56 protein-coding genes and 2 riboswitches (2 of these 58 cut by a window edge) are annotated in these 57,671 nt (G+C 45.7%); of the genes, 42 read left to right on the top strand and 14 right to left on the bottom strand.

The genetic code is table 11. The features are described 5' to 3' along the window. The 7 genes in view from ACN6NF_RS23820 to ACN6NF_RS23790 are tightly spaced (at most 41 nt apart) and all read left to right on the top strand, a layout consistent with a single transcriptional unit that may run on beyond the window. Positions 1-1,357, top strand: partial view of a phage baseplate assembly protein V gene (locus tag ACN6NF_RS23820; RefSeq protein ID WP_474319949.1) — the end only. 1,490 nt of this gene lie to the left of the window's left edge; only the last 1,357 of its 2,847 coding nucleotides appear in the window; the start codon falls outside the window, past its left edge; the stop codon is at positions 1,355-1,357. After that, complete coding sequence (locus ACN6NF_RS23815; protein WP_474319947.1) at positions 1,354-2,802, top strand: NADase-type glycan-binding domain-containing protein; 1,449 nt, start codon at positions 1,354-1,356, stop codon at positions 2,800-2,802. Before ACN6NF_RS23820 ends, ACN6NF_RS23815 begins: the two co-directional genes overlap by 4 nt. A 25-nt stretch (positions 2,803-2,827) precedes the next feature. Continuing rightward, entirely contained in the window at positions 2,828-4,201 is a 1,374-nt protein-coding gene (locus ACN6NF_RS23810; RefSeq protein ID WP_474319945.1) for an N-acetylglucosaminidase, read from the top strand. A gap of 41 nt (positions 4,202-4,242) precedes the next feature. Further along, the gene (locus tag ACN6NF_RS23805) at positions 4,243-5,310 is read left to right on the top strand and encodes a hypothetical protein (RefSeq protein WP_474319943.1); all 1,068 of its coding nucleotides are present in this window, start codon (positions 4,243-4,245) and stop codon (positions 5,308-5,310) included. A gap of 17 nt (positions 5,311-5,327) precedes the next feature. Continuing rightward, positions 5,328-7,355 carry a polysaccharide deacetylase family protein gene (locus ACN6NF_RS23800; RefSeq protein ID WP_474319941.1) on the top strand — a complete coding sequence of 676 codons (2,028 nt, stop codon included), beginning with the start codon at positions 5,328-5,330 and terminating at the stop codon, positions 7,353-7,355. Positions 7,356-7,376: 21 nt separating this feature from the next. Next, positions 7,377-8,771, top strand: coding sequence for a hypothetical protein (locus tag ACN6NF_RS23795; protein ID WP_474319939.1), 1,395 nt, complete (start codon positions 7,377-7,379; stop codon positions 8,769-8,771). A gap of 28 nt (positions 8,772-8,799) precedes the next feature. Next, complete coding sequence (locus tag ACN6NF_RS23790) at positions 8,800-8,946, top strand: hypothetical protein (protein WP_474319938.1); 147 nt, start codon at positions 8,800-8,802, stop codon at positions 8,944-8,946. Between the two features lie 251 nt (positions 8,947-9,197). Here ACN6NF_RS23790 and ACN6NF_RS23785 read toward each other — a convergent pair whose 3' ends face one another. After that, complete coding sequence (locus ACN6NF_RS23785) at positions 9,198-9,545, bottom strand: hypothetical protein (protein ID WP_474319936.1); 348 nt, start codon at positions 9,543-9,545, stop codon at positions 9,198-9,200. A 78-nt stretch (positions 9,546-9,623) separates the two neighbouring features. On the opposite strand from ACN6NF_RS23785, the gene ACN6NF_RS23780 reads away from it, so the two are divergent. The 11 genes from ACN6NF_RS23780 (at position 9,624) to ACN6NF_RS23730 (ending at position 20,999) form a co-directional block, all read left to right on the top strand. Next, positions 9,624-11,084, top strand: a complete 1,461-nt coding sequence (locus ACN6NF_RS23780) for a lipase family protein (RefSeq protein ID WP_474319935.1) — start codon at positions 9,624-9,626, stop codon at positions 11,082-11,084. Positions 11,085-11,123: 39 nt separating this feature from the next. Continuing rightward, positions 11,124-11,420 (top strand): hypothetical protein, encoded by a 297-nt coding sequence (locus ACN6NF_RS23775; RefSeq protein WP_474319934.1) that lies wholly within the window; start codon positions 11,124-11,126, stop codon positions 11,418-11,420. 424 nt (positions 11,421-11,844) lie between these two features. Then, positions 11,845-12,183: a DUF2294 domain-containing protein gene (locus ACN6NF_RS23770; RefSeq protein WP_474319932.1), complete on the top strand. Its 339-nt coding sequence runs from the start codon at positions 11,845-11,847 to the stop codon at positions 12,181-12,183. A 181-nt stretch (positions 12,184-12,364) separates the two neighbouring features. Continuing rightward, positions 12,365-13,438 carry an ABC transporter substrate-binding protein gene (locus ACN6NF_RS23765; RefSeq protein WP_474319930.1) on the top strand — a complete coding sequence of 358 codons (1,074 nt, stop codon included), beginning with the start codon at positions 12,365-12,367 and terminating at the stop codon, positions 13,436-13,438. Beyond that, complete coding sequence (locus ACN6NF_RS23760) at positions 13,438-14,367, top strand: nucleoside hydrolase (RefSeq protein WP_474319928.1); 930 nt, start codon at positions 13,438-13,440, stop codon at positions 14,365-14,367. The genes ACN6NF_RS23765 and ACN6NF_RS23760 overlap by 1 nt, the downstream gene beginning before the upstream one ends. 27 nt (positions 14,368-14,394) lie before the next feature. Further along, the gene (locus ACN6NF_RS23755; RefSeq protein ID WP_474319927.1) at positions 14,395-15,216 is read left to right on the top strand and encodes an ABC transporter permease; all 822 of its coding nucleotides are present in this window, start codon (positions 14,395-14,397) and stop codon (positions 15,214-15,216) included. Between the two features lie 6 nt (positions 15,217-15,222). Then, complete coding sequence (locus ACN6NF_RS23750; RefSeq protein ID WP_013312456.1) at positions 15,223-16,011, top strand: ABC transporter permease; 789 nt, start codon at positions 15,223-15,225, stop codon at positions 16,009-16,011. A 16-nt stretch (positions 16,012-16,027) separates the two neighbouring features. After that, a complete protein-coding gene (locus ACN6NF_RS23745; RefSeq protein ID WP_017428616.1) occupies positions 16,028-17,086 on the top strand; it encodes an ABC transporter ATP-binding protein in 1,059 nt (352 codons plus the stop codon). Between the two features lie 28 nt (positions 17,087-17,114). Next, positions 17,115-18,842, top strand: a complete 1,728-nt coding sequence (locus ACN6NF_RS23740) for an adenine deaminase C-terminal domain-containing protein (RefSeq protein ID WP_474319924.1) — start codon at positions 17,115-17,117, stop codon at positions 18,840-18,842. A gap of 366 nt (positions 18,843-19,208) precedes the next feature. After that, complete coding sequence (locus ACN6NF_RS23735; RefSeq protein WP_016822762.1) at positions 19,209-19,685, top strand: Dps family protein; 477 nt, start codon at positions 19,209-19,211, stop codon at positions 19,683-19,685. A gap of 150 nt (positions 19,686-19,835) precedes the next feature. After that, positions 19,836-20,999, top strand: coding sequence for a nitric oxide synthase oxygenase (locus tag ACN6NF_RS23730; RefSeq protein ID WP_474319923.1), 1,164 nt, complete (start codon positions 19,836-19,838; stop codon positions 20,997-20,999). 24 nt (positions 21,000-21,023) lie between these two features. Here the strand turns inward: ACN6NF_RS23730 and ACN6NF_RS23725 are convergent, their stop codons facing one another. Beyond that, positions 21,024-21,185 carry a hypothetical protein gene (locus ACN6NF_RS23725; RefSeq protein ID WP_474319922.1) on the bottom strand — a complete coding sequence of 54 codons (162 nt, stop codon included), beginning with the start codon at positions 21,183-21,185 and terminating at the stop codon, positions 21,024-21,026. Positions 21,186-21,306: 121 nt separating this feature from the next. Here ACN6NF_RS23725 and ACN6NF_RS23720 point away from each other — a divergent pair, with 121 nt between their 5' ends. Next, positions 21,307-21,765: a hypothetical protein gene (locus ACN6NF_RS23720; protein WP_474319920.1), complete on the top strand. Its 459-nt coding sequence runs from the start codon at positions 21,307-21,309 to the stop codon at positions 21,763-21,765. A 68-nt stretch (positions 21,766-21,833) separates the two neighbouring features. On the opposite strand, the gene ACN6NF_RS23715 is transcribed toward ACN6NF_RS23720, so the two are convergent. The 5 genes from ACN6NF_RS23715 to ACN6NF_RS23695 all read right to left on the bottom strand — a co-directional run bounded on the left by ACN6NF_RS23715 (position 21,834) and on the right by ACN6NF_RS23695 (position 25,019). After that, positions 21,834-22,271, bottom strand: coding sequence for an AbrB/MazE/SpoVT family DNA-binding domain-containing protein (locus ACN6NF_RS23715; protein ID WP_447249483.1), 438 nt, complete (start codon positions 22,269-22,271; stop codon positions 21,834-21,836). A 181-nt stretch (positions 22,272-22,452) separates the two neighbouring features. Next, positions 22,453-23,172, bottom strand: a complete 720-nt coding sequence (locus tag ACN6NF_RS23710) for a 3-ketoacyl-ACP reductase (RefSeq protein WP_016822765.1) — start codon at positions 23,170-23,172, stop codon at positions 22,453-22,455. A gap of 117 nt (positions 23,173-23,289) precedes the next feature. After that, positions 23,290-24,141 carry a DUF4097 family beta strand repeat-containing protein gene (locus ACN6NF_RS23705; RefSeq protein ID WP_474319918.1) on the bottom strand — a complete coding sequence of 284 codons (852 nt, stop codon included), beginning with the start codon at positions 24,139-24,141 and terminating at the stop codon, positions 23,290-23,292. Between the two features lie 4 nt (positions 24,142-24,145). After that, complete coding sequence (locus tag ACN6NF_RS23700) at positions 24,146-24,697, bottom strand: DUF1700 domain-containing protein (RefSeq protein ID WP_474319916.1); 552 nt, start codon at positions 24,695-24,697, stop codon at positions 24,146-24,148. Then, a complete protein-coding gene (locus ACN6NF_RS23695; protein WP_016822768.1) occupies positions 24,690-25,019 on the bottom strand; it encodes a PadR family transcriptional regulator in 330 nt (109 codons plus the stop codon). Before ACN6NF_RS23695 ends, ACN6NF_RS23700 begins: the two co-directional genes overlap by 8 nt. A 380-nt stretch (positions 25,020-25,399) precedes the next feature. On the opposite strand from ACN6NF_RS23695, the gene ACN6NF_RS23690 reads away from it, so the two are divergent. Then, entirely contained in the window at positions 25,400-25,933 is a 534-nt protein-coding gene (locus ACN6NF_RS23690; protein ID WP_474319913.1) for a DUF6985 domain-containing protein, read from the top strand. A gap of 83 nt (positions 25,934-26,016) precedes the next feature. On the opposite strand, the gene metE is transcribed toward ACN6NF_RS23690, so the two are convergent. The 4 genes from metE to ACN6NF_RS23670 form a co-directional block, all read right to left on the bottom strand. Then, on the bottom strand, positions 26,017-28,335 hold the full coding sequence (gene metE / locus ACN6NF_RS23685; RefSeq protein WP_474319912.1) for a 5-methyltetrahydropteroyltriglutamate--homocysteine S-methyltransferase: 2,319 nt from the start codon (positions 28,333-28,335) through the stop codon (positions 26,017-26,019). Between the two features lie 158 nt (positions 28,336-28,493). Next, a riboswitch (cobalamin riboswitch) is annotated at positions 28,494-28,688 on the bottom strand. Positions 28,689-28,878: 190 nt separating this feature from the next. Further along, positions 28,879-29,376 carry an anaerobic ribonucleoside-triphosphate reductase activating protein gene (nrdG, locus tag ACN6NF_RS23680; RefSeq protein WP_016822771.1) on the bottom strand — a complete coding sequence of 166 codons (498 nt, stop codon included), beginning with the start codon at positions 29,374-29,376 and terminating at the stop codon, positions 28,879-28,881. Then, a complete protein-coding gene (locus ACN6NF_RS23675; protein ID WP_474319910.1) occupies positions 29,373-31,322 on the bottom strand; it encodes an anaerobic ribonucleoside triphosphate reductase in 1,950 nt (649 codons plus the stop codon). Before ACN6NF_RS23675 ends, nrdG begins: the two co-directional genes overlap by 4 nt. A 292-nt stretch (positions 31,323-31,614) precedes the next feature. Continuing rightward, entirely contained in the window at positions 31,615-32,085 is a 471-nt protein-coding gene (locus ACN6NF_RS23670; RefSeq protein ID WP_017428580.1) for an AbrB/MazE/SpoVT family DNA-binding domain-containing protein, read from the bottom strand. A 234-nt stretch (positions 32,086-32,319) separates the two neighbouring features. Here ACN6NF_RS23670 and ACN6NF_RS23665 point away from each other — a divergent pair, with 234 nt between their 5' ends. Both ACN6NF_RS23665 and ACN6NF_RS23660 read left to right on the top strand, forming a co-directional pair. Further along, a complete protein-coding gene (locus ACN6NF_RS23665; RefSeq protein ID WP_474319908.1) occupies positions 32,320-35,241 on the top strand; it encodes a glycoside hydrolase family 3 C-terminal domain-containing protein in 2,922 nt (973 codons plus the stop codon). 66 nt (positions 35,242-35,307) lie between these two features. Then, positions 35,308-35,805, top strand: a complete 498-nt coding sequence (locus tag ACN6NF_RS23660) for an Rrf2 family transcriptional regulator (RefSeq protein WP_474319906.1) — start codon at positions 35,308-35,310, stop codon at positions 35,803-35,805. An 87-nt stretch (positions 35,806-35,892) separates the two neighbouring features. Here the strand turns inward: ACN6NF_RS23660 and ACN6NF_RS23655 are convergent, their stop codons facing one another. After that, entirely contained in the window at positions 35,893-36,984 is a 1,092-nt protein-coding gene (locus ACN6NF_RS23655; RefSeq protein ID WP_474319905.1) for a diguanylate cyclase, read from the bottom strand. Between the two features lie 224 nt (positions 36,985-37,208). Between ACN6NF_RS23655 and ACN6NF_RS23650 the strand changes: the two genes are divergently transcribed. The 4 genes from ACN6NF_RS23650 to ACN6NF_RS23635 are packed head-to-tail and all read left to right on the top strand — an operon-like array spanning position 37,209 to position 41,506. Beyond that, positions 37,209-38,843: a spore germination protein gene (locus tag ACN6NF_RS23650; protein WP_474319904.1), complete on the top strand. Its 1,635-nt coding sequence runs from the start codon at positions 37,209-37,211 to the stop codon at positions 38,841-38,843. A gap of 43 nt (positions 38,844-38,886) precedes the next feature. Beyond that, positions 38,887-40,062, top strand: a complete 1,176-nt coding sequence (locus ACN6NF_RS23645) for a Ger(x)C family spore germination protein (protein WP_474319903.1) — start codon at positions 38,887-38,889, stop codon at positions 40,060-40,062. A gap of 27 nt (positions 40,063-40,089) precedes the next feature. Continuing rightward, the gene (locus tag ACN6NF_RS23640) at positions 40,090-41,202 is read left to right on the top strand and encodes a GerAB/ArcD/ProY family transporter (protein WP_474319901.1); all 1,113 of its coding nucleotides are present in this window, start codon (positions 40,090-40,092) and stop codon (positions 41,200-41,202) included. Then, positions 41,192-41,506 carry a hypothetical protein gene (locus tag ACN6NF_RS23635; RefSeq protein ID WP_474320317.1) on the top strand — a complete coding sequence of 105 codons (315 nt, stop codon included), beginning with the start codon at positions 41,192-41,194 and terminating at the stop codon, positions 41,504-41,506. Before ACN6NF_RS23640 ends, ACN6NF_RS23635 begins: the two co-directional genes overlap by 11 nt. Here the strand turns inward: ACN6NF_RS23635 and ACN6NF_RS23630 are convergent. Beyond that, positions 41,417-41,734 (bottom strand): YczF family membrane protein, encoded by a 318-nt coding sequence (locus ACN6NF_RS23630; RefSeq protein WP_474320292.1) that lies wholly within the window; start codon positions 41,732-41,734, stop codon positions 41,417-41,419. The genes ACN6NF_RS23635 and ACN6NF_RS23630 overlap by 90 nt on opposite strands. A gap of 188 nt (positions 41,735-41,922) precedes the next feature. On the opposite strand from ACN6NF_RS23630, the gene ACN6NF_RS23625 reads away from it, so the two are divergent. The 6 genes from ACN6NF_RS23625 (at position 41,923) to ACN6NF_RS23600 (ending at position 47,227) form a co-directional block, all read left to right on the top strand. After that, complete coding sequence (locus tag ACN6NF_RS23625; protein ID WP_013373543.1) at positions 41,923-42,318, top strand: Fur family transcriptional regulator; 396 nt, start codon at positions 41,923-41,925, stop codon at positions 42,316-42,318. Next, positions 42,294-43,133, top strand: a complete 840-nt coding sequence (locus tag ACN6NF_RS23620) for a winged helix-turn-helix domain-containing protein (protein ID WP_474319899.1) — start codon at positions 42,294-42,296, stop codon at positions 43,131-43,133. The genes ACN6NF_RS23625 and ACN6NF_RS23620 overlap by 25 nt, the downstream gene beginning before the upstream one ends. A 142-nt stretch (positions 43,134-43,275) precedes the next feature. Further along, positions 43,276-43,689, top strand: a complete 414-nt coding sequence (locus ACN6NF_RS23615; protein ID WP_016324858.1) for a BlaI/MecI/CopY family transcriptional regulator — start codon at positions 43,276-43,278, stop codon at positions 43,687-43,689. 3 nt (positions 43,690-43,692) lie between these two features. Continuing rightward, the gene (locus ACN6NF_RS23610) at positions 43,693-44,553 is read left to right on the top strand and encodes a M56 family metallopeptidase (protein WP_474319897.1); all 861 of its coding nucleotides are present in this window, start codon (positions 43,693-43,695) and stop codon (positions 44,551-44,553) included. Positions 44,554-44,672: 119 nt separating this feature from the next. After that, complete coding sequence (locus ACN6NF_RS23605; RefSeq protein WP_474319895.1) at positions 44,673-45,080, top strand: DoxX family protein; 408 nt, start codon at positions 44,673-44,675, stop codon at positions 45,078-45,080. 158 nt (positions 45,081-45,238) lie between these two features. Further along, on the top strand, positions 45,239-47,227 hold the full coding sequence (locus ACN6NF_RS23600) for a methyl-accepting chemotaxis protein (protein WP_474319893.1): 1,989 nt from the start codon (positions 45,239-45,241) through the stop codon (positions 47,225-47,227). A gap of 96 nt (positions 47,228-47,323) precedes the next feature. Here ACN6NF_RS23600 and ACN6NF_RS23595 read toward each other — a convergent pair whose 3' ends face one another. Next, positions 47,324-48,310: a DMT family transporter gene (locus tag ACN6NF_RS23595; RefSeq protein ID WP_474319892.1), complete on the bottom strand. Its 987-nt coding sequence runs from the start codon at positions 48,308-48,310 to the stop codon at positions 47,324-47,326. A gap of 180 nt (positions 48,311-48,490) precedes the next feature. Here ACN6NF_RS23595 and ACN6NF_RS23590 point away from each other — a divergent pair, with 180 nt between their 5' ends. From ACN6NF_RS23590 to cobJ, 10 genes are all read left to right on the top strand, one after another. Then, a complete protein-coding gene (locus ACN6NF_RS23590) occupies positions 48,491-49,348 on the top strand; it encodes a LysR family transcriptional regulator (RefSeq protein WP_474319891.1) in 858 nt (285 codons plus the stop codon). A gap of 69 nt (positions 49,349-49,417) precedes the next feature. Continuing rightward, complete coding sequence (locus tag ACN6NF_RS23585; RefSeq protein WP_474319890.1) at positions 49,418-50,131, top strand: pirin family protein; 714 nt, start codon at positions 49,418-49,420, stop codon at positions 50,129-50,131. Between the two features lie 15 nt (positions 50,132-50,146). Then, positions 50,147-50,485 (top strand): hypothetical protein, encoded by a 339-nt coding sequence (locus ACN6NF_RS23580; protein ID WP_474319889.1) that lies wholly within the window; start codon positions 50,147-50,149, stop codon positions 50,483-50,485. 176 nt (positions 50,486-50,661) lie between these two features. After that, on the top strand, positions 50,662-52,287 hold the full coding sequence (locus tag ACN6NF_RS23575; protein ID WP_474319888.1) for a spore germination protein: 1,626 nt from the start codon (positions 50,662-50,664) through the stop codon (positions 52,285-52,287). Beyond that, complete coding sequence (locus tag ACN6NF_RS23570) at positions 52,287-53,504, top strand: Ger(x)C family spore germination protein (protein WP_474319886.1); 1,218 nt, start codon at positions 52,287-52,289, stop codon at positions 53,502-53,504. Before ACN6NF_RS23575 ends, ACN6NF_RS23570 begins: the two co-directional genes overlap by 1 nt. After that, positions 53,497-53,721 (top strand): hypothetical protein, encoded by a 225-nt coding sequence (locus ACN6NF_RS23565; RefSeq protein ID WP_474319885.1) that lies wholly within the window; start codon positions 53,497-53,499, stop codon positions 53,719-53,721. The genes ACN6NF_RS23570 and ACN6NF_RS23565 overlap by 8 nt, the downstream gene beginning before the upstream one ends. Before the next feature lie 43 nt (positions 53,722-53,764). Beyond that, positions 53,765-54,922 carry a GerAB/ArcD/ProY family transporter gene (locus tag ACN6NF_RS23560; protein ID WP_474319883.1) on the top strand — a complete coding sequence of 386 codons (1,158 nt, stop codon included), beginning with the start codon at positions 53,765-53,767 and terminating at the stop codon, positions 54,920-54,922. Between the two features lie 101 nt (positions 54,923-55,023). After that, on the top strand, positions 55,024-55,881 hold the full coding sequence (locus tag ACN6NF_RS23555; protein ID WP_474319881.1) for a uroporphyrinogen-III synthase: 858 nt from the start codon (positions 55,024-55,026) through the stop codon (positions 55,879-55,881). Positions 55,882-56,080: 199 nt separating this feature from the next. After that, positions 56,081-56,635, top strand: coding sequence for an LOG family protein (locus ACN6NF_RS23550; RefSeq protein WP_474319879.1), 555 nt, complete (start codon positions 56,081-56,083; stop codon positions 56,633-56,635). A gap of 57 nt (positions 56,636-56,692) precedes the next feature. After that, positions 56,693-56,878: riboswitch (cobalamin riboswitch) on the top strand. 308 nt (positions 56,879-57,186) lie between these two features. After that, on the top strand, positions 57,187-57,671 hold the beginning of the coding sequence (gene cobJ / locus ACN6NF_RS23545) for a precorrin-3B C(17)-methyltransferase (protein WP_474319877.1). 1,324 nt of this gene lie beyond the right edge of the window; 485 of the gene's 1,809 nt are visible here — the first part of the coding sequence; its start codon is at positions 57,187-57,189; the stop codon falls past the right edge of the window.

Below are 57,671 nucleotides of genomic sequence, written 5' to 3'. Positions count from 1 at the left end.
CTACTACAAGGCCGTGGCAGCAGGGGACAAAAAGGGGGCCAAGGAAGCAGCGGCCAAGGCCAAGCAATTGCGTCAGCAGGTGGCAGAAATAGATCGTATGCCTGCCTGGGCCAGAGCGCAAATGCATGAATACACGTCCCAATGGTGGGAAGCGCATGGCGCAAACGACAAGGCCAAGCAAAAGCAGATGCATCTTCTCGCCAACCAACTGCGTGACAACGTGCTAATCAACGAGCTGATTCGTGGTCATTCAGCCAAATCCTATCTGGATGCGAATCGGCTGGAGGAGCTGTCCGGACAATACGCAGATGCGGCCCATAAGCTGACCGTTGCCGATCAAAAGGCTATTGCTAAGGAAGCGGCTGCCCTACGTAGTAAGTATGGTGTGAACAGCCTGCTTGCCAGAGAGAATTTGAACAAGCTTGCCAAAAAGTATCCAGACAGCTTCTCGTACAAGCTACCAACTACAGGCGATTGGGATAAAGAGCTTAGCGCCGCACTGCATGATTTTGCGAAAAAATACGGCCTGGAGAATAAGGGCTATGGTCGGGATGTACTGGCCGTATACCTGCATCAAGTAGCCAATGGTATTCTTCCATGGCCTAAGGTTAATAAGGCTGCAACGCCAGCAGCTCCAACAACGAAAACGGAACCGGGCAAGAAGACGCCGACTACTCCTGATAAACCGTCGAAAGAGGAAACGAAGCCATTAGATCCTAAGGATTATAAAGATGGATTGGTAGCGGTGAAAAAGATTGAAAGCTATATAAGTAGTAAAGGCATAAAAGGTAATCAAGCCCGGGCTCTGTACAGAGTAAACGATTATACCAATAACAGTATCATTCAAAAGAAGCTGTCCTCGAATCGTAAAGCACCGCTTGTGTTTTTCTTTGAAGGGGATGGTTCTTATAGTTATAAACAAGAAGACCACCCGGAAGGTCGATATGGAGCAATGGCAATTGTGGTGATAGACGGCGAGATTAAGTATACAAGCAAAAATGCCAGCACACTTCCTGATTATGAGAGCAAGTATAAAACGGTTAAAGATGGAGTTTATGAGTTTGTAGGCGGGTTGCATTTGAGTACTTATCCTGCTTTGCGTATTCGGAATGGTGCACCAGTTCCAGCAACCAAAGGAAGTCAAAAAAAAGAGTGCACAGCAGACGGTGTAAATATACACCAGGGCTATAGTGCTGATAAAAAGCCTAAACCTACTTCGACAGCTTGTATAACGATTCATAAAGACGAGTATGTCAGATTTCTGAGTTCAGTAGGCGTGGTGAAGAACTCATTAAATGAAGACGCTAAACCTGTACAAGGGCTAGCTATTCTTGATCGGAAGGATAGAACAAAGTGAAGATAATCAGAAACATATTAGTCATTCTTTTTTTAATTATGTTGTCAGCATGTAATGCTTCTCCAAAAGACCCCACCTCCTTTTCTTCGAAAACGGAAGGTGTAGTTTCAGAAAGGGTGGCATCATCTAATAAAAGTGATAAAGCGGAACTTGCTAAAGAGAATGACAAGAAAGAGTGGGCTTTAACGGTAGAAGAAGGCAAAGAAGATCCTGTAACATATTTAGTTCAGTTGGAAGGGGCAAAAGTCGAACGGTTCTTAAGTGCCGAGAAACTGATTAGTCTTCTACAGTCGAAGGAGGATAAAGACAAATATCGAGATTCCTATGTGGATGTAGGGAGAATCCAAGAAGATGGGAGTCAAGTCGCATTCGTATTGGATTTATTTAATGAAGCGAAATTAATAGTACAGATTTATGATTTGGATTCAGGTAACAAAGTCAATGAATTTAAGCTGCCTTATAACCGTCCGGTAATTTCTCCTGATTTAACCAATTATTTATATGAGGACAAAGATAAAACGTATATATATGATACTGTAACGAAACAATCAAGAGCTATTCAATCAAATGGAAGTTCTATAGATATAGATGACATTCATCAAGGACAATTTTCACCAGATAGTACCCAGTTTTGTTTTACCGACAGCCAGCAGAATATTGTCATATTTGATATATCAAATTATAGAATCCTTAAGAAAATTCATATAGATTCTGGTATGGCGATAGTCAACCAATGGGCTCAGAAGAATCAATTAATCTACTCTATTGACTCCATGTCTGTGAATAAAACGTATTTGTTAAATTTAAATAGTGGAGAGAAGCGCCTTTTAGGCAAAGGGATGGATCAGCCCTTAATGTCTCGAGATGGTTCGGAGGTATGGTTCGAAAAGTTAGATTCGCCATCCAACTATAAACTGAATATAAATACAGGTTTAGAAAGTAAAGTCGCATCTATCACTATAATTAATGAAAATATGGCGACACCTGTGCAGTGGTTTTACACCGCTAATGACTTTTCTAAGTATGAAAGTGAGATAAAAGTGCATCAAATTAAAGCTTCATCGACTCTGCCAAGTAAAGGCATGCAAACTTATGATGCCAAAAATTTGGTAGATAGAGATTCATCTACTGCATGGTGTGAAGGCGTGAACGGCAACGGGGAAGGAGAAACAATAGTATTAGACCTGGGCTCTTTACAAAAGGTAAATGGCATCCAAATTATTAATGGATATGCTAAGTCTGGAAAAAGTTATCGGGAGAATAATAGAGTTCAACAACTAAAACTGGAATTCTCGGATGGTTCCTCTTTAGAAATGAATGATTTTAACACACGTAAAAAATTTAAGGAGCCTATTCATACCTCATTTATCAAACTTACGATTTTATCAGTTGAACGTGGAACAAAATATCAGGATACATGCATTTCTGATATACGGCTTTTCTAGCATTCTTACAAAAGGGAGATAGCCTATGAAATGGAAAGAGCCAACGTTTGGTGCAACCCCTATGTTGAAAGCTTTAACAACCGCTAATGCACACAGAAAAGCACAGGCTTTTGATCTGGTGGCAGAACAGAAGAAACAGAAACTGAATTACCCCGAATGGGCCCAGTCCTGGATGCGTAAATACAAAGAAGATTGGTATATCGCTCAGGCCAATGGTGACGAAGTCGGCATGCGTAAAGCGCAAAAGCTGGCAGAAGGCCTTCGAAGCAAGCTCCGTGAAATGGCCACATTCCCCAAGTGGGCTCAAGAGGAAATGAAAAAAGAAACAATCCGCTGGATGACTGCAGAGGCAAGCGGGAATATCAGGGAAAAGTTAGCTGCTGAGAAGGCGGGACGAGCCATTCGAGAGAAGTTGGGGCTGATCGATACTAGTATTAAAGAACCACCAAAAGAACCAGTTACCAATAAATCAAAGGATGGTTCTAAAACTGAACAAGCACCTCCTGATAAATCAGGAAATGATAGCTTTGAAGCTGAGCTTGCTAAATTTCCGGAATCATACAGGCCAGCTCTATTAAAATTACACAAGCAGCATCCTTCTTGGCGCTTTATAGCAGAAGAAACGAATGTAGATTTTAATAGTTTTCTCAAGGCAGAAATGAAAAATGGACTGGTGTGTACGGAAGTAGACAAATATGGATATTCACCATCTTGGAGAGACCCTAAGTTCAAATATGATAGAGGATATAACGCTGCTTCTCCTAAGGCAGTTTCATATTTTTTAGACCCGCGTAATTTTTTGACTGAGTCTCGTGTATTTCAATTTTTGTCGGGAAAGTATGATAAGAACACCCAAAATAAAGAAGCTGTTAATAAAGTGCTAAGCAAGAGCTTGGCTAATAAAGGGGATGTATTCCTAAAGGCAGGTGGCAATGAAGCGAGTGCAGTATTTTTAGCAGCAAAAGCCATGGTTGAATCAGGAGGTGGAACTTCAACTTTAGGTAAGGGACAGGTTCCGGGATATATCGGATGGTACAATATGTATGGCATTGGCGCAAACGATGGGAGTGCACTCAAAAATGGTGCAAAAAAAGCTAAGTCAGAAAACTGGAACTCCGTCGATAGTGCAATAATCGGCGGAGGTAAATGGATTTATAGAAAGTATATTCAAACAGGGCAAGATACGCTTTATAGCTTAAAGTGGAATGTAAATTCCTTTAGGAATAACGGAACTGTTAGTAAGCAGTATGCCACGAATATTATGGATGCTTATGTAAAATCAGATCGTTTTTCCAAGGGTCTTAAAACCGTAGATGCACCTCTTACTTTTAGAATACCCGTATATAAGAATATGCCTGCAACGGCTTGTCCTGAACCTACACAGGCTTCATCAAGGTAATCAAGTTATTATAAAATAGGGAATTTGAAAGAAGGGAAAGTGTGAGTAATAAGAAGTTGTTTGTGCTTGTTTTAATTATTTTAATTCTTAGTGGTTGTGATGTGAATAAAGAGGCCGAGGTAAAAAGTATCGCTCCTAAACCATCTACATCGACTGTTGTTAGTCCTGAGATAACGGAAGGTAATAGTAAAGTTACTGTGGAGGATACTGGGAAAACTAATGTGCAAGATTCTAACACCTTAGATCAGTTTATAAAAAAAATTCAACCCCCAAATGAGCAGCTTCAAAAAGTATTAAAAGAAGATTTGGACCGTGATGGAAAGGCGGAATACGTGCTTGCTTTTGGATTAGAAAAAGGGGGGATTGACAATGTATTTGTAGTCCGGGAGGATGCTGGCTATCACATCATTGGTAAATTAGAGGACCCAATTGTAGTTGCACATCTTAATATAGACATGAAGATCATGAAGCTGGGTCAAACAGAACAAAAGTTTATCGTAGTATATTCCACTAGCGAAGTGAATGAGGCAGAAGGCTTCTCTATATTTGCTTTGAACCATAACCAAATTAACAACCTTAATTACAGTTATCCAGAAGCAACAGGGCAAGGGAGCAGGAAGCTAGAGGACATTAATAAAGATGGTGTTTTTGAGGATGTGAGTTACTACCGTTTTCAGGATATTCAACAACATATGATAATAACATATCAAAAATTCGACAGCACCGGACCCGAAAAAACAAAAGTACTATACGAGAATGGAAATAAAAAATTTGTATATCCCACGGTTCCCAAAGATATTATTCAAAATTATTTGGAAGATCATTATCTTATGAATCGCTTCTTGATACACTTGCCTGAAATGGCGGAATTCACTGCGTTGTCAGCAAGCCCGAAAAATCATTTTGAAGATATCATAGATTTTTCCGCTATGGACTATACGGGATTAGATCTGAACATAAAAGAGATTGCTAATGAGGCTAATCAGCGGACCTTTTTAGTAAGAAGTAATTCAAGTGAAGAGAAAAAAGACCAAGGACTTGTTTTCACGTTAGAAAAGCAGTCAGGCAAGTGGAAGATTATGAGTATAGAGATGAACGATAAATTGTAGAAAGCGTGATCTCCAGCATGAGTTACTTGAAGTATGTGCGAATTTGTTACGTGCTGTTATTACTCATTTCCTGTGTAGTGCTGAATGGATGCATGAAGGGACAGGATTCTCCAGCAACAGAAACAAATCATGCGCTTTCTCTCCAAAATGACGTTAAAACGATTTCTTATTCGAAAATGTTGGATGCGTTAGTTCAAAAACTTCGTATAGTCAACGATGAGAATAAGGATTCTGATATCAGACAAAACAAGCTTGAGGAGTTCACACAGGAACTTAATTTGTTGTTAAACGAGCCAGAAAGTGTAGAGATGAAGGATGGAGAATTAGTAGAAAAATTCGATAACAATCTCACTATCTTAACAAAATCGTTTCAGTTAAAAAGTGGGCAGCTAAACGTTAGGGTTATGAATTATAGAGCACCTAAAACGCTGACAGGTACGATCGGAGATAAATACACATTTATTCAGTGGTGGAGTTCGAAGCAACTTGTACACGCCCAGATGATTGAGGATGGCGGGCCAGAATTGACTACAGACTTTGTGGTTCGAGATTCAGACCAAGGAATACAGTTGTGTTTAGGGGGACATGTTTCCATATATCATCCAGACCCCGTATTTATTGATTTGTGGGAGTTGTCTGGACAAAAGTGGACGCAGAAAAGTATAGATGTAGGTAAGATAAAGCTCCCGGATGCGTGGGAACTGAACAAGGATACGAATGAGCCTATTATTATCGAGAATCGACAACATGATAGCATGAGTATCGAGGTTTTAGACCACGGCGATGGTTTCTTAATAAACAGTGATGATTCTGAACAAAACCTTATCATTGAGTTCTCCAAAAGTGGAGAAGTCCGTATTGATTCCGAATATAGCATCGCCTCGAATACTCATGGTGAACCGCAAAGCTATGAGCTCACTCGAGAGAAGTATTCAAAAAATGGGATCGTGATTAAATACCCTCAAATTACAAAACTCAAGGATATTGCAAAGCAAAAATCTTTAAACCAAATTCTTAAGACTGATGCTTTAGAAGGGTTACAAAACTATGCGGATTCCAATTCTGGAGTTCATGTCGAAATTGATTATGAGATCAAACGACAAAGTGAACGATTCTTGAGCGTTCAATATAAGGGTATTCGTTATGTGAAGGACGCAGCCTATCCTACTCATATGTTTTATACGACGAACCTGGATATGAAGCAGGCTTCAAGAATAAGATTGAGGGATCTGGTAAAGGTCGAGAAACCTTTTATTGAGCTTATAAAAAGCGGGAAGATTACAGCTGTTCAGCCGGAGCAACAAGGATTAATCGGTGATTTCACAAAAGATGATTTGATGCAATTGTTAGCCAACGCAGATGTAACCAAAGGTTCGCTTGCGGAAGTAGAAATGGAATCGTTTAGTTATCTCACAAATGATTCGTTGGGGATGAGTGTGCCTATGGCTCATGTAGTAGGGGATCATGCGGAGTATGAAATTCATTTTGCACAAATTCCAGAGAATATCAGGCAGAATGAGGAACTATGGAGTGAGCTAAGTTCTGTTGAGGATCAGTCTGTTTCCACAGTTGGCGGTGAAAAATTGGATACCGACCAATATGAAATTGAAGAGTCGCAGTCTTTTCAAACTACTCTTGAAGGCTTTGGAAAAGTACGTTTTGTATCCACATATGGGTATCCAGAAGGTTTTCGTAAATTCTTTTTCTTCCTACTGGATGACCAAGGACATATTCTATATTCATTCCCCAATTTCTACGGGAACCGTGAGTGGGTTGCACGTTACGGAGGAGTAGAAGCAGTGGCCTTCAAGGATGTGAATAAGGATGGATTGAAGGATGTTATCATCATTGCCGATGTTGACAACGGGATTCATGGGCCTGGTAGAGTTGATGAATTCCCTATAGCGGATATTTATTTTCAGAAAAAAAATAAAACTTTTACCACGATCCCTGCATTAGATGAGACTCTTAACGATCAGGGACATAATCAAACCATTCAAGATGTCGTTCAATATGTAAGCAAACAACGGATAAACGTAAATTAACCGACAAAAGGGAGCGGTAACATGGGATATCCAATCATCAAGTATAACGGGACGGTTTTATCTCTTAAAAACCCGAAAGTTAAAGTTGTACAGAAAATGAATGAGCATGTGAAAGTCTTTTTGACAGGTGTGTTAACGGGTGCCCAAATGGAAGAATATACAGATCATATGGAAGCAGGGGCGAAGTTAGTTGTATCTTATGTGAATGATGATCATAAACAGATTGTATTATTTCTAGGATTAGTCGCGCAGTTTAGAATCAAGTTGGTGTCCAATGTAGCCCATTTGGTCGTCGAAGCTCTATCCTATACAAGCCAGCTGGATGAAGTGCTTCATAGACAAACTTTTCAAAATGTAAAGATGAAGCTGCAAGTATTGCTCGAACATGTGCTCAAATTCTATCCCAAAGCCAATTGTACGAGCCGCTTAAAAGATCAGCTTTTACAGGAATTTACGATGCAATTCGATGAAACAGACTGGTCGTTTTTGAAGCGTATAGCGTCTCGACTCGGTTGGGGACTGATACCTGATTCGATTGGAGAAAAACCTCAGTTTTATTTTGGATTACCGGATGGTGTGAATCAAGGGGAGCTCAAACAGTATAACTACTCCATGACCAGAAAAACCAAACCAGGTTCCGGCAAGGACGACAACCTTTTGTATTATAAAGTGCAAACGACAGGAGCCAAAGATGTCCTACTGCAAATTGGGGCGGAGGTTAAATTTAAAGGGAAAACTTTATACGTCCTGCAGTCTGTGGCGTTTATACGTCATAGTGCTTTGTGGCATGAGTATGTGCTGACTACAGCGGATGGAATGAAGCAGGATTTGATTGTAAATGAGAGCATTCGTGGCATCTCGTTGAAGTCCAAGGTCATTGGAATCGAGCAGGATCATGTGAAGGTTTTCTTTTACGAAATGGACAAGGTCAAGCCGAACGTAAAGGAAACCTACGCTTTTCCAACGGCTACATTTTATACATCGGAAGGAAATACAGGATGGTACTGTATGCCGGAGTTGTTTGACTTTGTAGACATTTACTTTCCGACCGCTAAAGAAAAGGACGCCATCGTAACTCATTCAATCCGCAAGAGATCCAAAGGGGGCGACTTTATTAAGGACCCGTCCACGAAGATCTTTATGACCAAGTACCGCAAAGCCATTATATTTGAGAAAAATGAAATTTTAATCACGGGGAACGACGATGAAGTAGTGATTCGACTGCTAGATGACCATGGCATCGAATTGCGGAGTAAAAAGGACATCCGTGTTAAGGCTGACGGAAACCTAGTACTCAATGCGGGTAACACCATACAAGTCATAGCCAAAGATGCCATCGGTTTAAAATGTAAAACGAGTTTGGTCGAAATGGACGGAAACATCAAAATGACTGGAGAAAAGATAAAGACGCAGTAAATAAAACCACCAAGGGAGGGGGAAAAGCATGGCTAAAGTAACTACAGGAGCAATCGTGAATGAGAAAACGCCGACCCAGGAAGATATGGTTCAAGAATGGAAACGTAAAATAAGCAAAGGTGAATATCCTTTTATTCATGTAAATCAGCCTCGCACCCAAAGTGAAGAACGGTAAATGTGTCAGGCAACGAGTAAATAAGGCTCCTTAGGAGCCTTATTTCTATGTTCATCTGTGCAACTTTCACCTAACATACAGTTACAAAGACCTATTCCGCATAAACTATGTACTATGACCAGAAATACTGAATCCAATGACTTTATACTTATTTTTCCTCTCGGCTATATCACTCGTAAATAGGATGCACTATAATTATACTACTTCTTAATTTGGGAAAAATTAGACGTTAACATTTATAATAGCCCTTCTCAAGAAGAAGGGGTCTTGTATTTGGGAACTTCGCTGTCGATAAACCAATCTGGCCCAGAGACGTCGATTACTTCTTTGGTTTTATAACTGTAATAAATAGTGATTTTGCTGTCTTCGTGACCTTTAATATACCCATACAGATATATTCTTGAGTGGACAGCCGGATCATCCACAGCATAATCCTTTAGTATAAAATCAGCATTATAGTGTTCCTTAATAAACTCCACGCCGATCGGAGTGGCGACGTCTACTAATTCTTTTTTCTCTTTGTCGGACAAGCTGGAACAACCTCCTAAATACATAATAATTAAAATAAGTGCCAGAATCAGTGGGATTTTTCTGTTCAAGTTACAATTCTCCTTCTGGTAATCACCTTTTTTCATAACTCTATAATATATTTACACAATAGACAAGGTGGGAATAACTTGACCTACATTAACGACAAAACATATTGGACCATTGCAGATAGAGTGTATGACCGGGAGTTGACTGCTAAAGATTCTAAAAGCAGAATTCTTCCTGATTGGAAGATTGTTGAGCCCGAAGGAGCTATGCTGCATGACACGAACGGTTCGGGATTCGATGCGACCGTATTCCATAACGAAAAAACCAATCAGGTGATCATCGGTTATAGGGGGACAGAACCTCCGGATCGGCCCAAGTGGAGCGTGGCGATGGACTGGGGAACGGATTTCAGCGATGTCGTCGGAGGACGCGCGAAAACGTTAGAAGAAGTCCATCATTATTATGAAAATAATAAGGAAGAGGTGGCTAAACTCCCACTACAAGTGCAAACTGCATTTCTTCAATATGAGGAAAAGTATCAGAATAATCAATTTACACAAGCTCAAAATCTATATGATGTTGTAAAAAAAGAGTATCCCTCTGCTGAGATAACGACCACAGGCCATTCTTTAGGAGGAGCGGAGGCAGAATATGTGGCGGTGCGGAATGGACTGACATCCGTCAGTTATAATCCACCAAGCATTGTACATCTATTACCGGATGATCTTCAAAAGAAGGTAGAAAATGGCGATTTTCGAAAGACGAATGTCGCTTATGTCAACCCGAAAGATACTATTGGTTCGGGAGTTAATGATGCACAGCCACATGTGGGTGCAACCTACTTTATAGACAATGATTATAAGACAGCTAATGGAGCCAAAATCACTGTTCCTGTTTCATTACCAGTCAAAAGGGAAAATAAGTGGGCCAACTTTTTTTTGGGACCCCAATGGACTCCCATTGTTTATGTCCCGATTACGTTGCCCATGATGCAGCAAGATCCGATTACGAAGTTCTATAATTCAGTATTTGGAGAAGCTACGCATAGCATGGATCATTTCGCATTTGATGAGAACGGCAATATTAGCAATCCGCTGTACACCATGGATGGACAATTGGTAGAAGGAAATCCGCGGGTGCAGGCGTACGAGCAAATGCTGGCTGCGCAGGCAGAGCTCAAGCAAGTCATGGGCGATTTGGTCGAACGCTACGGGGGACAATTGGGTGCCTTCGGGCAGTTTGCTGCTAATGCACTCGGTGTGAATTTGATGGGAGCAGGCCAACAAAATGGCCGCGCTAATGGTGGAGCTTATTTTGTAGGTAACAAAAATGGAGGTACAATTCAATTAACACCTGAAGAGCTAAAGCATGCGGCTAATCAGATGCGTTCTAGCTTGCATGGATTTTCCAGTGATACCCGTGCGTCCATTCAGTTATTTCAGGCTCATATCGGAACAAGTGAAAGTCAGTCTTTGACCCCGCTTGCGCATAGTGCTACGGCGACACTAGATCGAATTAATCGCTGGTATCAGGAATCGATTACAGAGATAGCAGAGTACATCGATCGCAAGGGTCAGGAATTTACGATGGTGGATCAATAAGAAAGAGCAGCTGGAAGAACACAACGGGAGGCGAAAGAGATGAGCAGAATATCTTTGAGCCTGGGGGATCTGCGGAGGGCTGTACAGCAGTGCGAGCAGCTAAAGCAAAGACTTCAGCATCAGGAGCAACAGATGAAAAATATATATAGTCGTCTGCAAGACTGGCGGGGTGAATCAGCTGCTGAATTAACACGCAAAATGGAGGCGTTTCTCCAAGGAACCACATTACGGATACACGAGTTGGATGAGCATAAAGAGCAGTTGAAACGTTATATTCGCAAAATGGAAGAAGCTGATCGGCGTGAGGAGAGACGCAAACGGGCTGCACAATGGTAACAGGCGTATATCATAGCTAACTTTATGCTGTTGTGGCTAGCTACATAACTTCAAAGAACCGTACTATCGCTAGGGGACTTCTGCGGGGTACGGTTTAATTGTGTGTACATAAAAACTACATATATAAGTAGAAGGAAAAAATATCTCACGGAATGCGGCGATAGTAATCTTGAAGTCTGCAGCTTGAGATTCAATTGTTTCCTTTCGTTGTTATCGGTCCTTTGGTAGGATGGATCTAAACCGAGATTTTTGAGATCAGTGAGTATAAAAATGTCGCAAAGCTACAAACTTCGACATATTGTTCGCTTTTTCGCGGTATATGTTATTGAATCAGGGATTTTTGTTTGCTATTTATCGCATATTTATGTATAATCTATCGTGTTAAAAGATTGATTGTACGTAATATGCTGATGAGGGTGGGTTCATGACGCTGCTCGACAGTAACGAAAGCAAGAAGCGGATGTGCCAGATTTACAATGAAGTTTCAAAGGAACTGTTCGGCTTCGGGACCACGCTGTTGCGGGCCACCGTTGAGAACAATATTGTTACCTTTGTAGCGAAGCACCGGCGTTCTCCACGCTCGGCGGCATTGGAAGTGGAAGCCCCCGGCTTGAAGCTGGAAGTGGATTTCCGAATGTCCATGCTGTATAAGAAGAGACTTCGCGAGAAGCTGATTGAGGATATGGAGCTCGATATAGAAGCTTTACTGCGCGATTATGATTCAGCAACGCAGTGGGCCATTACGAACATCATACTGAAATAATCCTAATAAAATTGGATATTTGGCTTTTCGCTTCGGATCTATCTGAGGGGAGAACCTGTTATAACGCGCAGCGGGATCAACTTATTCTTTGTTTACGAAGAAAAGTATTCTTGTTTTACAAGAGTACTTTTCTTTTTTGTGTCATAAGGTGTGCAGAATAAAAAAACAGGGGGAGTTTCATATGAAAAAGTGGTTTAAAGGATTTATGGCTGTGACCTTGGCATCTGTGGTACTGGCAGGTTGCGGCAGCAATGCTACTGGTGGTCAGGCAGATGGAAAAGATGGCTCAGCTGATGGGAAAAAGAAACTGGTTATTTCCACATGGGGCTTCTCCGAGGACTTTTTTAATAAAGAAGTGTACGCGCCTTTTGAAAAGGAACATAACGTTGATATTGTTGTAGAAATCGGAAATAATGCGGAACGATTGAACAAAATCAGTCAAGGCAGCACGGATGTCGATCTGATTTATCTGTCTGATTATTATGCCCAACAGGGAATTCAACAAGGGCTATTCGAGAAGTTGGATCGCAGTAAAGTGCCAAACTTGAACCAAATTTATGATATTGCCAAAGCACCGCTGGGTGAGGAATATGGTCCTGCTTATACAGTTGGGCGCCTCGGTATTGCCTATAATCCAGAGCTGGTGAAAAAAGATGTGACCTCCTGGGCCGACCTGTGGGGCAGTGAGTTCAAAGGAAACGTGACACTGCCGAATATTACGGCAACGGCTGGACCGATGATGGTCGATGCCGCTTCCAAAGTAGCGGGTAGCAAGGAATTTAATGAAGACCAAGCCTTTGGGAAGCTGAAGGAGCTGAGTCCGAATATTGTTAAGTTTTATAGTAAGACGTCCGAGTTCGTGAACATGTTTAGCCAGCAGGAAATTGCGGGTGGTCCGATTATGGAAATGTACTTTAAAGATTTGCAGGCTGCTGTACCTGGGGCGAAATTCGTAGCTCCTAACGAGGGTGCCTACGCAGTAATGAACACAGTTAATGTAGTAAAAGGGTCCGATCAGAAGGAACTGGCTGAGGAATTTATCAACTGGCAGCTGAGCAAGGAAGTTCAAGAAAAATCCGCCAAAGCAAAGGTTGATTCTCCAGTGAACACACAGGTGGTACTGTCCGGTGCGGATACCCAAGGGATTACGTACGGTGCAGATGTAGTGAATAAGCTGACCAAGCTGGATATGAAATTCGTTAACGATCATATCAAGGGATGGACAGATCGCTGGAACCGGGAAGTTGCACAATAATGAAAAAGATAATATTAGATGTAGATACAGGCATTGATGATGCGTTGGGTATTTTACTTGCGGCCAAAAGTGGTCAGCTCGATATCCAAGCGATTACTACGGTATGCGGTAATGTTTCACTTAAACAAGCAACGCTGAATACATGCAAAATCCTCAACCTGCTGGATAGACCGGATATTCCGGTCTATCGGGGGGCGGAGGCTCCATTAATACGCAAAGGCCTGCACGAACACCGTGTTCATGGAGAAGACGGCATCGGAGGTGCATTGAGTGGAATAGTCCCAGCCATCTCTGCATCCGAAGGTTTTGCACCGGATATCATCATTGAGACTGTGATGGCTCACTCGGGGGAAGTAACGCTGGTTTGCACCGGACCACTCACCAATCTGGCGTTGGCGCTGCTGAAGTGTCCCGATCTGACGGATCACGTCCATGAGGTCATTTTTATGGGCGGCGTTATTCACGGATGCGGCAATATCACACCTGTAGCGGAGTATAACATGTACGCTGATCCTGAAGCCGCACGGATCGTATTTCACGCGGGGTTTGGTCGATTGATACAAGTGGGGCTGGATGTAACACGCAAGGCGCTGCTGACTGCCGATCATGTTGCTCGTCTGACTCGTCCAGAGATTCGTAATTATGTAGCTGAAAGCACAGCCGTGTATACCAAGCGTTATGAAGAACGCAACGGGGTAAAAGCGTGTGCACTTCATGACCCGCTTGCCGTGGGTGTGGCTTTGAATTCGAGGTTAGTAGATACCTCGTTGTTATATGTCGACGTGGAAACCTCCAGTCGCATATGTGACGGACAAACGGTAGGCGATGTACAGAACCGCCTCAATCATAGTCCCAATATGAATGTGTGCGAACAGGTAGACAGCAAAGCTTTTCTGGAGCTGTTTATCCAGGTGCTGAACAAGGATTAACATTTTGATAACCGCAAGGAGCTACCCATGAAGAAAACATACTTGTATTGGCTGCTGCTGCCAGGTCTGCTTTTTCTGGCGGTGTTCATGGTCATTCCGATTGTGTTGACGATCGGTTCGACCTTCGTACAGAACAGCTCATTCACCTTAGAAGGCTATCTCCATTTCTTCAAGGACCCTTATTTTCTGAAAATATTGCTGACTACGCTGGAGGTCAGTGTCGTAACGACTCTCGTATGCGTATTGCTCGGTTTTCCGACGGCTTACTATATTTCACGAAGGGCCCCGCGTCGTAAAGGGATTTTGCTGGCGCTGGCTATCTTTCCCTTGTTGACGAGTCCGGTGGTGCGGTCATTCAGCTGGATGGTCATTTTGGGTCGCAAGGGGTTATTAAACAACGTGCTAATGAGTTTAGGACTCGTGAATGAGCCGCTGAATATTTTATACACCCCAGCAGCGATGATTATTGGCCTGGTCCATTTGTTTTTGCCGCTGATGATTATTTCACTAATTGGTGTGCTTGAAAATATCGACGGTGATCTTGTCCATGCTGCTCAGAGTCTTGGAGCTTCCAGATTCAGCGCATTTCGTAAAATTGTATTCCCGCTGTCTGTTCCGGGTCTGATCATTGGAAGCATCCTTGTTTTCGTAGGCAGCCTGACGGCTTATACGACCCCAGCACTGCTGGGAGGAAAACAGCGGGTTATCGCTACATTTTTGTACCAAAATGCGATGACGCTTAACGACTGGTTTTTAGCCTCTGTTATCGCAACAATTATGATTGCTATTACATTTATCGTGGTCGGTCTCTTAAATAAGGCGGCCCATAAACTCAATCCGAAGGGGTAGGTGGATATGCGGGAGAAACATTACGGACTAGGCTTCTTTAGCCTGCTGGTCTTCATCTTTCTGCTCGGTCCGCTGTTGATCATATCGGTCACTTCTTTCGAGCCGGGCACGGTATTAAAATTTCCTCCGCAGGGCTTTTCCTTGCGCTGGTATGAAAATATTTTTGAAGTGGATTTGTTTATGTCCACGTTCAAAACGTCGATTGTCGTCTCTCTGCTGGGTAATATCTTGGCGTTGTTAATCGGTATGCCAGCCGCTTATGCACTTAGTCGGTTTTCGTTTCGCGGGAAGGATGCGCTGAATGCCTTGTTCCTTTCCCCGTTGCTTATACCAGGTATTGTGCTTGGTTTTACATTGCTGCGTTATTTGATCATTGTGTACCATTTACCGGTATACGCTGGACTTTTGATCGGACATACGGTGATTATGCTGCCGTTCATTATAAGAGTCATTGCATCCAGTTTGTCTAACTTTGATTTTGCGATTGAGGAAGCAGCGCTTAGTTTGGGAGCTGGACGGCTGGAAACTTTCTTCAAGGTGGTTCTACCCAACATCCGCTCAGGTATTATTGCGGCTATCCTGATTGCCTTTCTGGAATCATTCAACAATGTCGACATTTCCGTCTTCATGACAGGACCGGGCTTCAGCACCCTGCCTATTCAAATGCTGACTTACGTCGAAAATTATTTTGACCCGACGATTGCAGCGATTTCGGTTATGCTGATGATTTTAACTGGTATCCTGATGTTCTTGATTGAACGACTGATGGGATTGTCTTACTTCACTAAAAGGTAATGGAGGCTTCAACCTTATGGCACTGCTTACTCTGGATCGCGTTTCGGTCGCTTATGACAACCAACTGATCTTGCAGGATTTCGATTTGCAGCTCGAACGAGGGCAATTGCTCTCGTTGCTCGGACCGAGTGGTTGTGGCAAAACGACTACACTTCGTCTTATTGCAGGATTTCTCGAAGCTAAACAAGGAACATTTTTGTTTGGCGATAAGGATTATACCCGGGTTCCAGTGAATAAACGGAACTTCGGTTTTGTATTCCAAAGTTATGCGCTTTTCCCGCATTTGTCGGTTTTTGATAATGTTGCCTTTGGTTTGCGGTTACGTAAAGTAAAAGAAGATGATGTAAAACGGCGCGTTATGACTATGCTGGATACGGTTAGCTTGGGGGGATTTGAAAAACGTTTCCCCGGCGAATTATCAGGCGGGCAGCGTCAACGTGTCGCGATTGCACGAGCGCTTGTAATTGAACCCGATCTGCTATTGTTTGATGAACCTCTGAGTAACTTAGATGCTAACCTGCGTGTGAATATGCGCGTAGAAATCCGCCGTATTCAACAGGAGCTGGGCATCACTACCGTGTATGTATCGCACGATCAGGAGGAATGTTTTTCGATTTCTGACCAGGTTGCGATTATGAATAAGGGGAACATCGAGCAATTAGATGCTCCATCGACCATTTTTAAATATCCGACGACCGAATTTGTCGCCCGCTTTATTGGGTTTAATAATTTTCTAAGCTTTGACGAGCGCACTGAAGAGGGGGAACGTATTCGACTGAATACAGGCGACCTTTCGTTTAGCGTAGTGCGTAATCAGGGTACAGTCCAACCAGGTGCTCGCCAAGGCGCTATTCGCCCGGATGATTTGGTCATTCGAACAGAAGGCAACGAGACAGGAGAAAATGAGCTTCCCGGTGTCATTAAGGTAAGTACTTACCTGGGGCGCAGCTATCAGTATGTGGTAGAGACAGCGAAGGGAAACTTTACGGCTAATCAGGAAATGGATACGCCTTACTTGAGTGGTCAACGGGTTACCCTGCATTTTCCGGCAGACAAAATGGTGCTGGTCCAATAATCAGCGGGTTCGATGAAGGAGATACATCATGCGTGCAGACAAAATGATTTTACAAGTGAAGGTGTATAACAGTTACTACAAGACGTTCGAGGAAGGCAATGTGGCTATACTTGACGGCAAGTTTATGTATATCGGTCAGCGTGGTCTGGAATCTTTCGAGGCTGTTGAAATTGTGGAGGGGCATGGGAAATATATGATTCCCGGCCTGATCGATATCCATTTGCATATCGAAAGTACCATGGTGACCCCAGCGACCTTTTCCTATGGACTCATTCGCAATGGGGTCACGACGATTGTACCGGAACCGCACGAAATGGCGAATGTTTTCGGATTGGAAGGCATTCAGGAAATGATGGAGGCCAGCAAGGATTGCGTAGCTGATATGTTTTACGGAATTCCTAGCTCTGTCCCAGCGACGCCTTTGGAAACCTCAGGGGGCGAGATTGACATCCCTGAGATTGATGCTTTGTTGCAAACAGGTGAAATGATCTGCCTGGGTGAAATTATGAATTATGTAGATGTCATTCGTGATCCGGAGAGCAAGACGAACCGCATCTTACGTCATGTTCGTGAGCATTACCCAGAGCTGATCATCGAAGGGCATACGCCGCAGTTGCTTGATCTGGATCTGCATCAGTTGATCTATGCAGGAATAGGCTCAGACCATACCCACCAAAGCATTGAAGGTATGAAAGCAAGAATGGCCGCCGGAATGTTTATTGAGATCCAGGAAAAATCCATGACCCCTGAGGTGATGGACTATCTCATTCAGGAGGACGTGGCACAACATTTTTGCTTCGTAACAGATGACGTGATGCCAGATTCTTTCGTAGAGCGAGGGCATCTGAACCACATTGTAAGTAAAGCAATCGGGATGGGAATGAAGCCTGAGGATGCGATTTATGCAGCTACGTATACTCCTGCTGCCCGGATGCGTATGCATGATCGCGGAACAATTGCGCCAGGAAAAATAGCCGACTTTGTGCTGCTGTCGGATCTGGAACAGTTTGATGTAGAGCAAGTCTATAAGGATGGACACAAAGTATTTGATAAATTTGAGGAATACCATCAGGCACAGGTTAAGTGCCAGTTCCCTGCCCACTTTTATCAAAGTGTAAAGCTCAATCCGCTTACGGAGCAGGATTTTACTGTAAAGTTGGATGTAGCTGATGGCACACATCAATGCCGTGTTATGATGGTCAAGGATGGCTCAACTTTTACAAGCGAACGGACTGCACCTGCGCAAGTAGAGCAGGGTGAACTGGTATGGGAACATGGTGAACATGGACTCATTGCTACGTTTGAGCGGTATGGCAAGAACGGCAACCGTGCTTACGGCTTGATCGGGGGAGATACGATTAAACGTGGAGCAGTGGCAACCACCTATTCGCACGATAACCATAACTTGCTGGTCGTGGGGCATAACAAGCAAGATATGATATTGGCCGCGAATACAGTTCTTTCTAGCCAAGGTGGCTTTTGCGTAGTTGAAAATGGCAAGGTGATGTCCCATTTACCGTTAACGGTGGGCGGAATTTTAACAGAAGGACCGCTAGAAATGGTAGCTGCCAACGTGAAGGAATTGCGTTCAGCCTTACTGTCGCTGGGCTATCGCCATTATAATCCAATTATGTCGCTGAGTACTCATTCTCTGCCAGTCAGCCCGGCTTTGAAAATTACTGATCACGGCTTGATTGATGTAAACGCAGGCAAAGTTGTATCCTTAATCGTGGAACCTTCTGAAATACAAGAATAATGAAAGAGCTGACCCTTTTACGGGCCGGCTCTTTTTTGATGCTTTAGCAGACAAACTTAACATCTTCTATACTTCTATTGATGTAACCTATGTATAAAAGATAAACAAGTCTTGATTCTGGGTACCCGATTGCATGTAGAGTTTGCTTTTACAATTAGTTCATGTAATCTTCATGATTAAAATCGAATAAGGACTTGAAAAACATCGTCACAGTGTTATAATTAAAACAGGATTTAGATTAAGTCTAAATTAATTGATTAAGATTTATTGGATTGACGCATGGAATTTTGAAGAAAATCAGACACTACTGCTAACGAGCATCCAAGCTTTACACTAACTATATTTGAACGAGAGGGGATTTTACACATGAGTACATTAAATCATACGAACGCACCTACACAAGAGGCAATTCAAGAACTGCACAAGGCATTGAACCGACACGTGGCTACTTGGTCTGTATTGTACACAAAACTGCATTATTTCCACTGGTATGTAAAAGGACCTAAATTCTTCACACTGCATGCTAAATTCGAGGAGCTTTACAATGAAGCAACAGCTAATCTGGATACGATTGCCGAACGTTTGTTGGCTATTGGCGGCCGTCCTGCTGCGACCTTGAAGGAGCATTTGCAACTGTCAGCTATTCAGGAGTCCGCAGGCGAGCAGACAGCTGAAGATATGGTGAAGTCCGTTGTAGCCGATTTTAAAACGATTACTATTGAACTGGCTAATGGTATGGAAGCGGCAGAAGCGGCACAGGACAAAGCGACAGAGGATCTTCTGAATGGCTTGAGAGAAGAAATGGATAAACATATCTGGATGCTTAGCGCATATCTGGGATAAGTTTCTGGGAGTGTTTTCCACGGATATGGAGATCAGGTGAACAAGATATACATCCCGTTGGTTCCGGCCTGCTACTGGAGTATAATGACGAAGAAGCATGGAAGACCACAGGCTCATAAGGAAGTGAGCTGCCGGGATGGGGTGTAGGTTATGGAAGTGAAACAACAGCTTTTGCATGAAGCGGAGCAGTTTATATATACATGTTATGAGGAGCTGGGTCGAAGCCGCGATGATGCGGAAGCCCGGCTTCTTCATATTCGTCAAGACATAGAGACTACTGGAACATACGATCATACTTATGAAGAGCTGGAACACGGGGCACTTATGGCTTGGCGGAATAGCAATCGTTGTATCGGTCGATTGTTTTGGGACAAGCTATTGGTCAGGGATGCACGTGGAGCGTCAGATGCGACGCAAGTAGTTCACGAGCTATTGGAGCATATCCGTATAGGAACGAACGGCGGTAAAATTAAGCCAACGCTTACTGTATTTCGCGCCTCCCAGCCGGGACAGCCGAATATTCGTATCTGGAACCATCAACTCATTCGTTACGCTGGATATGAAACGGATCAAGGGGTCATCGGGGACCCGATTTCGGTGGACTTTACCAACGCTTGTAGGGATATGGGGTGGCAAGGAGCGATGACTCCTTTTGATATATTGCCGCTGGTTGTGGAAGTGGGGGGTCAGCCTCCCGAGCTCTTTGATATTCCTGAACATTTGGTGATGGAGGTGCCCATTGAGCATCCGGAACTTTCGAGTATAGCTTCTCTGGGATTGCGCTGGTATGCTGTGCCTATGATTTCGGATATGACACTGGAGATTGGCGGTATCATCTATACAGCAGCTCCGTTTAACGGCTGGTATATGGGGACAGAAATCGGTGCCCGTAATTTTGCGGATACCTTCCGTTATAATATGTTGCCACAGGTGGCCAAACTGATGGGGCTGGATACGACGAGTGAAACAACGCTTTGGCGTGATCGGGCGCTGGTCGAGTTGAACATTGCTGTGCTGCATTCTTTTAAAAAAGCGGGGGTTAGCATTGTCGACCATCATACCGCAGCGGCACAATTCAAGTTGTTTGAGGAACGGGAAGCCAAGGCTGGTCGCGCGCTGACAGGTAATTGGACGTGGCTGATCCCACCATTATCCCCAGCAACCACGCATATTTTTCATAGTTCTTATGATAATCGGCTTGTGAAGCCGAATTTCGGAGTTCAGGAAAAACCCTATATGACGAGACAGGCTAAACCAACAACAGATGTAGCGCTGCCGCAGAAGCCGCAAGGCTGTCCTTTTCATTCTGGATAATCTAACGGGAGACTGATTGCTGGATCAGGACTCCGGTTTATCCCATACAACGATCAATAGGGTCGCGATCGGCCCTATGAGCAGTGAGAGCATAAACCAGTTAAGCCTGCTCCGATTTTTGGACTGTGCCAAGCCAGCATTAATAAGGGTAAGCGTTCCCCAGCCTAAATAATAATCTTCCGGCATGGTATTCTCCTTTGTAAAAAGGTATAATATCGTACTGTGTATTGTATGAGTACATTCATAATTTCATAAGTTATATCGTAAATATAACTTTATATATCTTGGTTTGAGGAGCGAAGCTAAGTTGGAGAGAGATCAGGCAGAGCGCATTGTCGCTGAGCTTTTGGAACGAGCTGCTATAGGCGTAACAGTGAAGCTGGAGAAACGTTTTCCTGGTGGACGGCTGATTGGGGGCAAATATGCCATGCATGCTCATGCCATTACCATGTATACGGATGTTATCGAAACACAATGTTTACAGATGTTCGGCAGCGCAGATCGAGTTGAGGAATATTTTACGGTTGTGCTTGCGCATGAGATCGGGCACGCCGCCGATACTGAATTAGAGGGTCTCTCCGATGCGATGGAGCAAGAGAACAGGAGCGGGACCCGGCAACGGCTTGCGCTGCAAATTGAGGAAAACGCATGGAACTATGCGCTTAGACTGGTGCCTGAAATAGAAGCAACGTTTATTTCTGCTGTAATAGACGAGTCCCTGCTTGCCTATCGAGTCCCGATTATGGAGCAGTCTGACATTGCATAATGATGAATGATCCCAGAGCCGTCAGGCTCTTTTTTTATTATTTTAACAAACGAGGTGGACGGAAAGATTCAAAGGAGTAGCTTTTTAAGCTGTGACACGCGTCCTTGAGATAATTCCAACATTTCGGCTAATTCCTTTTGAGATACATTAGGATACTCCTCCATGAGCTGCTTTAGTTTATTCAGAAGCTCATTCTGATTTCTGTAGCTCCTTCTTTTCTTCGGCTGGGCAGGACGTGCTTCACTCAAATGACTGGAGGGATTATCACTCTTCAGGTTTTCAATACAACTCTTGCATATCAGATGATCTCTGAAATAGCTTAGATGATCAACGGCACCACAAAAATAACAAGAAACCCCCGTATACTTACGAATCATCAGTCCCTCTGGTGTAATAAAAAAATCGAGGGCATCTCCAATATTAATATTCATAGAAGTGCGCAGTTCTTTGGGTAGCACAATGCGTCCCAAATGGTCCAGTGGTCGTGTCATTCCTGTATTCTTCATCATTTTCCCCTTTCTTGGAATGCGCTTATGGTTGCAGGAATTGTATTATGTATGTTGGAAGTACAAAGCGCTTATATTACAGTTTGTTTTGGTATAGCTATCCTAAAAAAGCTCCGGCATGACGAACAATTACGTCTGCCGGAGCTTGGTGCAGCCAATGAATCTAAGATGTCATGTCGAATTACTGTGGGTTGGTTGTCCAAATGCCGGCTACTTTTAATTGAACCCGTGGTGGCAGCTTCAATGCAGCTAATGTCAGATCGGCCAAATCCTGCGGCTGAAGCATGCGGTCCTCGTCACCAATATTCAATCCCGCATTTACCGCCAATTCTGTATTGACCGTGCTTGGTGTCAGCGCGGTGACCCGAATGTTGGATTTGCGAACTTCCTGCATCAGTGCTTCCGTGAAGCCCATCAAGGCAAATTTGGATGCGCAATATGCCGAGCCTGTTGCAAAACCTCGTTCCCCTGCTGTGGAGGAAATATTAATAATATTTCCGCTCTGTTGCGCCAGCATGCTTGGAAGAGCAGCGTGTGTGACGTAATAGGTTCCCATCAGGTTTACGCGAATAATACGTTCCCACTCTTCGGGGTCCATATCTGCGACTGTGCCAAAGGTGGCGATGCCTGCATTGTTGATCAAAATATCGACGGCACCCAGTTCATGCTCCAGTGAAGCTACAGCAGCAGCGGCCTGTGTACGATCCGATATATCTGCAACAGCACTCACCACTTTCACACCGTATGTACTTCCCAGTGAATCCTGCAGCTTTTGTAGGTCGGTCAATGTGCGAGAGATTAACCCCAGATTAACGCCTTCCTTGGCCAAGGTCTCGGCAATTGCCTTACCAATTCCTTTGCTGGCTCCTGTAATAATGGCTGTTTTGTTTTTAAGTTCCATCCAGTCTCCTCCTTATCAATATATAACGTGGTTGTGCATCTGAGCACATGGTTACATTATACTAGGTTAACCCCCTTGAACCAAACTTCGCCTGATGAGACATTATGTAGTAGCCTCCTATTTGGAAATATCAATATCCCCTGAAGTGGTTTCGACCTTAATCACGCTCGCGGCGCCGGGCACAGATTCGGGAGTGTTTATGCTTCCAGAGTCAGAGTGGACATTATAGACACCTTTAAAATCGGGAGCCTGCTTAATATTTACATCACCGGAATCAGAATTCACTTCCAAGTTGGATACGGTTCGTTGCGTAATATTAGATTTCCCTGAGGTTAGGGATAGAAGACCGTTACCGCTATAATCGCGGATGGTGACATCTCCTGAAGTAAGCTTTAGCTCCATATCTGCTGTAAGCTGATTGGCTATAAAGTTACCGGATGTTAGATTTGCGATTAGGTGGGTACTTCGGAGGTTTGTAATCTCGGCAGTGCCTGAAGTAGCGGTGATAGAAGTATTCTCCACGGAGGCATCTTGAAGTTTTACATTTCCTGAATGTGTATCTACCTGCAGATCAGCTAGTGTTTCCCCAGCAGGCATCTCTACAGTAATCGTTTGATCCAAATCAGGGGTAAACGAAAAAAATGATAAGGAAGGAGCCGGCTTCGATTGAATGGTAAGCTTACCGTTCTCAATTTGGGCATTATGAATCTGATCGGCTACTTTTGTCTGAACTTCTCCGCTGATGCGTATCATACCTTGGTCGCCAGAGCCAGGAGTGAACAAAATAGAGACATCATCAGAACTGTCCACTTTCAGGTTCTGTAGCTGACCACGTGTGAATGTCCATTTTTTATTTATAGCTGTTGCTTCTTTCATTACTTGCTGATTCCATGGAGCACCGTAGGTCACCATTCCGACTGCACCGATGACAATGCACAGTCCTGCTGCAATAAACCACTTTTTATTCATGTTGTTAGTAAGCTCCCCTCAGGGTAGTCTGATTCCATTTCCAGTATCGCACTGTGCCCTTTACCATAAAAAGTAAGATATACCGTACTCCAGGCAGCAGCAATAGCCCCATACCTGTTAACGTGATGGAGAAAAAGAATTTGGTCGGGTAAAAGGTGCTGTTGAGCGCATAATCAGTGACGGCGAGTAGAGGGGCTGCAACGAAACTGACCGCTACTGCGGTCAATGAAGCCCATACCGCCCATAGGGTAGCTAGAATCGGGATGGAGATCAACAAATTGAGAAACAGCAGCCCTAAGAAAGTAAAAAGATTGCGTGCGAAGCTTCCTTGGCGAAGTGGAGGGGAAGCGTTCCAGCCTGCATTGGGAACATCCAATGCTTCTCGGGCAATATCCTCTGGGTTCCCCAACTCATGAGCAATCTCACTTTCACTTTTTCCATTGACCAAGCCATAGTCAAAATGCTGGCTCAAATCACTAAGCAGCTCATGGCGTACCTCTGCAGGGAGAGGGGATAGGCGCTGCTCCACCTCTGTAAGAAACTGTTTTCTATTCATCAGGATCTCCTTCCTTCAGTAGGCTTGCGACATGATGGACAAAGTCATTCCATTCCCGTGTAAGTAATCTTGTATAATGGCTGCCGGTATCGGTCAGCCGGTAATATTTACGGGGCGGACCCTCGGTTGATTCCTGTAAATACGTCGTGCAGTATCCCTCGGATACCAGACGGCGAAGCAGTGGGTAGAGGGCTCCCTCTGCTACTTCAATATGACGGGAGACGGCTTGAGCCAATTCGTAGCCATAGCGGTCTCTACGTCCAATTAGAACTAGAACGCATAGTTCCAGTACCCCTTTTTTGAATTGGATGTTCACATTCACGAGCGATGCTCCCTTCCTGATGTAATCATAATTCATAGGTGTCGTGCGGAATAAGGGGAAGAAACGTGTGTTTGTGCTTAATTTGTCACGGGTACTAATTATAAATCAGTAGTCAGGTATAATTTAACATCATGTACTGATTAATGCAAGGTACTAAATTTTTAATAATAAAATCTTCGGGTCAAAATGGGCTGGTTTTCTTTCTTGAAGACTTACATGAATAGCGAATCTTGTAGAATAAAGTAGTTTTATTTGGGAATTCCTCGATTTCTGGCTGGGTGCACCCATAGAATATTACTTTAATTTCATTCATTAAAATGATAGATTGTAAAGTATTCAATAGAGTTAAAGATTACCTATGATGGAGAGGTGGATAAAGGATGGACTGGAAACACTGGTATAGGGAACTGGAACTGGATGATGAGACTTGGGATGTGTCGGAGGAGATTGTACTGCGTGGTGCGGTGCATCTTGATTTTTGTGAGCAGCCATCGGAGGTTGAAGTCGAATTTATCGTGGGAGCCGACTCTGAAGAACAGGCACAGGCTATAGCAGAACCTACGGAACTTCAGAAAAAGACATGGGAGAAGTATATGGCATGTTCGTCAGCGATCCATCCTCAAGTATTGGAGTCCATATACCATCATTATGTAGACATCGTGGAAAAGTATCGGAAGGCATACAGCTCATGGGGAGAGGACCCTAATGAATATGCGCCTTATGTGGAGCGACCAGAGCAATTGCTGGATCGAATGCAGCTTATATCTATATTGATTCCCGACTCATCGGAAAAGGATGAACTATATTTGAATTTTAATTGTTCCTGGGATCGAGAGCATGGCTTAGGTGTACATCTCAAGCAGATGAAAATCGAGCATATTAAAGGTGCATATACATTATATGACTTGGAATAATTCACCTTTCGGTCTCTAATAGAAAGACCGAAAGGGAATAGGATATAGTGGACATGATGACGCAAATGGATACGATCAAAATATTAGTTGGATACAGACAGCACGGCTCGGGCTGCTTGAGCCGCCTGTACCATTTGCCGCAATGCGGCAACAGATTCCTCCTTGGTGCGGGTTTTCAGCCCACAGTCTGGATTAACCCAGAACAAATCTGGTGGCAGTACGCGCAAGGCACGTTGGATCATGCTTAGCATTTCTGATACATCAGGAATGCGCGGGCTGTGAATATCGTACACGCCCAGACCAATGCCTTTGTCGTACACTTGATCCTCAAAGCTAACAATCAGTTCACCGTGGCTACGAGAGGTTTCAATAGAAATCACGTCGGCATCCATGTCAGAAATGGACTGGATCATATCCTGAAATTCGGAATAGCACATGTGTGTATGGATTTGGGTCGCAGGCTCAACGGTGGCCGTGGTTACAAGGAAGGCTTGAACCGCCCAATCCAGATAGGCCTGCTGTTGTTCTTTTTTCAACGGAAGCCCTTCTCGAATTGCAGGTTCATCCACCTGAATCAAGCTAATACCCGCTTTTTCGAGTGCCTCTACCTCTGCCCGTAATGCCAAAGCTAACTGCAAAGCAACTTGCCTGCGTGGAATATCATTACGTTCGAAGGACCAGTTCAAAATGGTCACAGGACCTGTAAGCATCCCTTTAACTGGCTTGGAGGTTAACGATTGAGCAAATGCCGTCTCTTCGACAGTCATTGGTTGGTCGAACGACACATCTCCGTAAATAATCGGCGGTTTAACACAGCGGGAGCCGTAGGACTGCACCCACCCGTTTTGTGTAAAAGCAAAGCCTTTTAGTTTTTCGCCAAAAAACTCAACCATGTCGGTCCGTTCAAATTCCCCATGTACAAGCACATCTATGCCAATGTCCTCTTGGATATCAATCCATTCCTTGATCTGCTGCTGGATGAATGTCCGATATTGCTCGGCAGACCATTCTCCTTTGCGATAGTGCAGACGGGCCTTGCGAACCTCAGCAGTTTGCGGGAAGCTACCGATGGTCGTCGTAGGCAGTGGGGGCAACTTCAGCCTATTTTGCTGAATTATACGGCGCTCGGCGAAAGGAACGCTGCGTGATAGTGGCTCCTTTGTCAACAGGTTGGCCAAATCGGCAGCTGTCTGTACCCTTGCCGCTGAGCTGTTGAAGCGGGCTACCGCCTCCGCACTTTGCCCAAGCTTGGCAAGTGCGAATGGATCGTGCTTACCAAGTGCAGCCGTTAAGACTGCGATTTCATCCAGCTTTTCATCGGCAAAGGCTAGTGCATGCACCAGCTCTCGGTCCAGCTTGTGCTCTGCTTCCAGACTGACCGGCACATGCAGCAGGCTGCACGATGGCTGCACGATAAGCTGTGCGGCAGTGGTCTGTTCTGCTAACTGGCCCAGCAGCGCAGCCACGGCATTCAGGTCGCTGCGCCATATATTGCGCCCGTCAATGACTCCAGCGCCCAGCGTTTTCCCTTTGGGGAAGCCGTGCCGTGATATATGCTGAAGATTTTCTCCATCATCATATACAAAGTCAAGGCCCATTCCCTGTACCGGAAGTTCAGTCAGACGCTCATAATGATTTAGGCTGCCAAAGTAGGTTTGCAGCATGATGTTTAAGGAGGGGGCAGCTTGGATCAAAGCTTCATAGACCTCCTGAATAATCTCCAGATCTTCTACCGGAAATGTGGTTGTCAGGACAGGCTCATCGATTTGGACCCATTGCACGCCTTCTGCGGCTAGCTCTGACAGGATTTGGGCGTATAAAGGCAGGAAGGTTCGTATAATAGAGGCCAGATTGTTACGATCATAGCCTTTGGATAAAACAACAAATGAATAGGGACCGATGAGAACCGGTTTACCGTCAATACCTAGCTCCTGCTTTGCTTCACGATAAGCTAGTAAGGGTTTATTTTCAGTGAGCAATGGAGCCGCATTTTCCAATTCGGGAACGATGTAGTGGTAATTCGTATTCATCCATTTGGTCATTTCACTGGCAGTAGCACCCTTTTGTCCACGTGCGATCCCGAAATACACAGACAGAGGAACCGGACCTGCAGGACGATAGTTGAAGCGTTCGGGGACGAGACCGAACATCACAGATGTATCCAGCATGTGATCGTAATAGGAGAAGTCTCCGACAGGAATGCGATCAATACCTTTGTCACGTTGCTTGCTCAGATTCTCAAGACGTAATCTTTTCATCTCACTATGCAGTTCACTTTCGTTAATACTACCCTGCCAGAAGCGCTCCAGTGCTTTCTTCCATTCCCGGTTCCCGCCGATACGCGGATATCCCAGATTACTGCTAGTCAAACCGGACAATGCAGATCGTTCGTTAATGGACATGTAGGTTTCCTCCTAAGTGGTAGCCAGTTTATTTTTACGTACCAAAAAAGGCATTCTGTCCCCAAATCTAAAAATAAGTAGGGGAAAGAATGCCTCCGCGATTAAAATTCAAAAATACGGCGACTGCTCTTAACACCTCCCTATCTTCCGTAGGTACTGCGATGTTGTTAAAATAGGCAGGTCTCCTGACTTACGGATCATGACGTTCAGCATCCCTTCCCGGTCTGTGGACCAGTGGGTGTTGAGTAGCTGAACATTCCCCGTTTACAGTGGCGGGACCGTCCCGGATTTGCACCGGCTTCCCTTTTAAGTCTGATCTGGATAGAACAGACACCTATCTCCAAGCTATGCGATTAAGGTATGACGAATAATTATGCACTCGTATACTTGTTCACCATCATAAGTGAAACTTACAGGATGTGCAATAGAAACAGTAATGGAAACTGGAGTGGAATCTGTTAGTTATATGCAAAAAAAGACAAGCCCAACCCATCGTGGGGGACTTGTCTTTGGAATAGCATCTTGCTAAGTAGAACATCGCCTTTAAGCCAATGAAACGGTGTAACCTGCTTGAGTACTGGCTTTCACATCTACCAGGCGCTGATTACGGCTGCCCCGAAAGGGGAGGGTCAGATCCTTTTGCTGTTCAACAAAACGGCCATCCACAATCACGTCACACAATAGCGCCAGCTCCTGTCGCTCCTGATCCATGAGCAGATCTTCGTAGACAAAGCCTGTGTAGGCCCAGACGGTTCGGTCGGGACAAGCCGCGCGGAAGTCACGTACGAATTGCGAGCATTCTGCTGCTGAGAAAAAAGGGTCTCCCCCGCAGAGAGTCAATCCGTCCAACAGCGGATTATCCATGATATCACGGATGACCTCCTGTTGACGCTCGGGCGTGAATGGCTCCCCTGCGCGAAAGTTCCACGAAGCTGGATTAAAGCAGCCGGGACAGGCATGGCGACAACCGCTAATGAATACGACGGTGCGCAGGCCGTATCCTTCATTCAGAGATTCCGGAATATAGCCGCACAAATTCACTTATGCTTTACCCGATCGCGAACTTCGGCTTGCTTGGCAGCATTAAAACGAACGGTATAATCACCTGTCAGATATCCGGTTACCCGACGTAAACGCTGAAAGTGCGTGTGTTCCTCATCCGTGCCGCATTGAGGACAGCTTGTCCCGATAATCCCTTCATAGCCGCATTCCGTACAACGATCCACCGGATGGTTGATGGAGAAGTAGCCGATGTTCTGATGCAGCGCGTACTGAACAATTTTAAGAAACGCATCCGGGTTATTCCGCGCATTACCGTCCAGCTCGATGTATGAAATTGCACCAGCATTACATAGATTATGGAACGGAGCCTCCAAGCTGATTTTACGAGCAGCCGGGAGCTTGTAATACACCGGAATATGAAAGGAATTCGTGTAATATTCCCGGTCATTTACTTCAGGAATAATCCCGAAGTCACGTTGATCCAGCAATGTGAACTTGCCAGACAGACCTTCGGCAGGTGTCGCGAACAATGTAATATTTAGATTGTGGAGTTCACTCATTCGATCACAATACACACGCATAGAGGTGATAATTCGTTGTGCTTCACGGTATACAAAATCATCCTCTCCGTGGTGTTTTCCGTATAATGCTTTCATGCACTCAGCCAGCCCGATAAATCCGACCGAAAGCGTACCATGCTTTAGGACGCTTCCCACCTTCTCATCAGGTGCCAGTTCTTTTCCGCCTTCCCATACCCCTTCGCGCATCATAAAGTCCGAGGCTTTGGCAGGTTGGCTGGTCTGGATATGATAGCGATGGATTAGACCGTCCACTGCAATTCGCATAACCTCTTCCAGTCTCGCATCAAAGCGATCACGGTCAGGTGTCAGACGCTTGCCTGTGCAAATACCATATTCAATCCCGAGCCGTACCAGATTAATTGTATTAAATGAGAGATTACCCTTGCCGCTCTGGCGGTTTCTGCCAAAACGGTCAGAAATGGTACGGGTACGGCAGCCCATCGTGGCAATGATGGTATCCGGGTCATCTGCGCGGTAATAAGGCAGATTGAAGGTAGCATCCACATTCACAAAGTTGGGATACATCCGCTTACTAGAGCATTCTACCGCTTTTAAGAACAAATCGTAGTTGACATCGCCTTCTGCCTGGTTGACTCCTTTTTTACATTGGAAAATATGTTGTGGGAAAATAGGAGTTTCCCCGCTGCCCAGTCCACGAATCGTGGCTTCCAGCAACGATTGCGAAACAAGCCGGCCTTCAGCAGACGTACACATCCCGTAATTCAGTGAAGTGAATGGAATTTGCCCCCCTGCCCGACTGCTCATCGTGTTCAGGTTATGAATGAGCGACTCGGCGGCCTGCCGGGTTTCTGTCTCTGTCTCTTCGCGTGCGAATGAGTATGAACGAGGGCAGACTTCTTGCAATTGAGTATTGGCTAAATGCAGTTCGTCATCAGACCAGCTGGAGTCTATTTCTTCCTCGAACAACCGGAGTCCTTTGCGCAGGTGCTTGCGGAAGGAACGAGCAACGTATGGAGCTAGATCCCAATCTATTTTATTGGCAGAGACACCACCAAATTGGCTATTTTGTTGAGACTGGAATATGATGGCGACCAGTGCCATAGCAGACATAATTGTTTGCGGTGTGCGTACAGAGCCATTGCCTGTATTGAAACCGTCTTGTAGCAAACGACCAAATGGGATAAAGATACAATTTGTAGTTCCGAGCGCATATTGGTCCAAATCGTGAACATATACATATCCACGGTCAATCGCGTCTGTCAATTCAGGCGGAAGTACACGCAGGCGCGCATACCATTTGGCATATTCCGAGCCAAGCTTGCTCATTTTACCGCTGAACGATTCTCCATTTAAATTTGCATTCTCCCGCAGCATGTCCAGATCTTGTGCCCCAATGACTCGCTCACCAATGTCGTATAATTGATGTTCCTCCAGCACCTTCATCGTAAAACCCTCCATATAGTAAAAAATATATATTTTTCACAAAAACAACATATTGATGATATCTAGCGATAACCAATTGTTTCGATCTATATATTGTATATACGTAGACATTGAGAGTATGTGACTATTGTCACATTGATAGAGGCGGGAAGCACAAAAAGGCCAGGTATAGAATAAGGGACACATCCACAGATATGTACCTTACTCTACACCTGGCCATTGCAGTTACAGTGAAATAAGTAGGTTTTCGAGTACATCGTATATGATATTGGGAAATAAATTTTTAGAAGGTTTAGAGCAGCTTTTTCAGTTGGGACACACGGCCTTGGGAAATATCGAGCATTTCTGCATACACTTTTTGTGGCAGGTTCGGATGTTCCTGAATCAGCTTGCGGAGCTTTTTTACCATTTCACCTTGTTGCACTCTGGAATGCTTGGGCTGCCAGGTAGTGTTGGCTTGGTTCGATTTGGTATGTTCTTGAGCCTGGATGGCATCATTGCTTGTGGCATGTACATGTTCATCGTTCTTTAATAACTGGATGCAATCAGCGCAAATAAAGCTGTCCCGAAAATAAGTTAAATGATCCACTGCGCCACAAAATTTGCAGGAGACACCCGTGTATTTCCTTAATACAAATCCTTCTTCATCTACGAAGAATTCAAGCGAATCACCGATATTGATATCCATAGTGGTGCGCATTTCCTTAGGGAGTACAATTCGCCCCAGCTGATCCAGAGGCCGTGTCATTCCGGTATTTTTCATCAGCGCTTCCTCCTTCAATGATATATCCTGATTATACCAAAAAATATCATTTTTAGCTTTATATAAGAAAAAGAAATTGTAACTTTTTTTCTCGTATGCCGCGGTTTGTCTTTCATCCAATTAAGGATGATTTCGGTATTGTTGCCGGTGTGCTCCTTTTTCCGCTATGATATATTAAAACGCTTTCGTGAAAGAACTTTTTATCATCTTAATGAAGCTAAGGGGATGACGGATTTGAGTCATGAAACAACGGGTATCGAATATTTATTTCAAGATCCGAAGATTCAACTAGATGAGCGTGTAAGGGATCTCGTGTCGCGACTAACCTTAGAGGAAAAGATCGAATCTATGCTGCAATACCAGCCGGCCATTGACCGTTTGGGAGTTGCAGCTTACAAGCACGGTACGGAAGCAGCACACGGGATAGCCTGGTTGGGAGAGGCCACTTCATTTCCTCAGCCTGTAGGTTTGGCCTGTACTTGGGATACGGAGTTATTGCGTCAGATCGGCTCTGTTATCGCAGATGAGGCGCGTGTCTACTATCGTCGTGACCCGAAATTGAACGGTCTGACCCTGTGGGCGCCTACAGTGGATATGGAGCGTGACCCAAGATGGGGAAGGAATGAGGAGGCCTACGGCGAAGACCCGTATTTGACGGGAGAATTGTCGAAGGAGTTGGTCAAAGGGATACAGGGTGATCATCCGGTATATTTGAAAGCGGTTGCGACGTTAAAACATTTTCTCGGTAACAATAATGAAGTGGACCGGGGTGTTGGCTCCTCCAGCATAGACCCACGAAACCTGCGAGAATATTATCTAAGAGCCTTCGAGAAGCCTTTTACGGAAGGCGGAGCCCAGTCGATGATGACTTCTTACAATCTGATCAACGGAACGCCTGCTACGTTATACCATGGTGTTAATGATATTGTCAGAGGCGAATGGGGAATGAATGGCTTTGTCGTAAGTGATGCGGGTGATGTGATGGGGATTGTAAACGACCATCAATATTACGATTCCCATACGCCGGGCGTAGCTGAATCTATTCGCGCTGGAATTGACAGCATTACCGATGATGCAGAGCTCTCCAAGCAGGCGATTCGAGAAGCCTTGGAGCAGGGCACGCTACAAGAAGAGGACTTAGATCGGGCATTGTTCCATACGTTTCGCGTTCGTTTCCGTTTGGGAGAATTTGATCCGGCGGCAGACAATCCATATGCCTCCATCGGGGAGGAGGCTTTAATGACAGAGCAAGCCCGTGCATTGTCGTTGCGTGCGGCGAGGGAGCAGATCGTACTGCTCAAAAATGAGCAGGAACTTTTGCCATTGAACCCTGCCCAGTGTGGCAAAGTAGCGGTCATTGGTTTGCATGGCAATGAGGTGTTCCGCGACTGGTATTCCGGTACGCTGCCTTACCGGGTTACACCGCTGGAGGCGATTCGTGCCAAGCTGGAAAGCGGGAGCTCGGAGGAACGTGTCGTGTACTCCGATGCCAAAGATCGTGTGACCTTGACAGCATCGACTGATGGCGCGAAGCTCATAGTTAATTCTTCTGGCGATATGCGCCTGTCCCAGGATGGAGAGCCCACGGTATTGACCATGACAGATTGGGGCTATGGCAGCGTGACGCTGCATGATGAACATCTGGGTACCTATGTGACGAGCGATGAGGAGACGCTTCGTGTGACAGCTGCTGAAGCGTATGGCTGGTATGTTAAAGAGGTCTTTGGACTGACTCCTGTAGAACAAGGAGAGCATCTGTGGACCACGTGGAATGGTAAGCCAGTGACCGCAGGAACGGAAGGCTCCTTAAAGGTGATGGAATCCGCAACTCCTGCATCTAACGTCACAGACTCCGACCGTACGACTTTCCGTATTGAGACGGTATCGGATGGCTTGGCGGAGGCGATAGCCGCTGCGCAAGCGGCAGATACAGCGATTGTATTCGTTGGAAATCACCCGCTTATTAACGGAAAGGAAGAGAATGATCGCCCAGGCCTGGAACTGGCTGCTTCCCAGCAACGACTTATCGAGGAAATATATCGCGTCAATCCGAATACGATTGTGGTTCTGACAGGCAGCTATCCATTTGCGATTCCTTGGCTTCAAGAGCATATTCCAGCGATCGTATATACGTCTCATGCGGGACAAGAGCATGGTACAGCCATAGCGGATGTATTGTTTGGAGATTACGCACCCGCAGGGCGACTGAACATGACCTGGGTTCAGAATGAGGATCAATTGGGCGATATCAGGGATTATGATATTATTCGTGGCGGTCGTACCTATCAATATTTTGAAGGTGAACCGTTATATCCATTTGGACACGGGTTAACGTATTCGCCATTTGAATATAGTGATCTGCATACAGACGCCCATAAGGATAACGTTAAATCTATGGTTGCACTTGACGCCGCAGATACTATCCAGGTGTGGGTAGATGTGACGAATCGAGGGGCAGCTGCTGGTGAAGAGGTTGTACAACTATATGTACGCTCTGAAGCCTCGCGCGTAAAGCGCCCGTTGAAGACATTGTGCGGATTTCAACGCATTCGCTTGGAGCCAGGTGAGACGCGAACGGTCTCTTTTACGGTTCGGGTGAAGGATTGGGCGATTTGGGATGTCACACGGGATTGCTATTGCGTTGAATCGGGTGAATATACACTGCTGGCAGGTGCCTCCTCAGCGGATATTCGATTGGAGCATCCTGTGTACGTTCGAGGCGAAGTTATTCCACCACGGCAAGCCGGAACAAGCATCCGAGCGGAAAATTTTGATGATTGCTTCGACATTCTGCTGGATGAAAGCAAGGAGCAAAAGGAGGCTTGTGTACGTCCCCGTTCACCGCAACGTGCCGGCTGGATCGCTTTTCATGGTGTAGACATGAATACGGTGAGTGTGACCGTGCTTCAGTGCCGCGTGTCGGGCAACAGCAGTGATGCAGCAATCGAGCTGCATTGGGATACGCCGGACAGCCAAGCTGTGGCACGCATCAATGTGGGTAATACAGGAGGGGCACAAGCATGGGTGACGCTCTCCGAAGGGGTCCAATCAGCCTCCGGCATCCGGGATGTTTATCTGTCACTTAGTGGGGAAGTACGGCTAGGTCATTTTACTTTGGGTGCTAGAGAACCAGAGAGTTCCGGCTTTCAGGCTTGAACTTACATCTGACATCACGTACAATGCATTCAACGAAGTTTCTACAGCTTAGGGGTGTCATCTCATTTGAATAGTGAAAAAAGACTACGCACCGCAACGCCCAAATGGCTTGGAATTGCGGTAAAGGCGCTTGTCTATTTGGAAAAACACGGGGAGCTTTGTGCCAGCGGCTCTATTGCCCGCTCCATTGATTGCGAAGTCACTTTGGTGCGCAGAGTGCTGACACGGCTTGTGCAGGCAGATTTGATTGCAGCACGTGAAGGGCGCGAGGGAGGTTATGTGCTTACCCGTTCGGCGGATCATATTACACTTGCTGATATATACCACGCCATTGAAATATGTGATCCCATTTTCCCGGGGATGATGCATGAACCGGAGACGAACCCTTTTTGCGGGGAGTTGGCGATCGCCGTATCTGAGATTTTAGCTGAGAGTGAACGTCGTATGCTGGAAGTATGGGAATCTCATACGCTTGCTTCGCTCGCCAAGCGTACATCCCTTGTGGTGGGGAATTGCAATCATACTGAAGATAAGGATACCAAGTCACCTTCCCCAAGGGATTAACATCTTTTCATTTAAAAGGATAATAGCCGATACGATTCTCAAGAGAGGGTTGTATCGGCTATTTCTGTGTAAAGGTCATGCCTCAAATTATATTTCATATGAGCAAACACGGTTACGTCCTGCTTTTTTAGCTTCATATAATGCTTTGTCCGCCTGTTCCAGCAGGGCTGCTCCGGATATATCTTCTCCTGTACCAGGGAAGGTGGTCACGCCGATGGACACGGTGACTTTAAGAATAAGTCCGTCGGCTAAAACAAACTCGTACTGATTTACTCCGCTAAGAATCAAATTAGCTATGCGTAGTGCTTGCCGAAAAGCACAATTCGGCAAGAGTACGGTGAATTCTTCTCCCCCGCTGCGGGTGACTACATCATTAGTACGGCACTTTTCCATTAAAATCTGCCCAAGCTGGCGCAGCACTGCATCTCCTGCCGCATGCCCATAGGTGTCATTGACTTCCTTGAAGTGATCAATATCCAACACCAGTACAGATAAGTGCTCATGACGTTGACGAGCTTGAGGGAGCTGCTCTTCCAATGAGAACTCAAGCTGTCTTCTATTGCTTAAATTAGTGAGATGGTCTGTGTAGGAGGTATGCTCCAGTCGAAGTAACAGCTCATTGGATGTGTTGATAGATTCAGCAATGAGGTACAGAAGACATCCGCCGACCATGGAAATGAAGAATTGGAGCGGATACACGTGCAGAACATCATCGAGATTTTTCAAATTAATCATAAGGGGACAGAATATAATGCCCAAAGCAAAAACATTCATCATAATCAGCTTGGGTAAACGCGACCAGGACAAATGTGACAGTACAGCACACCCCAGACCAGCGAGCAGCATAAAAATGGCGCCTACGATGGCTTGAGTGTTGATACCAAACAGCAATAGTCTCCCTAAACATATAAAAAGCGTTGCCATAAGCGCAGCTGGGGCGCCGATATAAGTTGCGGTAGCTACGATAGCCAGATGTCGAAGATCAGCGATGGTATTAAATCCTACTGGAATGGAGTAGTACATGATAACAATGCCATAGCACCCAAAAAGAGCGCCACCAATCCAATGTACCTTATGCGTTAAGGTGTGTAGACGGATTTTATACCTTTGTGAAACAAGACCGGTTATGTACAAAAAGGTGACAAGGATACAGGTATTTACAAAAAACGTACTAAACAAGATGTTAACCCTCCCGAGAGGCATATTCCTTCATTTTATCAAAAAGAACTGACATTAGGCTTAAAAATTAAAAATTTATTGAAATTTATTACGCTGGGTTGGCTTAAAACGTTTCGATCACGTGCTTGGTGCATAACTGGGAATAGATTGAGCATACTCCAAAGATACATTAATTAGGAAATAGGTAGTGTTTACTGCTGCCATTTTGGAGATGAGGTTTGCTCATGATTCGCTATCCCTATCGCAAACATAAAAGAAATTCGGGTGCGGACAAGAATAACGGAAATTCTCCGCATTATTTAAAAATTGAGACTTGTTTGGAAACCAACTTGCAGCAAATTAAGGAGTTGACGTCAGAGAGTCCAGACTTTCTGATTCGCCGCTTTAAAGTGGGCCTTAGGGCGGATGTCCCCGCCGCTATTGTGTTTCTAGATAGTATGGCTAAAACGGATACGGTGAATGAACTCATCATGAAATCCATGCTTAGCCGCCCATCTGCTGAGGTAGCTATGGAGGTGGAGAGCGCAGAGGCGCTGTACACAAGAATAAAGAGTCACGCGCTTGCACTTGGAGAAGTGAAGGACTGTGATGATTGGAATTCCATGATGAAGCAATTGTTAATGGGGGACACAATCATCTTATTGGAAGGTTGCGAAAAAACCATTGCGTGCGGTACACGTGGGGGAGAGACACGCGCGGTCAGCGAGCCAACAACCCAGACAGTCGTCAGAGGACCAAAAGATGGATTTGTGGAATCTCTGTTCACGAATATTTCACTGGTTCGGCGACGGATTAAAAGCTCTGATCTTACACTGGAAATGTTTCAAGTGGGAAGCACGTCTCTCACGAATGTGGCTATGCTATACATGAAGAATATTGCGAATCCACGTGTCGTAGAGGAGGTTCGTAAACGGATAGAAAGCATCAATATTGACGCTATATTTGAGTCCGGCATGGTTGAGGAGATGATACAAGAAAATCATTTCACACCCTTCCCAACGATCTTTAACACGGAAAGACCTGATACCATCAGCAGCAATATTATGGAGGGCCGAGTGGCGCTCATTATAGACGGAAATCCGTTTGTATTGGTGATGCCCACAGTGTTTGCTCAATTTTTCCAGAACTCTTCGGATTATGAAGAGCGTTACGATATGGCGACTGTTGTTCGGCTCATTAGATATATCAGCTTCATTATTCTTATTCTAGGGCCTTCTCTCTACATTGCTTTAACAACATATCATTATGAAATGATACCGACTCCATTGCTGATCAGCATATTGGCTCAGCGGGAATCCGTTCCGTTTCCGGCATTTTTAGAGGCGTTTATTTTGGAAATCACCTTTGAAATTTTGCGTGAGGCCGGTATTCGAATGCCGCGTGCGGGTGGACAAACGGTATCCGTTATAGGAGCGCTTGTATTGGGTCAAGCGGCGGTGGAAGCCGGAATTGTTACCCCGCTGCTTACGATTGTAGTAGCCCTGACGGGGATAGCCAGTTTTGCAATCCCAGCCTACAACATGGCGGTGGCTGGGAGATTGTGCCGATTTATTTTCATGATACTGTCTGCGTTCATGGGGCTATACGGCGTTACATTGGGGCTGATTGCGCTGATTGCTCATATGAACAGTCTGAGTTCCTTCGGGGTGCCCTACATGGCGCCTTTCAGTCCTTTTGTGCTGGAGAGTCAAAAGGATGCCGTATTGCGACTCCCGTTCTGGATGATGAGGAAACGTCCTGAAAGCATTACATCTAAAAACCAGAAACGAATGAAGGATGGAAGCGGTATCTCCTCATCTGATAAAACTACACCGATGCAGGAGGGGGGCAATCAGGGTGTATCAGGGGAAGAGGAATGAACAAAGCGCAGTAACTTTTAAGAGGAGAATAGGGAGGCTGTGTTTGGTCTTGCTACTGTTCGCTCCATTGTTATCCGGTTGCTGGGATTCTGTGGAGTTGAACCAAAGAGCAGTAGTAGCGGCTATAAGTATTGATTCAGATGGGGAGTCGGACTATGAGGTTTCCCTGCAGGTGATCGTGGCAGATGAAATCGCCGGAGCCAAAGCGAGAGGAGATACTCCTGTCGTTTTGTATCGGGAAAAGGGAAAAAATCTGTTTCAAGCGCTCCGCAGAGCTTCACAAAGGGTTCCGCGGGTCATTTCTATGGCGCATACAAAACTGGTTGTTATTGGTGAAAAGCTGGCACGGGCTGGAATCGGCGATACGATGGATTTTCTGGAAAGGTCTACAGAAATCCGACTGCCAGTGAAAATGCTGGTGGCACGTGGCAATACTGGGAAGGATGTACTGGCAATCATGACCGCGATCGGCCGTATTCCCGCGAATGATATTTCAGGAAAGCTGGAAACATCGGAGCGTTTGTATGCCGGGGATTACGCGGTGACTATCGACGATGTCATTCGCAGCCTGTCTCATAAGGGTGGCGGTCCTGTGCTGACGGGCATAGGGGTCAATGGGAATTTGGAGCAGGCCCCAAGCAAGAGCAATGTGGACAATATTGTACCGAAAGCCATTGTTCATATTAACGGAATGGGGGTCTTCAAAAAGGATCGGCTTGTCCGCTGGTTGGACGATGACCGGGCCATTGGACTGTCTATGATCAACAACAAGGTGAAAAGTGCCCAAACAACACTGAGCTGCGGGAAGAATAAGGAAACCGTTGGCATCGAAACCTTGTTTTCTGCAACCAATATACACACTCGGATGGAGCAAGGAGAGCCTATTTTTGTGATTAACCTAAAACAGACCGGGGCAATACAGGAGGCCGAGTGCTCGATTAACTTACAAAGTCCGGAGGCGATGAAAAGACTGCAGGAGCAATGGTCAGAGGAGACGAAAAAAGTGATCGCTTCAACAGTCAGGGACATCCAGCGTACCCGCAGCGATGTAATAGGCTTTGGCCTCGCGCTGGAGAGGAGCCATCCCCAACAATGGAAGAAGCTCTCTCCCGATTGGAGTCGTTATTTTGCGGAAAGTACCGTTCGTATTCAAGTGACTTCTATACTGAAACACACTCAGTCGCGTACTAACCCATATTCCAAGGGGGAACCAGACTAGTGAAAAATAGAACGAGGAGGGAAGGCTATGAAAAAAAAGGTACAGATAGGTGCAGAAGAGATGATCTCTCTTATGGTGTTGTTTGAGATGGGCACATCCATGATGTCTATTCCTGGAAGGAATGCGGGCAAGGATGCATGGATCGCCATCCTCATTTCCACGGTTCTGGGAGCAATGCTTTTTGTATGCTATGGCAGCCTTCACCGACGCTTTCCCAACTTGCTCATGACACAGTACTGCAGAACCCTTTTGGGCAAGAAAGCAGGGAGTACGCTTGCATTTTTGTATATCGTGTTTTTTCTTTACGGCGGGGCACGGGATCTTCGGGACACGGGAATCCTGATTGCCGACCGGACACTTCAGCATACGCCGTTGACAGTTATTTGTGCCTTAATGATTGGACTTGTCATGTATGTGATGTATTTGGGAATTGAGGTTGCAGGCCGGACGGCCATCATCATGTTGATTTTGCTACTGCTGCTGGGCTTGGCTACGAATATATTAATTTTGTTGGCAGGCATTATAGATATGGGCAATATATTGCCTATAGCCGAGCATGGCTGGCAGCCGATATGGCAAGTTGTTTATTCGCAAGCCGTGATGCTACCGTACGGCGAGATGGTTACGTTTGCGATGATTCTCCCCACATTAAAAAAGAATTATCGTGCCAACGGGGTAGGAGTCTCTGCTATATTGTTCGGAGGGTTTCTCCTGTCTATGGTTACCTTGTCCAATGTGCTGGCACTGGGAGAGGATGTGTTCAAACGGGCGACTTACCCGCTACTCTCGATGATCAGCAAGGTCGAAATATCTGATTTTATCGACAGAGTCGATGTCATCGGAGTTATGAGCGTTATTATTTTTGATTTTTTTAAAATTTTCATCTTCTATTATGCCGCAGTTAAAGCCGCAGAAGATGTATTGAGAATATCCTACCATAAACTGATCCTGCCGTTTGGGCTGATTATGTTAGTCTCTTGTGTATTGATGGCACTGGGCTATCAAGATCACCTTCAAACAGGCGAGTTAGTGCTGAAATGGGTGTTTCCGATATTTGCCGTATTTTTTCCTATCTTGTTGCTAATCGTGTCGTGGCTGAGAAAGACCTGGATTAAAAAGGGAAAGGGGAATGTCTCGTAAGTCATCGTCTTGCCGACAAAAAAATATTGGTATCGGTCAAATGCTCATTGTGATGTTCCATTTTATTCTGGGAAATGCGATCGTAAGGGTTTTAAACCTGTGCTGGGGATTTGCGAATGTGCAGCTTTCGGAATATGTGCAGCGTGAAGATGTTATTGTACTGATGTCCATTGTCATCGGTGACTTTTTTAAAGTGGCCTTGTTCTTTCATTCATTATTTGTTTACGTTATCCCTTGTTTGTTCTTTCTGCTGGCTCTCTTGCGAAGAAGCAGAGGAAGTAGTAGAAACTTTGAGGAAACGTGACCATTGTGAGAAAAGGAAGCGAAATGCGTTTCCTATTGGCTTTTTTCCCACATATATAAAGAACACGATAAGCATTCCTGCCAGAACGACATATTCCGATGGTCGCATCGTGCGAAAAACCAATGAAATAGGCTCCCAAGGATGACGCGCACCGAAAAGCCATTTTATCGATATAATTGTTCCCAGCATTAGCAGCATAAAGAGCGTGAATATCCATACTGTCTTCATAAAATATCCCTCCAATTGTAAATAAGCCAAGCATGTACTCCATGTATACATTGTGTTGCAAAGCGGCACAATTTATCCGATCTCATTGACTTGAAATAAATTAAGATTTATACTTATTCTAAATTAATTTTTATTGTGATTATAAGTTTGTAATAAATATAATCTGCGTTGGTTAAGGGAGATGCGGTATGAGAACTTTAAATTTAACTTCGCAGCGCCAAGCGGTATATGATGTGGTCCGTGAGGCTCACGATCATCCTACTGCTGCCGATGTTATGAATCGGCTTATGGAGCGCGGATATAATCTGGCCTATGGAACGGTCTATAATTCATTACGTTATTTAACGGATAAGGAATTAATCCGTGAGCTGAAACTAGGAGAAGCGGCTAGTCGTTATGATGGTCGGATGGACGATCATCAGCATATTATTTGTCAGGTATGCGGTCGAGTAGATGAAGTGATGAGTGAAGTCCCACACGATTGGATTGATACGGTTGCGCATGAAACGGGATATACGATTGCCCATGCCCATGTCGTATTCGGAGGAGTGTGTAAGGAATGTCAAAGCAAACGAATCAAGTAACGAATCGTATTAAAGTGGCTGACATGCCTAGACGTGTGAAGGGCAGTTGGACATCGATGTTGCCTGCCCCGTCCACACCTGCGGTGCAGACCGTTCCTTCTAATGAGCCTTTGTATTGTCCGACCACACGTCGCATCATTCTGATCAGTTCCGTACCGGGTGTAGTCCACGGTGTGGTACGTACGTTGTCAGATGCGTGTTTTGACGTGATGGTCTTCCATCGCTGGGAGCCTGAAGTGCAGCGTCATTTGGGGAGCGACCTCTTGATTTACGATTTGACCGCCACTGATCCACGGCGTGAATTGCTGAATATCCGCAATGATCTTGAGCATGAACATATGAAAGACACACCAGTCATGTATGTGGTCCAGGATCGGATGTCTGTACGTGCACATGAGCTGCTTCCTTCGGAAGAGGTACTGATATGGCCGCTGGCATCCAACCAAATGGTGCATGATATCGAACGGATGATTGTACGTCATCCGGTGATTTCCCGTCAGGCGGCGCCAACCAGCCGTCGTACGGTGTTTAAGGACATCTGGATTGACCGTGATAAAATGTTGGTATATAAGGAAGAGAATCCATTGAATCTGACCAAAACAGAATACGATTTGCTGTTGAAGCTGATAGATTCTCAAGGAAAAGTGATCTCACGCGAGCAAATGATGCATGATATTTGGGAAACTGATTTTGTCGGCGGCAGCAACGTTGTGGATGTGCATGTCAAAAGTTTACGCAAGAAGCTGGACGATCGACCTGCGGAGCCTGAATATATTGCTACCGTAAGAGGTGTAGGATACAGATTGGCAGATTAAACAGAAGGTTATGACTATCGATGAATTACCGCCGGATGGAGACCATTCGGCGGTTTGTATATGGAGCCTAAGCTGACATTAGGTGTGACAGTTGACTTTATCGGGATATATACACTACAATCGGTAGTGTGAGGTGCTTCTTATGAAACGACTGAATTTTAAAGCTGGCGAAACCGGACTTAACCGATTCTTCGGGCCTCTGGAAGCCAAAATCATGGATATTTTATGGTCCACTTCGGATCGGAGTATCAAAGAAGTGCAGACCGCATTGGAGGGGGATCGTGACTTTAACTTCAATACGGTAATGACCGTGATGAACCGTTTAGTGGAAAAGGGGATTTTAAGCAAAAGCATACGCGGCAGAACGTCCTTATACCGTCCTGTTTTGAGCAGAGAAGAGTTTATGGATGAGCAATCCAAAGAGCTGAGTCACGAACTGGTGGATGAATTTGGTCCGCTTGCTGTTAACCATATGATTGATGCTCTGGAAGTAGCTGACCCGATTTTGATCGAACGTTTGGAACAAAAAATTAAACAATGGAAAAAGGATATGTAGACGATGTGGAAAACACGTTCTAAATTACTGTTTACAGCAGGCGCCTTGATTTCGGGTTTTGCCCTTATGCAGATGGGGATGTACGCCGGGCAGCATGTTTTCGGCTGGAAATTGAATTTTAACGTGTTTCAAATTTGCAGAAGTTTGTTGCAGCACTACGGAATCGGCTACATGGTGGATGCGCTCAGCGGGCTGGTTTTTGTAACCTTCGGCATCGCCGGAGGAGAAGCAGTAAGACAGTGCATGGCTACCAGAGCGGCTTTCCGCAGACTGCACCGAATGCGCGACCAGCCGCTGACCGAAGCACTGGGTGAGCGATATCGTGAACTCGGGACCGATCGAATTTGGGTCATTGATTATGCCAAGCCTGCTGCCTTCACCATGGGATTATGGAAGCCGCGCATTGTATTGTCCTCTGCACTGTTGTCCATGCTGGACAAGCATGAGGAAGAAGCGGTTATATACCATGAAGCCTATCATATGAAGCATTATGATCCATTGAAGACCTGGTTCCTGAAAATGTGCGCTACACAGCTGTTTTACTTGCCGGTGCTACGTCATATTACCAACCATTACAAGACGGCCCGTGAAATCTTGGCGGACAACGAAGCGATTCATCGAGCCGGTTCACCGGTTGGGATTGGGAGCGCATTGCTCAAGCTTCTGAGTGTGTCACCCGCTAATGCCCGTCTGGTAAACTCCGCCGCTTGTTCCTCTTTTGCAGAAACGTCCATTAATTATCGTATCTCACGCATTCTAGACCCTCAACAAAAGCCGACCATTCAGATGCCGTGGCGTTCGATTATGTTTTCAGGCTATGTACTCGTCATGCTAACGCTTATGTTTACACTGGCGTTAATCTAGTTGGGCAAGATGTATCATAGAAGGTGGCGCCTTGTGCGCTGCCGATTCTTGATATGTATAACACTACATTTTGTAGTGTTAATTATCTAATCCGTATACAAATTAAAGGAGATGAGCTTATGAATCAAACGCTTGCAAATATTGGATTGTTATTGGTACGAATTTTTACAGGAGTTATTTTTATCGTTCACGGTGCACAAAAGTTTCAGGGACTAGACGGAACCTCCGGCTTCTTCCAGAGTCTCGGACTCCCTGGCTGGATGGCCCCTGTAGTCGCTACGGTTGAGTTGGTTGGAGGGATTGCACTGGTTCTGGGTATCGGAACCCGGCTGGCTGGATTAGCATTGACCATCGTAATGATCGGTGTATTGCTGACTGCAAAAAAAGGACAGCCTTTTGGCTCGATTGAATTTGATCTCCTGATTTTGTTCACCAGTCTTCAGCAAGCCCTTGTCGGTGGACGCTTTCTGGCGGTGGATCAGTTGTTTGGCCGTAAAAAGGCTGAAAATAGTAACGTACAGGTCTAAATGTTCATATTACCGCATCCTTAGTCTCATAGGATGCGGTTTTTGTTTTGCTCCTTTGTGAAAATTCTTTGTAAATGATTTGCTACTTTCTGCCGATATAACTTACATGAAATGTAATGAAATAATATCGCTTTTTGAGCAAAGGGGAAGAAAGATACATGGCAACAACGCGAAAAAGAAAGACAATATGGACACTCAGGAACAAGTTAATTTTAGGATTTTTACTTGTTTTGCTGATTCCAAGTTTAAGTATTTCCATTGCAACCTATGAATCATCATATAATGCTATGGAAAAACAGCTTTACAGCAGTGCAAATCAGGGGGTAACGACGGCTAACTCCGTGATTGAATATGCAATCGCCAGTAAAATTGAAGATGTGAAGTATTTGGCGGAACGCCTCGACGGTTCGATGATTGACGGGCCAAACAGTCCCTTGATTCAGCCCAAGCTGATCCAATACATAGGCTTACACGAAGATGCGAAGGATATTTTTGTGGGAACACCGAAGGGACTCATGATCCGGGGGGTGCCCAAAAAGGACGAAGGGACATTTGATCCTCGCAAACGACCGTGGTACATCGAAGCGATGAAGCAACCGGGCAAGGTAGCGATCACCCCCGTTATCATCAACTCATCAGGTATTCCTGTAGTTATCGTATCTCAGACACTTTCCGACCAGTCTGGAGTGATCGGGATCTCTCTGAATCTGGAAAGTGTACGTAAACTGGCCTCCATCAAAGTGGGCCAAGAGGGGTATATCATCATTTTGGATCATACGAAGAAATTCGTGGTCCATCCTACGGCTAAAGCGGGTTCATCTCCTCAGGAGAATTCGCTTGATAGGTTGTACACTGCGCCGAGCGGGAATTTTAAATATATGCATGAAGGTCGCGAAAAATATTTGACCTATGTAACGAATGAGGATACCGGCTGGAAAATTGCAGGTACCTTCTATCAATCCGAGATTAACGATGCCACCGCTGCCATGCGTTATGTAACTATTTTCGTGCTGGCTGCCTCGTTGGTAATTGCGCTTATCGCGATTTTCCTAATTACCCGTTCTGTTCTGGTACCGATTCGTAAGCTGCAAAAATCAGCAGAACGAATCAGCGAAGGAGATTTGACGGGCGATCTGGAAACTGGAAAAACAGATGAGGTGGGCGAACTGTCTGCTCACTTTCAAACCATGGTGGATAGTTTGCGCACAATGATTCGAAGCGTACGCGAAACGACAGATCGGGTAAGTTCTTCAGCGGAGGAGCTGGCTGCGGGTGCAGATCAGACGACCCAAGCTATTGAGCATGTTACTATTGCTATTCAGGAAGTGGCTGTAGGTAGCGAACGTCAGTTACAAAGCGTCAAGCATGGTTCTGTAAGTATGGAGGGGCTGGCTCAGCAAGCAGCGAACGTATCCGAGCGTATGGTAGGTGTATCTGAACATGTGAAGATGAACGCCGAGTCGGCTCAGGAGGGCAGCAAGGCTGCTACGCAAGCTGTACAGAAGATGCATGACATCGACGAGACCGTTCATGATCTCGGACAGGCTATGGACTCCTTGAATGAGCGCTCCGGTGAAATTGTGAATATTATCAGTGTTATATCCGGTATTGCCAAACAGACCAATCTACTGGCATTGAATGCATCCATTGAGGCCGCACGCGCTGGGGATAATGGCAAAGGATTTGCCGTGGTTGCTACGGAGGTGCGTAAGCTGGCTGAAGAATCTGCCAAATCGGCTACCTTGATCTCGGAGCGCATTGAAGCGATGCAGATGGATATGAACCATGCTTTGGGCGCGATGCAACAAGCGCGGACACGGGTAACGGAAGGTATTAATTCGGTAACCACGTCCGAGCATTCCTTTGCAGAAATCAGCCAGGCCGTGGAACGCGCGATGGAGCATATCCATGACATTACCGGAGTGACTCAGGACATGGCACAGGGGACTGTAAGTGTCGTGGATATTATGAGCGATATTTCCCACATTTCGGACGAGGCAGCGAGCAACACGGAGTCGATTTCCGCGGCGGCTGAGCAACAGCTTGCTTCCATCGAGGAAATTGCTTCATCCACAGCAGACCTGAGCCAAATGGCAGAAGAGCTACGCGAACTGGTTGGACGTTTCAAAATTGAAGAAAAATCCTGAAATAATAAAAAGCGCCTGGATAACGGAGATTATATTCCGTATCCAGGCGCTTTTTTTGATGTTTATCATAACCTTGGTTAACCAAGGTTCGCAGGTTTAGAAGTCACCGTTAAACGACTTGCGGCGATTTAGACGGAAACGGGCACCCCGTGAGCTGTTGAACGGATGCAAAGAACTTCTCTGAAACATATTGTTCAGAATCAGTGCGAAAATGACCAGTACAGTTCCGGACAGTTCATAACGGCTAATGGCATAGCCTTGGAAATACATAAGAATCAGCGTGGTAATCGGTACAAAATTAATAAATAAAATTCCGTTCAGCGGAGACAGCTTGCGGATTCCAGCATTCCAGCTCAGCAAAGCCGCTAGCCCTGGAAGCAGGATCATAAAGCTCATTTCGTATTTGACTGACCATACGTGTTGCCAATCCGGTACCGTAATCCAGTTGAAAGCAGAGGCAAAGGTCACGACTACAAAAGAGACCAGAGTTCCAAGCAGGCAGGTCAAGGTTGAATATCGAAGAGTAGACCACCCTGCAAAATGACTGCCTCCCATGGAATATACGACCCATCCGACAACACCTACGAAAATAAGCAGCAGTGCCAATAAATGTTGTCCGGCAAGCGTGAAAAAGGTCCATTTACCGTTCGTGATGACCAGTAATGCCCCAGCCAGCGCAATCACCATGCTGATCAATGTGTATTTTGGAGGCATTTTACGGGTCATGATCCACACCATTGCAATGGAGATCATCGGCATTAGCACTTCCATAATGGCAGCTACAAGGGTACCTGCTGCCCCCATCGCGTGTTGTCCCTGAAAAACGGCCATATTATAAATGGTAAATCCCATAGTTCCGAAGAACAATAACACCTTGCCCTTGCCCTCAAAGCGAAATGCAGTCCGTCCCTCTTTGAGCCACAATAGCACAATTAATATGAGTGTAACCGATAAATAGCGCAAAAATGAAAAGTACAGTGGATTAATATGCTGTAATGCAATGTGCGAAACCGGAAACATCGCCCCCCAGGACATACTGGCGATCAGGCATAGTAAAGATCCGGTCATGATCTGTTTGTTCATGGTGTACAAAAGCTCCTCCTTGCCGGTTTCAGCGGACATATCTTATGGACACATCATAAAGGATAGGAAGCTGTTGGTAAAATGATTGAAAATAAACATTATGATCATTTAAAATGATAATAAGTGACAAGGTGCGTCAATTATGATGGACCTTGCCCTTCACAATAAGGGGGAGCAGTAGTGGATCTGAACGATTTAAACATCTTCCAGACGGTAGCTGCCCATGGCAGTGTCAGCAAGGCAGCAGCCGAGCTTAGCTATGTACAGTCCAATGTAACGGCCAGAATCAAACTGCTGGAAAAGGAACTACAAACACCTTTATTTTATAGGCATAAGCGGGGCATGATCCTCAATGCTGAGGGCAAGCGTCTGTTGCAATATACGAAAAGCATTTTATCGCAATTTGAGGAAATGAAGCATGCGTTTCAGAACACCTCTGCACCTTCAGGGGTACTGGAGATTGGTATCGTAGAGACTGTCATTGCCCTTCCGGCCATTTTACATGCTTACTACAGTAAGTATCCGGATGTCGAATTGTCCCTCAAGGCCGGGGTTACGGAGTCACTGGTGCAGGAAGTTGCAGAGATGCGGCTGGATGGAGCCTTTGTGACCGGGCCGGTTAAGCATCCGCTCATTGAACAGTTTGATGTATTTCAGGAAAAGCTGGTCCTCGTATCCCAAGGAGATGACTTTTCCGTGGACGATTTTACAACTCGTCCGCTTCTGCTATATAAAAAAGGCTGCGGCTATCGGGGAAGACTGGAAACATGGCTCAAAATGGAGGGGATTATTCCCAAGCAAATCATGGAGTTTGGGACATTTGAGACGATTATCGGGAGTGTAGCGGCAGGCATTGGAATGACCGTTTTTCCCGAATCCTCGATCAGCGGGCTGGTGGCTCAAGGCCTTGTGTGTGGTCATGCTATGCCTGAGCCTTACAATGAAGTGACAACGGTGTTTATCCGCCGTAAGGAAGCCTTCGTTACCAGTACATTGCAGTCCTTTATAGATGAAATTATCACTCAGACAGAGGCGTAGCTTTATCGCTTGGGCTCGGGTACAATGAGAGGGATTTGATCCCATTGTTCATCCTGAAGGAGGGCTATTATGTTTACAATATATCCGGCTGCTTCCCGCTTCAGCTTCGATAAGGGATGGCTGCGGGGGAGCCACAGCTTTTCATTCGCAGAGTATCAGGATGAGAACAATACAGCGTTTGGTCCTATGCGTGTCTGTAATGACGATGTCATCACACCGGGCCGGGGCTTTGGAGCGCATCCGCACAGCGATATGGAGATTGTCTCCATTGTGCTGTATGGGGAGCTGCGCCATGAAGACAACCGTGGACATGTGGCGGTGACCCGTTTTGGAGGCATTCAGCGAATGTCAGCGGGCAACGGCATCATTCATACGGAGCACAACGCTTCGCAAACCGAGGATGTGAGTCTGCTGCAATTGTGGTTTAGTCCGCACACGAGAGGACTGCAACCTTCCTATGAGACTACAGCGTTCAATCCTGAACGTCTGCACGGTCAGCTTCTGCCTGTCGTTGCTGGAAAGCGTGTACCCGGCACGGAGGGTGAAATAGCTTCAATCAATCAGGATTTAACGATTTATCTAAGCAAGCTTCAGCCCGGTGAACAAGTCGAATTCACACAGGACGAGGGTCGGCGCGTGTTCCTGTTCGTCATCGAGGGCTCACTGCGTGTCAACGGTGAACATCTTCTGCAGGGGCGAGATTCTGCTCGTATAGAGGAGGAGCCGAAGCTATCACTGAAGGCAGAGGATTCTGTTTTTTATATGTTGATTGATTTGCCCTAAAAGGAGGTACGCACTATGGCGCAGCAGGAAACATGGCTGATCAAACATGCCGTCACGGGGCGCAGCTTCGCTGACAGCCGCAAGCAGCGTTTGGTTTGTCGTTTGGAATTGGCGGACGGCGTGTTTTGCTTCACGCTTCAAGAGTTGCCCCGTGAGGCAGCAGAGGCGATTGTGCGTTTCAGCGAGGAGCTGAACGTATTTCGTTTTGTAACACCCGCAGACGGCGGAACCGTGGTAAAACATTGGTATTACGTCACCCCGGAAAGTGTGCAATATCATGCTCAGATCGGTGAGCTTACGTTCGAAGCCGGTTCTGAGATTGAATACCATCCCGAGGAGTATTGGGGAGATTAAATCTTCTTGATCATAAATGTTCGGATGTATAATTGATTTTCGAAGGCTCTGCATCATTGCAGGGTCTTTTTGTTATGTGTTCAAGATAGTGAGCTCATTGGATACATAATCCTTTGCAGGCTGGTACATCCTATGTGTCATATTACCTGTTTGTTCATTCGCAAAGGGGGATAACAATGAAGAAAGGGCGCTTTCCCAAGTTGCCAAAGCTACCGTGGAGCCGGAGAGCGGTTCCAGCCGCTGAACGCAAAACACGAAATGCTCGTGTGCCCAAAGGGCTGCCTGAGTCTTCATGGCTAGAAGAGCCACTGCGTAGCAGTCTGGAAGACAATAGGGTCGCATTGCGTGATATTTTCAAGGAATGCTCTGATATCGTCTACCGAGAGCTCATGATTTCCCCTGAACGAAAAGGGTTGCTGGCATATTTTGAAGGCACGGTAAAATCAGAAGATTTGCAGGATCATATCCTGCGGCCTGTCATCTTGGGCATGATGCTCAAGGACCCTGAAGTGAACGGCAAATTGGAGCCGTTGGATGAGACTCGTATCTCCATGTCCCAGACCAAAACGATGGACGAATGGAAGTTGGTATCGGCAGCGATACTGGACGGCAATGCCGCTCTGTTCGTAGATGGAACGGCTCGTGCTTATATTTTCAGCGCCAAGGGAGGCGTCCGCCGTGGCGTGGAGGAGCCGCAGACCGAGGCCGTTATTCGCGGGCCGCGTGAGGGCTTCACGGAGACACTCCGCGTGAATACGGCACTGCTACGATTCAAGCTGAAGACCTCCAAGCTCAAGATGCACAGTATAACCCTCGGAACAGAAACTCAAACGAGCGTCGTCCTTACCTATGTTGAAGGGATCATAGATCCGAAGCTGGTGGAAGATGTTAAAAAGCGCCTCAGCGATATAAAAATTGATGGTGTTCTGGAGACTGGGTATATTGAGGAACTGATTGAGGATCATCCGTATTCGCCGTTTCCGCAAATGGAGTACACGGAACGACCGGATACCGTCACCGCGCAATTACTGGAAGGACGTTTTGCCATTTTTGTGGACGGAACGCCTTTTGCCCTGATTGGACCAGTCACGATGTGGCAGATGATGCAAGCGAGCGAGGATTATTACGAGCGCTTTTTCATCAGTAATATGGTGCGCTGGATTCGTTTTCTTTTTCTCATCATGGCTCTCTTTCTGCCAGCATTATATGTAGCGGTGACGACCTATCATCAGGATATGCTGCCGACGACGCTCATATTGAGTATTGCGGCGGCTCGGGAATCCATCCCTTTTCCGGCTTTGGTGGAAGCGTTGATGATGGAGGTTTCTTTCGAGGCATTGCGGGAAGCAGGGATTCGTCTCCCTAAAACGGTCGGTCAGGCCGTCAGTATCCTTGGCGCGCTCGTTATTGGGCAGGCCGCAGTGCAGGCTGGGATCGTATCGGCGCCAATAGTCATTGTTGTGTCGCTCACAGGTATTGCGTCGTTTACTATACCGCGTTTTAATTTCGCCATCACGGTTCGTCTGCTGCGGTTTCCAATCATGCTGATGGCAGGTTTATTTGGATTGTTTGGCATCATTATTGCAATAACGCTCATTGCGATACATCTAACCAAGCTAACATCGTTTGGTGTCCCTTACATGAGTGGTTATAGCCCGTACAACCATATGGATCAAAAGGATATTATTGTCCGTGCGCCTTGGTGGAAAATGACCAAACGTCCTTCATGGATTGGTAAAGTCAATAACAAACGAGCGAAGAAAAAGATGAATGGATCGCCTAAAACCGAGGAGGGATGGTGATGAAGCCCACATTGAATACACAGCAAATGCGTAAAGCGGGCGTACTCTGTTGTCTACTGCTTTGTTCTGTTCTTTTGGGAGGATGTTGGGATCGTCGCGAGGTGAATGATGTGGCCTTTGTGATGGGGACCGCACTGGATAAGGAAGGCGATCAATACCGGGTAACGATGCAAATCGCTCTGCCCGGACAACTCGGCTCCACGGGCAGCACAGGCGGAGGGGGAGGTACAAGCGGTACGAAATCCTACTATTTGGAGTCCAAAACAGGTCCAAGCTTTCGGGGAGCAAGCACCGAGGAACAGCGCGGGGTTTCGCGAACACTCAATTACTCCCATCGGCGAGTGTTGCTGTTCGGCGAGGCGCTGGCACGAGAAGGAATTAGCAAAATGATGGATGTACTGGCACGTGTCCCGCAGAACCGTCTCTCGTCCCTAGTTGTGATCACGAAGGGCTCAGCGATGGAACTGCTTCAAGCCGATGCTCCGATAGAGCAATATCCAGCAGAAATGGTGCGTGAGCTCAATTTTTCCTATATGAAAAACCCTCGTTCTGTTAAACTTCTGATCAATTCCATCCTGCTGGAAGGCATTGACCCGGTGGTACCTGTGATGTCTTTGGTCAAAAATGGACCCCCTAGTCTTAAGGACCAGAAGACGAATATTCAGGTCGATGGACTGGCTGTATTTCGCCAAGACAGATTAACAGGGATTATTGATAACCACCTCAGTCGGTTTCTGCTGTTGGGTATGGAGCAAGCCAAGGAAACAGAAATTTTTATCCCCCCTCCCAAAGGCAGAGGTTACATATCTGTGCATCTCATCGAAAATAAAGTTCATATCGAGCCCTTTATTCGGGGGGACGAAATTCGAATGACGGTTCATATGAACTGCAATGGGAATGTGAAGGAAAATGAGACAAGCTTCGATATTTCCAAAGAGGAAAATTTGAAGTGGCTGGAGCAGCAGACAGCCGAGGAGATCAAGAGGGAGCTGGGAGAGGCTGTTCATGTGATTCAGCAAAAGTATCATTCAGACGTACTTGGTTTGGGCCGGGCTATCATTACGAGTCACCCGGATGAATGGATACGGATTAAATCCAAATGGGAACAACTTTATCCCAAGGTGGAGGTCAACATCAACCCGGTCGTGCATATTGAGAATATCGGTGCAGTCTCCAAACCATTCGGGGTTAAAAAGGAGCAAATCCAGCATGAATAAAGTATTTCTGTTACCTTTATTGCTGGCTATGATCTTCATGTATCTGGTTGACCGTAAAAAAATTAACAATGCACCCGTCGTCAATCGTTGGGTTTCCCGCGTACTGTACGTTATTAGTATTGGTATTTGGATTTTCGGAACATCTACGAAAAGCACTGTTTATGTAGCTACATGGCTGACCCGTTTTATTGACATGTGGCTCCCCACTGCGTTGTAAAATTGTGTAATGGATGCCTGCGGGCAAAGGAGGATGTACCTGCATGAAACAGTTCACAACCAGACAAATTGTGCTGCTTGGTGTATTGATGGAGTCTGGTATCACCCTTATACATGCTCCAGCGCAGGCAGCAGATTACGCGAATCAGCATGCCTATTGGACCTGTGCGGTGGCGGCTATCGTGCTATGCTTGCCGATCTGGGCGATGTTGAAACTCAAGCGCCGTTTTCCCGATCAAGATCTGATGCAGGCGATGGTGAGCGCTCACCCTGTGCTGGGCCGTATGCTGCTTGCAATCTACTTTATCTTATTCCTGATCATTTTTGCGCGGGATTTGCGAATTATTACCGATCTAGTGGAAGTGGTGCTTTTGCCGCTGACTCCGATTGTGGTCACTTCTCTTATTGTGCTGTTGACTCTGGTATTTATGGCTAAAGGCGGAGTAAGCACCATTGTGAATATGACCGAGATTTTTATACCGCTGTTGATTGTAACACTGTTGACCATGCCGCTTTTTTTTGGGCGTAATATGGATTTTTCGGTGCTGAGACCCTACTTGCATCCAGAAGTAGAGGGAGTGATCAAGGGGAGTTGGCGAATGCTGGGGTATATGGCCGATATCATGATCGTTCCCTTTGTGATTTCTGGGAAGAGCTACAATGGGCGTAGTGCGTGGTTTGGGCATTTGATCGGAACCTCTTTTCTGATCATGTTGGTGTTGCTGTCGGAGTTGGTGATTGGAGTTCCTATCTTGTCACGATTGTTTTATCCATCGTATGAACTGGTGCGTCAATTGCAGCTCACGGACTTTCTGGATCGGTTCGACTTGTTCGTGGCAGCACTGACCGTACCAACCTTTCTAACGAAGATTGGAATTGATTTGTACGTTACTAGTTTGGCGGTTAAGCGTATGTTCGCCCATGCTTGGGGGAGTCTGATGGTTTGGCCCGTAGGTTTGCTAGGGTATGTCTGTTCGTTTATGCTGTTCTCCAACATCGTACAAATTTATGATTTCAGCCGGGAGTGGACTGCGGTGATGGTCATTTTTTTTGTATTCATGCCCTTCTTGCTGTGGATGTTGCTTCGGCCCAAATTGAAAGGGAGAGGCGACGATGATAAGTCATCTTCTGGCAGGGAGAGGGATAGAAGTGATCAGAAAGAAGGCCAGCAGGAAAGCGAAACAGGACACGCCCACTTATAAGTTTACTGTATTTAGCGGAAAAGTAATTCTTATTTGTCTTTTGCCTCTCTAATTGTATACTTGGTAGAAAGAAATACGACTTCTACAAGGGAGGCAACAGCATGGCACAACGCATGACAGGTAAGAGAGTCGCTCTTGCCGGTCCCCGTAAAGCAGAAGAAATGGCGCTGCTAGTTATGAAGATGGGGGGCGAGCCAGTAGAGCGCCCGGCCCAGGGTACGGTTTTTCTGGATGATATTGAGCTTCGCAACGCTGTTGTATCGTGGGTGAAGAACCCTCCAGACTGGTACATCTTCACGACCGGTATGGGACTGGATGCTCTGTTCGATATGGCGGAGGATATGGGCGTGGCCGAGCAGATTATAGAGCTACTGCAATCCTCCAACATTGCAGCACGGGGCTACAAGACGGTCAATGGACTCAAAAAGCGTGGCTTTACGCCAGCAGTACGGGACGAGGACGGAAGTTTGATCGGGCTGACACGGGCCTTTGCCCCCTATGATCTGAAGGGGAAGGAAGTGCTGTTACAACTGCATGGAGATCCGGCCCCCCGGTTGGTAGAGTGGCTGAATGAGCAGGGCGCAGTGACCCGCCAAGTACTTCCTTATAGGCATATCCCACCTGAAGAAGCAAAATTGCAGGCGTTACTAGATGATGTTATCAATCGTAAGATTGATGCTGTTACGTTCACGAGTGGCCCGCAAATCCGATTTTTGGCCCAATATGCCAGAGAGCAAAATCGCATCGAGGATTTATTGGACGCTTTTCGTGAGGATGTAATTGCTGTATCGGTAGGCAAGGTGACCGCGCAATCCATTTTGGAAGAAGGGATTGAACGAATTGTATTTCCAACTGAAGAGCGCATGGGAGCGATGATGGTAGAGCTGGGCAAATATTTTGAGCATAGCGATTTGGCGCATGGCTACGGTCTGAAGAGTGTGAACGGTCATTTGAAATGAGCTGGAAATGATAAATGCAGTAAGCCAAAATGAACTTATATTTACTAATCCAGCGTAAAATAAAGATAAGGGCCTACGAGGTCTTTATCTTTTTTTGTTGGACATGCATCGACAAAGTTTTTTGTTATAGCGAAAATATTTATCTAATATAATGAATAAGTTTCGATGCATGATATTGAGGACAGGAGCTGAGACGTTTATGAATTCTATTTGTGTATTTGCAGGGTCCAGACCTGGGCATTCATCGGTATATGTTGAGGCGGCAGGCAAGCTGGGTGAAGCTATGGCTCGCCAACATATCCGTCTGATCTATGGTGGTTCCAGCAGAGGACTGATGGGTAAGGTGGCGGATGGACTGCTGGCGGGTGACGGCCAGGTCACCGGTATTATGCCTACCCTGTTATTTGATGCAGAAATCATTCATCGGGGAGTTACCGAGTTTATTGAGGTAGCAAGCATGCATGAACGTAAAGCGGCGATGAGTGAGATGGCCGATGCGTTTATAGCCCTTCCGGGTGGCTTGGGAACCTTTGAAGAGCTGTTCGAGGTATTATGCTGGGCGCAAATTGGCATTCATCGCAAGCCTATTGGGCTGCTAAATGTGAATGGATATTTTGACCCGTTGGTAGAAATGGTACGTCATAGCGTTCAGGAAGGGTTTACTGGGGCCGATCATCCAGCATTACTGAGCATCTCTGCGGTCCCGGACGAATTGCTGCATATGTTAAAAAATAAAGCAAAGAACTTAAAATAAAGCTTTTTTCGTGCTTGCACAACTGATTGAGGCAAGGTTATGATAAGACCCATAATCAAATAGCGGACAGACAAGGTGCCTTTGCGGTTGAGCAAAGGGTAACAGGGAATCGGGTGCAAGTCCCGAGCGGTCCCGCCACTGTAAGGAAGAGGATTCTTTTAAATGGTCACTCGTACAAAACGGGGAAGACGAGAGAATCCGTTGATGCCAAGCCAGGAGACCTACCTTGATCTGTATGCACCGTTAACCTTCGCGGAGAGGATGGGTGTACGAAATCAGGAAATCAGGCACACGTTGCTTTTTCCATGTTGGTTACAGGTTTGCGTGGATATGAACGTGCAGCAGCGTTTGAAGCGCAAACAAAACAGATGGAAAACAACGGCAGATTGGGGGAGACAAGAACTGTCTTCTTACGCTGTTTCGTCTGGTAAGAGAGATACGTACATAGAAACCCCATCCGGGCAGGATGGGGTTTTTTTGAGTTGCAGGATGCCACAAATTATTGAAATAGATAGTATAGCTGCCCTGAAAAGGATGATAGGAGGAGCACGATGAGCCCATTAGGAAAATTGCTGGTGATTGGATTTGGACCAGGAGATATGGAACATATCACAAAACGGGCGTTGGATGCGCTGGCCGAAAGTGAGGTCATTATCGGCTACAATACCTACGTTGATTTGATCCGTCCGTTGTTGAACGGCCAGGAGATTGTACGCACAGGGATGACAGAAGAAGTGAGCCGTGCGCAGGAGGCGGTTCGCCAAGCAGAGATGGGCAAGAAGGTAGCCGTCATTTCCAGTGGAGATGCAGGAGTCTATGGTATGGCAGGGCTAGTGTACGAAGTGCTGATGCAAAAAGGCTGGCGTCGCGAGGACGGGGTTGAGGTGGAAGTTGTGCCTGGGATCTCGGCTATTCAATCCTGTGCTTCGTTGTTGGGAGCGCCGGTTATGCATGATGCTTGCACGATCAGTCTGAGTGATCATCTAACCCCGTGGGAAACGATCGTGAAGCGTGTAGAAGCTGCGGCTTCGGCTGA

The organism is Paenibacillus sp. TSM33 (assembly GCF_056099025.1).
This window is presented reverse-complemented; position numbering and strand designations above follow the sequence as displayed.

Bases quoted from the DNA above. Each gene is read 5' to 3' on its own strand.
- ACN6NF_RS23810 (WP_474319945.1), top strand. From the start codon at position 2,828: ATGAAATGGAAAGAGCCAACGTTTGGTGCAACCCCTATGTTGAAAGCT.
- ACN6NF_RS23800 (WP_474319941.1), top strand. From the start codon at position 5,328: ATGAGTTACTTGAAGTATGTGCGAATTTGTTACGTGCTGTTATTACTC.
- ACN6NF_RS23795 (WP_474319939.1), top strand. From the start codon at position 7,377: ATGGGATATCCAATCATCAAGTATAACGGGACGGTTTTATCTCTTAAA.
- ACN6NF_RS23790 (WP_474319938.1), top strand. From the start codon at position 8,800: ATGGCTAAAGTAACTACAGGAGCAATCGTGAATGAGAAAACGCCGACC.
- ACN6NF_RS23775 (WP_474319934.1), top strand. From the start codon at position 11,124: ATGAGCAGAATATCTTTGAGCCTGGGGGATCTGCGGAGGGCTGTACAG.
- ACN6NF_RS23770 (WP_474319932.1), top strand. From the start codon at position 11,845: ATGACGCTGCTCGACAGTAACGAAAGCAAGAAGCGGATGTGCCAGATT.
- ACN6NF_RS23765 (WP_474319930.1), top strand. From the start codon at position 12,365: ATGAAAAAGTGGTTTAAAGGATTTATGGCTGTGACCTTGGCATCTGTG.
- ACN6NF_RS23760 (WP_474319928.1), top strand. From the start codon at position 13,438: ATGAAAAAGATAATATTAGATGTAGATACAGGCATTGATGATGCGTTG.
- ACN6NF_RS23755 (WP_474319927.1), top strand. From the start codon at position 14,395: ATGAAGAAAACATACTTGTATTGGCTGCTGCTGCCAGGTCTGCTTTTT.
- ACN6NF_RS23750 (WP_013312456.1), top strand. From the start codon at position 15,223: ATGCGGGAGAAACATTACGGACTAGGCTTCTTTAGCCTGCTGGTCTTC.
- ACN6NF_RS23745 (WP_017428616.1), top strand. From the start codon at position 16,028: ATGGCACTGCTTACTCTGGATCGCGTTTCGGTCGCTTATGACAACCAA.
- ACN6NF_RS23740 (WP_474319924.1), top strand. From the start codon at position 17,115: ATGCGTGCAGACAAAATGATTTTACAAGTGAAGGTGTATAACAGTTAC.
- ACN6NF_RS23735 (WP_016822762.1), top strand. From the start codon at position 19,209: ATGAGTACATTAAATCATACGAACGCACCTACACAAGAGGCAATTCAA.
- ACN6NF_RS23730 (WP_474319923.1), top strand. From the start codon at position 19,836: ATGGAAGTGAAACAACAGCTTTTGCATGAAGCGGAGCAGTTTATATAT.
- ACN6NF_RS23725 (WP_474319922.1), bottom strand. From the start codon at position 21,185: ATGCCGGAAGATTATTATTTAGGCTGGGGAACGCTTACCCTTATTAAT.
- ACN6NF_RS23715 (WP_447249483.1), bottom strand. From the start codon at position 22,271: ATGAAGAATACAGGAATGACACGACCACTGGACCATTTGGGACGCATT.
- ACN6NF_RS23710 (WP_016822765.1), bottom strand. From the start codon at position 23,172: ATGGAACTTAAAAACAAAACAGCCATTATTACAGGAGCCAGCAAAGGA.
- ACN6NF_RS23705 (WP_474319918.1), bottom strand. From the start codon at position 24,141: ATGAATAAAAAGTGGTTTATTGCAGCAGGACTGTGCATTGTCATCGGT.
- ACN6NF_RS23700 (WP_474319916.1), bottom strand. From the start codon at position 24,697: ATGAATAGAAAACAGTTTCTTACAGAGGTGGAGCAGCGCCTATCCCCT.
- ACN6NF_RS23690 (WP_474319913.1), top strand. From the start codon at position 25,400: ATGGACTGGAAACACTGGTATAGGGAACTGGAACTGGATGATGAGACT.
- metE (WP_474319912.1), bottom strand. From the start codon at position 28,335: ATGTCCATTAACGAACGATCTGCATTGTCCGGTTTGACTAGCAGTAAT.
- ACN6NF_RS23675 (WP_474319910.1), bottom strand. From the start codon at position 31,322: ATGAAGGTGCTGGAGGAACATCAATTATACGACATTGGTGAGCGAGTC.
- ACN6NF_RS23670 (WP_017428580.1), bottom strand. From the start codon at position 32,085: ATGAAAAATACCGGAATGACACGGCCTCTGGATCAGCTGGGGCGAATT.
- ACN6NF_RS23650 (WP_474319904.1), top strand. From the start codon at position 37,209: ATGATTCGCTATCCCTATCGCAAACATAAAAGAAATTCGGGTGCGGAC.
- ACN6NF_RS23640 (WP_474319901.1), top strand. From the start codon at position 40,090: ATGAAAAAAAAGGTACAGATAGGTGCAGAAGAGATGATCTCTCTTATG.
- ACN6NF_RS23635 (WP_474320317.1), top strand. From the start codon at position 41,192: ATGTCTCGTAAGTCATCGTCTTGCCGACAAAAAAATATTGGTATCGGT.
- ACN6NF_RS23630 (WP_474320292.1), bottom strand. From the start codon at position 41,734: ATGAAGACAGTATGGATATTCACGCTCTTTATGCTGCTAATGCTGGGA.
- ACN6NF_RS23625 (WP_013373543.1), top strand. From the start codon at position 41,923: ATGAGAACTTTAAATTTAACTTCGCAGCGCCAAGCGGTATATGATGTG.
- ACN6NF_RS23620 (WP_474319899.1), top strand. From the start codon at position 42,294: ATGTCAAAGCAAACGAATCAAGTAACGAATCGTATTAAAGTGGCTGAC.
- ACN6NF_RS23615 (WP_016324858.1), top strand. From the start codon at position 43,276: ATGAAACGACTGAATTTTAAAGCTGGCGAAACCGGACTTAACCGATTC.
- ACN6NF_RS23610 (WP_474319897.1), top strand. From the start codon at position 43,693: ATGTGGAAAACACGTTCTAAATTACTGTTTACAGCAGGCGCCTTGATT.
- ACN6NF_RS23605 (WP_474319895.1), top strand. From the start codon at position 44,673: ATGAATCAAACGCTTGCAAATATTGGATTGTTATTGGTACGAATTTTT.
- ACN6NF_RS23600 (WP_474319893.1), top strand. From the start codon at position 45,239: ATGGCAACAACGCGAAAAAGAAAGACAATATGGACACTCAGGAACAAG.
- ACN6NF_RS23595 (WP_474319892.1), bottom strand. From the start codon at position 48,310: ATGAACAAACAGATCATGACCGGATCTTTACTATGCCTGATCGCCAGT.
- ACN6NF_RS23585 (WP_474319890.1), top strand. From the start codon at position 49,418: ATGTTTACAATATATCCGGCTGCTTCCCGCTTCAGCTTCGATAAGGGA.
- ACN6NF_RS23580 (WP_474319889.1), top strand. From the start codon at position 50,147: ATGGCGCAGCAGGAAACATGGCTGATCAAACATGCCGTCACGGGGCGC.
- ACN6NF_RS23575 (WP_474319888.1), top strand. From the start codon at position 50,662: ATGAAGAAAGGGCGCTTTCCCAAGTTGCCAAAGCTACCGTGGAGCCGG.
- ACN6NF_RS23570 (WP_474319886.1), top strand. From the start codon at position 52,287: ATGAAGCCCACATTGAATACACAGCAAATGCGTAAAGCGGGCGTACTC.
- ACN6NF_RS23565 (WP_474319885.1), top strand. From the start codon at position 53,497: ATGAATAAAGTATTTCTGTTACCTTTATTGCTGGCTATGATCTTCATG.
- ACN6NF_RS23560 (WP_474319883.1), top strand. From the start codon at position 53,765: ATGAAACAGTTCACAACCAGACAAATTGTGCTGCTTGGTGTATTGATG.
- ACN6NF_RS23555 (WP_474319881.1), top strand. From the start codon at position 55,024: ATGGCACAACGCATGACAGGTAAGAGAGTCGCTCTTGCCGGTCCCCGT.
- ACN6NF_RS23550 (WP_474319879.1), top strand. From the start codon at position 56,081: ATGAATTCTATTTGTGTATTTGCAGGGTCCAGACCTGGGCATTCATCG.